The sequence below is a fragment of the Tropicimonas marinistellae genome, assembly GCF_001509585.1.
Taxonomy (GTDB): Bacteria; Pseudomonadota; Alphaproteobacteria; order Rhodobacterales; family Rhodobacteraceae; genus Tropicimonas; species Tropicimonas marinistellae.
This window is the reverse complement of the sequence record NZ_LNCI01000015.1, coordinates 1-55,942: the sequence shown is the minus strand read 5'-3', so window position 1 is coordinate 55,942 and position 55,942 is coordinate 1. Positions and strand designations below refer to the sequence as shown.

55 protein-coding genes and 4 tRNA genes (1 of these 59 cut by a window edge) are annotated in these 55,942 nt (G+C 62.5%); 35 read left to right on the top strand and 24 right to left on the bottom strand.

All coding sequences use genetic code 11. The features are described from left to right. Positions 1 to 1,026, bottom strand: partial view of an alpha/beta fold hydrolase gene (locus ARC39_RS23440; RefSeq protein WP_068118713.1) — the 5' portion only. Its footprint begins 90 nt before the window's first position; the window shows 1,026 of its 1,116 coding nt (coding positions 1-1,026); it begins with the start codon at positions 1,024 to 1,026; its stop codon lies off the left edge, out of view. A gap of 569 nt (positions 1,027 to 1,595) precedes the next feature. Between ARC39_RS23440 and ARC39_RS23430 the strand changes: the two genes are divergently transcribed. Further along, positions 1,596 to 2,306, top strand: a complete 711-nt coding sequence (locus ARC39_RS23430; RefSeq protein ID WP_149866531.1) for a TetR/AcrR family transcriptional regulator — start codon at positions 1,596 to 1,598, stop codon at positions 2,304 to 2,306. A 99-nt stretch (positions 2,307 to 2,405) separates the two neighbouring features. Here the strand turns inward: ARC39_RS23430 and ARC39_RS23425 are convergent, their stop codons facing one another. From ARC39_RS23425 to ARC39_RS23400, 6 genes are all read right to left on the bottom strand, one after another. Continuing rightward, positions 2,406 to 2,936 (bottom strand): DoxX family protein, encoded by a 531-nt coding sequence (locus ARC39_RS23425; RefSeq protein WP_068118703.1) that lies wholly within the window; start codon positions 2,934 to 2,936, stop codon positions 2,406 to 2,408. Between the two features lie 56 nt (positions 2,937 to 2,992). Next, positions 2,993 to 4,108 (bottom strand): ABC transporter permease, encoded by a 1,116-nt coding sequence (locus ARC39_RS23420; RefSeq protein ID WP_068118699.1) that lies wholly within the window; start codon positions 4,106 to 4,108, stop codon positions 2,993 to 2,995. A gap of 12 nt (positions 4,109 to 4,120) precedes the next feature. After that, positions 4,121 to 5,371: an ABC transporter permease gene (locus ARC39_RS23415; protein WP_068118697.1), complete on the bottom strand. Its 1,251-nt coding sequence runs from the start codon at positions 5,369 to 5,371 to the stop codon at positions 4,121 to 4,123. Between the two features lie 3 nt (positions 5,372 to 5,374). Then, positions 5,375 to 6,301 (bottom strand): ABC transporter ATP-binding protein, encoded by a 927-nt coding sequence (locus ARC39_RS23410; RefSeq protein WP_068118692.1) that lies wholly within the window; start codon positions 6,299 to 6,301, stop codon positions 5,375 to 5,377. A gap of 17 nt (positions 6,302 to 6,318) precedes the next feature. Then, positions 6,319 to 6,741, bottom strand: a complete 423-nt coding sequence (locus tag ARC39_RS23405) for a DUF2141 domain-containing protein (RefSeq protein WP_068118691.1) — start codon at positions 6,739 to 6,741, stop codon at positions 6,319 to 6,321. 165 nt (positions 6,742 to 6,906) lie between these two features. Beyond that, positions 6,907 to 7,125: a hypothetical protein gene (locus ARC39_RS23400; protein ID WP_068118689.1), complete on the bottom strand. Its 219-nt coding sequence runs from the start codon at positions 7,123 to 7,125 to the stop codon at positions 6,907 to 6,909. A 178-nt stretch (positions 7,126 to 7,303) separates the two neighbouring features. Here ARC39_RS23400 and ARC39_RS23395 point away from each other — a divergent pair, with 178 nt between their 5' ends. Then, positions 7,304 to 7,714, top strand: coding sequence for a DUF2568 domain-containing protein (locus tag ARC39_RS23395; RefSeq protein ID WP_201455797.1), 411 nt, complete (start codon positions 7,304 to 7,306; stop codon positions 7,712 to 7,714). A gap of 24 nt (positions 7,715 to 7,738) precedes the next feature. Here ARC39_RS23395 and ARC39_RS23390 read toward each other — a convergent pair whose 3' ends face one another. Further along, entirely contained in the window at positions 7,739 to 8,518 is a 780-nt protein-coding gene (locus ARC39_RS23390; RefSeq protein WP_068118686.1) for a LytTR family DNA-binding domain-containing protein, read from the bottom strand. 233 nt (positions 8,519 to 8,751) lie between these two features. Here ARC39_RS23390 and ARC39_RS23385 point away from each other — a divergent pair, with 233 nt between their 5' ends. The 9 genes from ARC39_RS23385 to ARC39_RS23345 all read left to right on the top strand — a co-directional run bounded on the left by ARC39_RS23385 (position 8,752) and on the right by ARC39_RS23345 (position 16,266). Next, positions 8,752 to 9,240, top strand: a complete 489-nt coding sequence (locus ARC39_RS23385; protein WP_068118684.1) for a DUF2141 domain-containing protein — start codon at positions 8,752 to 8,754, stop codon at positions 9,238 to 9,240. Beyond that, the gene (locus ARC39_RS23380) at positions 9,233 to 10,465 is read left to right on the top strand and encodes a TCR/Tet family MFS transporter (protein ID WP_068118683.1); all 1,233 of its coding nucleotides are present in this window, start codon (positions 9,233 to 9,235) and stop codon (positions 10,463 to 10,465) included. The genes ARC39_RS23385 and ARC39_RS23380 overlap by 8 nt, the downstream gene beginning before the upstream one ends. A gap of 26 nt (positions 10,466 to 10,491) precedes the next feature. Next, entirely contained in the window at positions 10,492 to 10,737 is a 246-nt protein-coding gene (locus tag ARC39_RS23375; protein WP_068118681.1) for a hypothetical protein, read from the top strand. Positions 10,738 to 10,973: 236 nt separating this feature from the next. Continuing rightward, positions 10,974 to 11,996 (top strand): AraC family transcriptional regulator, encoded by a 1,023-nt coding sequence (locus ARC39_RS23370; protein ID WP_068118678.1) that lies wholly within the window; start codon positions 10,974 to 10,976, stop codon positions 11,994 to 11,996. Between the two features lie 205 nt (positions 11,997 to 12,201). Further along, positions 12,202 to 12,393, top strand: a complete 192-nt coding sequence (locus ARC39_RS23365; protein ID WP_068118676.1) for a hypothetical protein — start codon at positions 12,202 to 12,204, stop codon at positions 12,391 to 12,393. A 42-nt stretch (positions 12,394 to 12,435) separates the two neighbouring features. Then, the gene (locus ARC39_RS23360; protein WP_078059442.1) at positions 12,436 to 13,407 is read left to right on the top strand and encodes an SDR family oxidoreductase; all 972 of its coding nucleotides are present in this window, start codon (positions 12,436 to 12,438) and stop codon (positions 13,405 to 13,407) included. Beyond that, complete coding sequence (locus ARC39_RS23355; protein ID WP_068118675.1) at positions 13,407 to 14,333, top strand: N-acyl homoserine lactonase family protein; 927 nt, start codon at positions 13,407 to 13,409, stop codon at positions 14,331 to 14,333. Before ARC39_RS23360 ends, ARC39_RS23355 begins: the two co-directional genes overlap by 1 nt. Beyond that, complete coding sequence (locus tag ARC39_RS23350) at positions 14,330 to 15,883, top strand: phytoene desaturase family protein (RefSeq protein WP_078059441.1); 1,554 nt, start codon at positions 14,330 to 14,332, stop codon at positions 15,881 to 15,883. The genes ARC39_RS23355 and ARC39_RS23350 overlap by 4 nt, the downstream gene beginning before the upstream one ends. A gap of 53 nt (positions 15,884 to 15,936) precedes the next feature. Next, positions 15,937 to 16,266: a DMT family transporter gene (locus ARC39_RS23345; RefSeq protein ID WP_068118673.1), complete on the top strand. Its 330-nt coding sequence runs from the start codon at positions 15,937 to 15,939 to the stop codon at positions 16,264 to 16,266. A 229-nt stretch (positions 16,267 to 16,495) separates the two neighbouring features. Here ARC39_RS23345 and ARC39_RS23340 read toward each other — a convergent pair whose 3' ends face one another. Beyond that, positions 16,496 to 16,786 carry a 2TM domain-containing protein gene (locus tag ARC39_RS23340; RefSeq protein WP_068118670.1) on the bottom strand — a complete coding sequence of 97 codons (291 nt, stop codon included), beginning with the start codon at positions 16,784 to 16,786 and terminating at the stop codon, positions 16,496 to 16,498. Positions 16,787 to 17,231: 445 nt separating this feature from the next. Between ARC39_RS23340 and ARC39_RS23330 the strand changes: the two genes are divergently transcribed. Then, positions 17,232 to 17,588, top strand: a complete 357-nt coding sequence (locus tag ARC39_RS23330) for a hypothetical protein (RefSeq protein WP_068118666.1) — start codon at positions 17,232 to 17,234, stop codon at positions 17,586 to 17,588. A gap of 161 nt (positions 17,589 to 17,749) precedes the next feature. After that, positions 17,750 to 18,721, top strand: a complete 972-nt coding sequence (locus ARC39_RS23325; protein WP_236545364.1) for an NAD(P)-dependent alcohol dehydrogenase — start codon at positions 17,750 to 17,752, stop codon at positions 18,719 to 18,721. Positions 18,722 to 18,796: 75 nt separating this feature from the next. On the opposite strand, the gene ARC39_RS23320 is transcribed toward ARC39_RS23325, so the two are convergent. From ARC39_RS23320 to ARC39_RS23310, 3 genes are all read right to left on the bottom strand, one after another. After that, positions 18,797 to 19,750, bottom strand: a complete 954-nt coding sequence (locus tag ARC39_RS23320) for an NAD(P)-dependent alcohol dehydrogenase (RefSeq protein WP_068118663.1) — start codon at positions 19,748 to 19,750, stop codon at positions 18,797 to 18,799. 15 nt (positions 19,751 to 19,765) lie between these two features. After that, positions 19,766 to 20,602, bottom strand: a complete 837-nt coding sequence (locus ARC39_RS23315) for a CPBP family intramembrane glutamic endopeptidase (protein WP_068118804.1) — start codon at positions 20,600 to 20,602, stop codon at positions 19,766 to 19,768. A gap of 506 nt (positions 20,603 to 21,108) precedes the next feature. Further along, a tRNA-Met gene (locus tag ARC39_RS23310) sits at positions 21,109 to 21,185 on the bottom strand. Between the two features lie 228 nt (positions 21,186 to 21,413). Between ARC39_RS23310 and ARC39_RS23305 the strand changes: the two genes are divergently transcribed. Together ARC39_RS23305 and ARC39_RS23300 are read left to right on the top strand one after the other, a co-directional pair. Then, on the top strand, positions 21,414 to 23,090 hold the full coding sequence (locus ARC39_RS23305) for an alpha/beta hydrolase (RefSeq protein ID WP_068118660.1): 1,677 nt from the start codon (positions 21,414 to 21,416) through the stop codon (positions 23,088 to 23,090). A gap of 19 nt (positions 23,091 to 23,109) precedes the next feature. Then, a complete protein-coding gene (locus ARC39_RS23300) occupies positions 23,110 to 23,970 on the top strand; it encodes a dienelactone hydrolase family protein (RefSeq protein ID WP_068118657.1) in 861 nt (286 codons plus the stop codon). Between the two features lie 13 nt (positions 23,971 to 23,983). Here the strand turns inward: ARC39_RS23300 and ARC39_RS23295 are convergent, their stop codons facing one another. Together ARC39_RS23295 and ocd are read right to left on the bottom strand one after the other, a co-directional pair. Continuing rightward, entirely contained in the window at positions 23,984 to 24,856 is an 873-nt protein-coding gene (locus tag ARC39_RS23295; protein ID WP_068118655.1) for a hypothetical protein, read from the bottom strand. A 123-nt stretch (positions 24,857 to 24,979) separates the two neighbouring features. Beyond that, positions 24,980 to 26,041 (bottom strand): ornithine cyclodeaminase, encoded by a 1,062-nt coding sequence (gene ocd, locus ARC39_RS23290; RefSeq protein ID WP_068118652.1) that lies wholly within the window; start codon positions 26,039 to 26,041, stop codon positions 24,980 to 24,982. A gap of 212 nt (positions 26,042 to 26,253) precedes the next feature. On the opposite strand from ocd, the gene ARC39_RS23285 reads away from it, so the two are divergent. Together ARC39_RS23285 and ARC39_RS23280 are read left to right on the top strand one after the other, a co-directional pair. Continuing rightward, a tRNA-Trp gene (locus ARC39_RS23285) sits at positions 26,254 to 26,329 on the top strand. A 193-nt stretch (positions 26,330 to 26,522) separates the two neighbouring features. Beyond that, a complete protein-coding gene (locus ARC39_RS23280) occupies positions 26,523 to 27,296 on the top strand; it encodes a DUF1365 domain-containing protein (protein ID WP_068118651.1) in 774 nt (257 codons plus the stop codon). Between the two features lie 1,066 nt (positions 27,297 to 28,362). Here ARC39_RS23280 and ARC39_RS25460 read toward each other — a convergent pair. After that, positions 28,363 to 29,280, bottom strand: a complete 918-nt coding sequence (locus ARC39_RS25460; RefSeq protein WP_161471006.1) for a fatty acid desaturase family protein — start codon at positions 29,278 to 29,280, stop codon at positions 28,363 to 28,365. Positions 29,281 to 29,526: 246 nt separating this feature from the next. On the opposite strand from ARC39_RS25460, the gene ARC39_RS23260 reads away from it, so the two are divergent. Further along, a complete protein-coding gene (locus ARC39_RS23260) occupies positions 29,527 to 30,444 on the top strand; it encodes a LysR family transcriptional regulator ArgP (protein WP_068118647.1) in 918 nt (305 codons plus the stop codon). A gap of 1,665 nt (positions 30,445 to 32,109) precedes the next feature. Here ARC39_RS23260 and otnK read toward each other — a convergent pair. The 8 genes from otnK to ARC39_RS23215 form a co-directional block, all read right to left on the bottom strand. Then, the gene (gene otnK, locus ARC39_RS23250; protein ID WP_068118645.1) at positions 32,110 to 33,375 is read right to left on the bottom strand and encodes a 3-oxo-tetronate kinase; all 1,266 of its coding nucleotides are present in this window, start codon (positions 33,373 to 33,375) and stop codon (positions 32,110 to 32,112) included. 78 nt (positions 33,376 to 33,453) lie between these two features. Next, positions 33,454 to 34,575 carry an isocitrate/isopropylmalate dehydrogenase family protein gene (locus ARC39_RS23245; protein WP_068118642.1) on the bottom strand — a complete coding sequence of 374 codons (1,122 nt, stop codon included), beginning with the start codon at positions 34,573 to 34,575 and terminating at the stop codon, positions 33,454 to 33,456. A 15-nt stretch (positions 34,576 to 34,590) separates the two neighbouring features. Further along, positions 34,591 to 35,235 carry a 3-oxo-tetronate 4-phosphate decarboxylase gene (otnC, locus tag ARC39_RS23240; protein ID WP_068118641.1) on the bottom strand — a complete coding sequence of 215 codons (645 nt, stop codon included), beginning with the start codon at positions 35,233 to 35,235 and terminating at the stop codon, positions 34,591 to 34,593. Beyond that, positions 35,232 to 36,029 (bottom strand): N-acyl homoserine lactonase family protein, encoded by a 798-nt coding sequence (locus ARC39_RS23235; RefSeq protein WP_068118638.1) that lies wholly within the window; start codon positions 36,027 to 36,029, stop codon positions 35,232 to 35,234. Before ARC39_RS23235 ends, otnC begins: the two co-directional genes overlap by 4 nt. Continuing rightward, a complete protein-coding gene (locus tag ARC39_RS23230) occupies positions 36,026 to 36,316 on the bottom strand; it encodes a putative quinol monooxygenase (protein WP_068118635.1) in 291 nt (96 codons plus the stop codon). Before ARC39_RS23230 ends, ARC39_RS23235 begins: the two co-directional genes overlap by 4 nt. Beyond that, positions 36,316 to 37,827, bottom strand: a complete 1,512-nt coding sequence (locus ARC39_RS23225; protein WP_068118633.1) for a tripartite tricarboxylate transporter permease — start codon at positions 37,825 to 37,827, stop codon at positions 36,316 to 36,318. Before ARC39_RS23225 ends, ARC39_RS23230 begins: the two co-directional genes overlap by 1 nt. 1 nt (position 37,828) lies before the next feature. Beyond that, a complete protein-coding gene (locus tag ARC39_RS23220) occupies positions 37,829 to 38,578 on the bottom strand; it encodes a hypothetical protein (protein WP_236545363.1) in 750 nt (249 codons plus the stop codon). A gap of 69 nt (positions 38,579 to 38,647) precedes the next feature. Beyond that, the gene (locus tag ARC39_RS23215; protein ID WP_068118630.1) at positions 38,648 to 39,655 is read right to left on the bottom strand and encodes a Bug family tripartite tricarboxylate transporter substrate binding protein; all 1,008 of its coding nucleotides are present in this window, start codon (positions 39,653 to 39,655) and stop codon (positions 38,648 to 38,650) included. A gap of 187 nt (positions 39,656 to 39,842) precedes the next feature. Between ARC39_RS23215 and ARC39_RS23210 the strand changes: the two genes are divergently transcribed. The 3 genes from ARC39_RS23210 to ARC39_RS23195 all read left to right on the top strand — a co-directional run bounded on the left by ARC39_RS23210 (position 39,843) and on the right by ARC39_RS23195 (position 43,955). Beyond that, the gene (locus ARC39_RS23210; protein ID WP_068118798.1) at positions 39,843 to 40,874 is read left to right on the top strand and encodes a Gfo/Idh/MocA family protein; all 1,032 of its coding nucleotides are present in this window, start codon (positions 39,843 to 39,845) and stop codon (positions 40,872 to 40,874) included. Positions 40,875 to 40,894: 20 nt separating this feature from the next. Further along, positions 40,895 to 41,548, top strand: coding sequence for a GntR family transcriptional regulator (locus ARC39_RS23205; RefSeq protein WP_236545362.1), 654 nt, complete (start codon positions 40,895 to 40,897; stop codon positions 41,546 to 41,548). A 484-nt stretch (positions 41,549 to 42,032) separates the two neighbouring features. Continuing rightward, a complete protein-coding gene (locus ARC39_RS23195; RefSeq protein WP_068118614.1) occupies positions 42,033 to 43,955 on the top strand; it encodes a DUF3604 domain-containing protein in 1,923 nt (640 codons plus the stop codon). Between the two features lie 376 nt (positions 43,956 to 44,331). On the opposite strand, the gene ARC39_RS23190 is transcribed toward ARC39_RS23195, so the two are convergent. After that, positions 44,332 to 44,406, bottom strand: a tRNA-Thr gene (locus ARC39_RS23190). Positions 44,407 to 44,669: 263 nt separating this feature from the next. Between ARC39_RS23190 and ARC39_RS23185 the strand changes: the two genes are divergently transcribed. From ARC39_RS23185 to ARC39_RS23120, 14 genes are all read left to right on the top strand, one after another. Next, positions 44,670 to 44,885, top strand: coding sequence for a hypothetical protein (locus ARC39_RS23185; protein WP_068118612.1), 216 nt, complete (start codon positions 44,670 to 44,672; stop codon positions 44,883 to 44,885). Further along, complete coding sequence (gene murA, locus ARC39_RS23180) at positions 44,878 to 46,149, top strand: UDP-N-acetylglucosamine 1-carboxyvinyltransferase (RefSeq protein ID WP_068118610.1); 1,272 nt, start codon at positions 44,878 to 44,880, stop codon at positions 46,147 to 46,149. The genes ARC39_RS23185 and murA overlap by 8 nt, the downstream gene beginning before the upstream one ends. Next, entirely contained in the window at positions 46,142 to 46,618 is a 477-nt protein-coding gene (locus ARC39_RS23175) for a DUF2948 family protein (RefSeq protein WP_068118608.1), read from the top strand. Before murA ends, ARC39_RS23175 begins: the two co-directional genes overlap by 8 nt. A 510-nt stretch (positions 46,619 to 47,128) precedes the next feature. Further along, positions 47,129 to 47,965, top strand: a complete 837-nt coding sequence (locus tag ARC39_RS23170; RefSeq protein ID WP_068118606.1) for a M10 family metallopeptidase C-terminal domain-containing protein — start codon at positions 47,129 to 47,131, stop codon at positions 47,963 to 47,965. Between the two features lie 1,141 nt (positions 47,966 to 49,106). Then, the gene (gene hisD / locus ARC39_RS23165) at positions 49,107 to 50,417 is read left to right on the top strand and encodes a histidinol dehydrogenase (protein WP_068118604.1); all 1,311 of its coding nucleotides are present in this window, start codon (positions 49,107 to 49,109) and stop codon (positions 50,415 to 50,417) included. Continuing rightward, entirely contained in the window at positions 50,414 to 50,902 is a 489-nt protein-coding gene (locus ARC39_RS23160; RefSeq protein WP_068118600.1) for a UPF0262 family protein, read from the top strand. The genes hisD and ARC39_RS23160 overlap by 4 nt, the downstream gene beginning before the upstream one ends. 3 nt (positions 50,903 to 50,905) lie before the next feature. Further along, positions 50,906 to 51,370, top strand: a complete 465-nt coding sequence (locus ARC39_RS23155) for an arsenate-mycothiol transferase ArsC (RefSeq protein ID WP_068118599.1) — start codon at positions 50,906 to 50,908, stop codon at positions 51,368 to 51,370. Next, positions 51,367 to 51,954 (top strand): GNAT family N-acetyltransferase, encoded by a 588-nt coding sequence (locus ARC39_RS23150; RefSeq protein WP_068118596.1) that lies wholly within the window; start codon positions 51,367 to 51,369, stop codon positions 51,952 to 51,954. Before ARC39_RS23155 ends, ARC39_RS23150 begins: the two co-directional genes overlap by 4 nt. A gap of 109 nt (positions 51,955 to 52,063) precedes the next feature. Next, positions 52,064 to 52,282: a translation initiation factor IF-1 gene (gene infA / locus ARC39_RS23145; protein ID WP_043918791.1), complete on the top strand. Its 219-nt coding sequence runs from the start codon at positions 52,064 to 52,066 to the stop codon at positions 52,280 to 52,282. A gap of 11 nt (positions 52,283 to 52,293) precedes the next feature. After that, the gene (locus ARC39_RS23140; RefSeq protein ID WP_068118595.1) at positions 52,294 to 52,872 is read left to right on the top strand and encodes a Maf family protein; all 579 of its coding nucleotides are present in this window, start codon (positions 52,294 to 52,296) and stop codon (positions 52,870 to 52,872) included. Next, complete coding sequence (locus ARC39_RS23135; protein ID WP_068118589.1) at positions 52,869 to 53,912, top strand: ribonuclease E/G; 1,044 nt, start codon at positions 52,869 to 52,871, stop codon at positions 53,910 to 53,912. The genes ARC39_RS23140 and ARC39_RS23135 overlap by 4 nt, the downstream gene beginning before the upstream one ends. Continuing rightward, complete coding sequence (locus ARC39_RS23130) at positions 53,909 to 54,085, top strand: DNA gyrase inhibitor YacG (protein ID WP_068118588.1); 177 nt, start codon at positions 53,909 to 53,911, stop codon at positions 54,083 to 54,085. The genes ARC39_RS23135 and ARC39_RS23130 overlap by 4 nt, the downstream gene beginning before the upstream one ends. Positions 54,086 to 54,161: 76 nt before the next feature. Beyond that, a tRNA-Phe gene (locus ARC39_RS23125) sits at positions 54,162 to 54,236 on the top strand. Between the two features lie 393 nt (positions 54,237 to 54,629). Continuing rightward, positions 54,630 to 54,860, top strand: a complete 231-nt coding sequence (locus tag ARC39_RS23120) for a hypothetical protein (RefSeq protein WP_236545361.1) — start codon at positions 54,630 to 54,632, stop codon at positions 54,858 to 54,860. The last annotated feature ends 1,082 nt before the right edge of the window (positions 54,861 to 55,942 follow it).

Genomic DNA, 55,942 nt, shown 5'->3' with positions numbered 1-55,942 from the left:
GTCGATCGCCGTGAAGCTCTTGTCCGGGGCCTCCAGCGCGTCGTGATAGGCTTTTGCCAGGACGGCAGGCGTGTTCCAGTCCTCGGTGCCGGTGATGAAATGCACAGGGATGGTGGCACTGGGAAAGTTCTCGAACAGGTCGTAGCCGGCGAGAAGCTCGGCGCTTTCGATGGCCTTGCTGGAGAGCTCAAGGCCGGGCATGTAGGCTTGGATATCCGCTTCGCTGTAGTACGGGCTTTGCCCGGAAATCGCGTAGTCCAGGTAGCGATCCTCGAGACCCTCGGTGTGATAGTCGCCGCCTCCGTACTGGGCGACCGCCTGCCTTTGCACGATGAGATCCGCCTCATCCAGCGCATCGAAGGGTTCGATCTTCTGCAACGCCGCCAGAATGTCATCGTCGCCATTGCTGCTGGCTTGCATCTTGACCCAATCAAAGCCGATCTCGTGGCTCCGCTCCCATGCGACCCGCTCCGAGATCGCGATGAAGGCATGATACGGCGTGCTGTCCTCGGCGATCGTCATGAACCCAAGGGCGCTGCCCCAGGATTGCCCGGCCAGGAATATCCGATCCTGACCGAACCGGTCGCGCAACAGGTTGGTCAGCTCCAGCGTGTCGCGCACGAACTGATCCGGCGTGATATCGGCCGCTGTGAGCGCATCGCTGTAGGAACTGCCCGCGCCGCGCTGGTCCCAATGGACAACTGTGAACGCCGCTTCGAGCTCTGGTGTCTGGAAGAGCGGTACCCAGGGAATGATGGCGCCACCGGGTCCGCCATGAAGAAACAGCAGGACCGGGTTGTCGGCGCTCTGGCCACGGATCAGGACGGTCTGCTCGACCCCGCCGAGCGTGAGACGCTCAAGCGACACGATACCGGTGTCGACCATTACCCCCTCGGGCGTCTGGACCGGCGGCAGGTCGGCAACTTGCGAATGGGAGATCGCCGGGGTCATGGCGAGTTTCACTGTCAGGGTCAAAAGGGCGAGAGCCACGAAGACTCCAATCGATGCAACGTCAGGTCGTTTCATTCCAGGGCTCCATGAGCAGGTGTTTCCTCCGGTCCGGAGGTTGAATCCCGTTCGGGTTTGGAGGGCGTGCAACGCCCCTGCCGCAATGCGAGTGTAGCATCTCTGCCATCAATCGGGCGGGCTTCGGCGCGACCGGCGTTGTCCGGAGACGCGCTTGCACAACCGATCTCCCGCAGGTTCTTTTCGAGTAGCAAGGCCATCTCTCTACATCAGGTCCAGATAGGTCGGAGACACGGTCTCGGGCAGAATTCCGATATCCCGCCTGAGATGGCGCGTCCCCGGCGCTTGCGAGAGGTCCGCAGCGGGACCGCTACCGCTTTCGCGCGAGAGCAGGGTTTGGAATACGGAACGCCAGCTGTGGACGCGGGGAATAGGTCGCCATTCAATTGAAATCGTTGGAACAAGCATTCTCTTCTCCATGTTCGTAAAATGCGAGCGCCACAGCCCTAACCCCTTGGGATTAAGGTGCTTCGCTCGGCGAATTGGGTTGTTCAGTTAATCGATTCGGCATATACCGACTGTTGGTCTGTATATGCAGACCGGCGGTCGGTTTGTAAAGGAAAACCTCAGTGAGCGAGAAAAGACGCACCAACATGAAGCCCGAGGCGCGGCGGAACCAACTACTCGACTGTGCCCAAGCGCTGTTCTTTTCCAAAGGGTTCGAAGACACGACCATGGCGGATATCCTGCAGATGGCAGGCGTGTCGAAGGGTGGCTTTTACCATCACTTCAAGTCCAAGGATGAGCTTCTCTTTGGCGTTCTCGACCGGATGGCAGCTATCGTTTTCGGCAACATGGAGGCGATTGCCGAGGATACCGAATCGTCCGCCGTGGAGCGGCTTCGCAGCTTCCTTCACCTGAGATCCGACTATCTCAAGCAGCACGACTATCCCGGGCAAGTCGAGTTCTTCCGCGCGATGAACGCGGATCAAAACAACTTCCTTCTTACGAAGTTCAAGGAAACGGTCATGCGGTTTTCCAAACCCGCCCTGACCGGAATAATCGAACAAGGTTGCCGCGAAAACACGATGTCGGTGACCAACGCAGGCATCGCGGCCGAAATGATCATCACTCTCAGTTCATCCTTCGACAATGCCCTGTTGCGCGCCATCGAAGCGCGTGGAACGCCCGCGGCGGACGAGGCGGCAGTTGATCTTCAGGATGCACTCGATCTGGCTTTCCTGACCATCGACCGGGTTCTCGGGCTTCCCGATGGCACGACCGATTTTGGGTGGCCTGAAGCGGTCCCGGCGACAATGGCAACTCGGCCGCCTGTCTAGCGTGACGAAGCGTCGGAATGGGTCAACCGGCGTGCGGCCGCCTTGTTGCCCAAAGCGCCGAGTGAGACACCAGATGAAAGACCACTCAACCAATTCGCATCAGGTTCGCTTCCTTGCCGTCCGGAACGTACCGCTCTCTACAACAGAGAAAAGGCTCCTTGTCATCGCCAGAGAGACATTGGCCTTGGCGGGTCGAACCGTGAAAAACCAAGCCCACCAGAACAGGAGAGCCTGAAGCGGAGTGCGGATCAGCAGGTAGACGCCGCCCCAGGTATGCCCCCCTATGCCGATCTGGTTGATTGCGGCGGAGATAGTGGCCGGGAAAACGGCGACGAGCACAGCCATGGCCGTCAATCCGGCCAGCCGTCTGCTTGCCGGATGCAGAATCCCGAGGGCAATCGCGATAGCAATCAAGCCCATCGCGATGACAAGGTGTCTCGAAAATGGGACGAAGTGCGGCAGCATCTGCATCACCGCCTCGGTCTGCGCGAGTTGCCCCAAGCCAAAGAAGGCGAATGCAAGGGCGATGCCGAGAACGCCACCGAAACCTACCCGTTCGGCGCCTCCGATGACCCATGAAGCGAGAAGCGGAAGCAGGAGCAGGCAGAGAATGATGGTCTGCGTCGTCATTGAATTATCTCCGGGTCCAAGTGCCATCGGTGCTGGGAAGGGGCGGTGGTCCGACTTCAGTCGAACCTGAAGTACTTCGCCGCGAGACCTGCAATCGCGATGGCGGCGATCAGAAGCGCGGCAAGGTGGGGAAGCGCCGTGATCGGCGCATCGCCGAAGCTGACCAACCGGTGCATTGCGTCCATTGTCCAGCCGGTTGGAACGACCATTTGCAGCGTTTGCATCCAGGTCGGCGTGACCTCGATGGGCCACCACGCGCCCCCGAGAGCGGCCATGATCATCGTCAGCAGCATACCAAGGCCTGCGACCTCGCCTTGAGACCGGCCAAGCGACCCGACGAGCAGCCCCAGCGAGGCGCAGAAGGCTGCCCAGCCGAGAAGGATCAGCAGGATGGCCGGCAGCGACGGCCCCCAGTCCATGCCGAACACTAGAGTGCCGACAAGCATTGCAAAGCCAATCTGCGCAAGGGCGAGCAGCATCCGTCCCAGCCATTTGCCGGCCACGATCTCGCGCCGCGAGAGAGGTGCGGAGGCCAGTCGCCGCAGCATCCCCTGTTCGCGTTCCATCAGCAGAAGCACGCCACCGGATGTCAGCAGGACCAACATCGTGAACATCACCAGGATGCCGGGGATGGTCTGCTCGAAACCGGACGGCACACGGCCCAACCGGCCAGCCGCCTCGATCTCGACGGTCAACGGACGGCGCTCTTTGGCGAACGCGGCAACGGTAGATGGTGCCTCTCCACGTGCCGCGATCGTGGCCAGTTCCGCCTGAAGCGTCAGTGCCGCCCGCCGGAGCCGAAGAACCTCGAACTCTGTGGCCGGCGTCGGATCCCCGGCAACAAAGGTGGCGACCACCGGTCCATCAGCACCATTCGGCGACGGGGATAGGCGTAGAGTCGGGGCATTCGTACCCGCTTCGGCAAGAATGAAACCGCCTTCGGTCAGGAGGTCGAGAAACCGGTCCGTTTTCGGATCGTTTTCGGCGGGGGCTTCGACCACGATCTCCGAGCCCGACATCATCGCACCGAACCCGCCAGCCGTCATGTTTCCGATGAAAAAGAAGAACACCGGCGGCATGAGCACAAGCCAAAGAAGCGTGGCGCGGTCCTTCAAGGCGAAAAGCAGGTCGTTCCGGGCGATGAACCAGATATTGGCGAAGATGCTGTGCATGATGTCCTCCGGTCAGCGGGATGCGAACCCTGCCTGCAAGCGCCAGGCGGTTGCGGCGGTCAGGGCGAGTGTGACGGCGAGGGCGACGGCAAGGACCGGGCCAAACCCGGCGAGATCGCCGGTGCCGATCAGGTATGCCTTCAGCGGCTCCAGCATCATTCCGTTCGGCGTGAATCGCCCAAACGCGGCAAGGAGATCCGGCATGCTCTCCAGCGGGAAGAAACTGCCACCCACGAGCAGAAGCGGGAAGAAGACCAGCGAGGAGAAGAGTGCCCCCGCCTTACGGCTCGGCGCCAGCACCTGGATCATTGAGGCGAGCGCGGCGAGCACCAGACCAGCCAGAACCAGCCACGCGAGCGTGAGCGGCAGGCTTGCCCAATCCAGCCCCAGCGTTGCGAAGCCCAAGAGCGCCAAGGGAAGGATCACGAGCATCAGCACGAGGGCAGACGCGAGAACGCGCGCCAGAAGGAAGGTCACGAGCGGAGCAACGGTGCTGCGCAGCCGACGCAGCGTGCCCATCTCGCGTTCCTGCCACAGGTCTTCGGCAAGGCCTTGCGCTGCGAAAATCACCGACATCATCAGGAGACCAGGGAAGAACAGCAACGTGAAACTCGCCTCGCGCGCGCCCTCGGTCGTTTCCACGGCGATTTCGACCGGCGCAGTTGTCAGATGCGGCAATGCCTGGAAAAGCTTGGTCGCTACACCGCTGGCGAGGTCGCCGACCGCGGCCGCGGCCTCAGGCCCCGACTCTCCGGCCGTTTCGATATCGGTCGCCAGCCGGCTCGCAACCTCCAGTTCCGGGCCAAACGCCAGTTGCACGTAGCTTCCGAAATCGGCGATCAACCGTGTCAGCTCTTCGGCCATCTCGGGCAGGATCTGCTGCAAAGGATTGACGACCAGACGCAGCGCCTGTGGCTCCGACCTGAGAAAAGCCCTCTGGAACCCGTCCGGGATCACCAGCATCGCCGTGGCATCGCCCTCGTCGAGCATTGCCAGACCGGAATTGGTCGCCGAGGGTTCGAGGATCAGGAGGTCGCCGAATTCCTCGCGCGCCAACATGTCGACCAGCGCACCCGACAGGAACGAGCCGTCTTCGTCCGAGATCAGCAGGTGGACCTTCGGCGTGTCACCGTCCAAGCCGCCCATGACGGCGGAAAGGAGGCTCCCGACAAGCAGAGGCACGCCGATCCAGATGGCGACGGACCAAGGCTGCGCGGCGACCCGCCGGAGGTTTTTAAGGATGGATGCGGTGAGGAAGGTCATATCTCAGGCCCTCAGCTCGGCGCCGGTGAGCTTCAGGAACAGGCTTTCAAGGTTCGGCCGCCGCACTATCGTCTCGCGCACCTCGGCGCCGGTTTGTGAGAGCGCATCGAGAAGCGTGGCGAGACGCGCCGGACCGTCCTCGGCCTCAAGCGTCAGACGTGAGTCCTCCGATTGCAGAACGGCAACGCCCTCGGGCAAGGCCTCGTCAAGTGTATGGCCGGGAGCGAAGGCCCCGGTCAGGGTGATGATGTCGCGTTCGCCCACCTGCGCGCGCAGTTCGGCCAGCGTTCCCTCGGCAATCTTGCGCCCCTGGTCGACGATGGCGATCCGGTTACAGAGCGTCTCAGCCTCCTCCATGTGATGCGTGGTGTAGAGAACGCACGCCCCGCGGGCGATCTGGGCGCGCACCATATCGAAAAGGCGCTCGCGCGATTGCGGATCGACCCCGACCGTCGGCTCGTCCAGCAGCAACACATCCGGTTCATGCACGATCCCGCAGCCGAAGTTCAGGCGACGCTTCATGCCGCCGGAGAAGTCCTTCGGCTTGTCATGCGCCCGGTCGACCAGCCCGATTACCTCGAGCACGTCGGCAACGCGGTCCGCCAGATTGGCCCCCCGCAGTCCGTAGGCCGACCCCCAGTAGCGCAGGTTCTGTACCACCGGGAGATCCTCGTAGATGGCCATCTCCTGCGGCACGATGCCGAGCCGCGCCTTTGCGGCGCGTGGCGCACGGATGAGGTCGTTCCCGGCGATTGCGATCTGGCCCGAGCTTGGCGGGATCAGACCGGAGATACAGTCGATTGTCGTGGACTTTCCGGCACCATTCGGGCCGAGCAGACCGAAAACTTCGCCGGGCTGCATGGTGAAGCTGATCTCGTCAACGGCGGTAAGACTGCCAAAGTGCTTCGAGAGCGCATGTACTTCGATCACGGGGTCAATCCTCCCGGTCAGTTTGCGGTTGTGAGCGGTATGCGAACGGCGGCGCCCTCAGGTGGTAGAGTGAATGCGGCACGTTCGAACAGTGGCGGGCCGAACCGAGCCTGAGCGCGGTTCGAGAAGGCGAACGCCTCGCGGGGGATGCGCAAGGGACCCGTATCGAGCACGCCATTTCCGTTCGCATCGTGGATGATCGCAATCCCATAGCGGCCGGGCGGAACAGCGAGCCGGACCTTGGCGGTGCCGGCACTGGTGACCTCGATGGTTCGGCTCGCGACCGGGGAGCGCATCCAGTTGTCGGCAGTATCGAAGACAGACAGGAGGATTTCGCCCACGGCCGGAACAGCACCGGTGACGCTGATTTCGAGGTCCGCGGCGCTGCCTTCTGACGTTGTACCTGCGAGAATTGCCGCCAGGATGATGGCGCGAAGCATGGGCATGGTTCTCCTTTCTGGTGTGAGAGGCATCGGTGGCGGTGGAGCGGTCACATCGCCCAGGCGAGGACCGCCCAGATCCAAAGCGGCGCAGGGGCAGCGACCCAGACGAGACCAAATGCGAGAGACTTGTAGAGGCAGAGGTTGTGCATGAGACCGGTCCTTTCAGAGAAGCCCAACGGCGATGGCGAAGGTGGCGGCGAAGAGGACGGGATACCCGATCATGAACGCGACCTGCGCGTTGCGGATCAGGCAGCGCCCGACCGGGTCGTCGGTGTGGATGTCGAAGATGCGGCCACGGATCCCGTCCGAGGCAAGCGCCAGGCAGAAGAGGACGAAGAAGAGGACGGTCGCGGCCTCGGCGGCGAAGACGACAAAATGCATGGTTCAGCTCCTTTGGGCCCATCGCGTTTGGTGATGACGCCAAAAAAGGGCCAGGCCGCCGATTCTCGGGAGCGATCCTTCGCGGGGCCCTTGTTTTCTTCGCAAATTGCTGCGCCGTTGCAGTTCACGTTTCGCGAACGGCAGCCCTCAAAGCGCCAAGAGAAAAGACATCGCAGGCGTGGAGCGGGTTTCGTGCTACGATGCTTGGGGCCGAAAGGGGACGATCATATCAGCCTGGAACCTCGCGCTTCGCTTCCTTCTCGAACTGGCGGCACTGGCCGGGCTGGCCACCTATGCCTGGGGGTTTGCCAGAGGCCTTCTCGGGTCTCTCTGCGCCGTCGCGGCTGTCGCTGGCGCCGCCGCCATCTGGACCGTCTTTGCCGTCCCCGACGATCCCAGCCGGTCCGGTCACGCGCCCGTTCCGGTGCCCGGGGCCGTCCGGTTATGCCTCGAACTGGTCGTCCTCTTCGGTGGCGCGCTGGCATTTCACGCGGCGGGGTGGAGCGCTGTCGGCGCCGCCTTGGCGCTGCTGATTGCAATCCACTATGCCCTCTCCACGGACCGGATCATGTGGTTGCTGGCGCAGTGAGGAACTCCCGGGATTGCGCCCGTCTCAGAGCCAGCCTTCCTCGCGCAATGCCTTCTCGAAGGACCGCCCCACCGGGATTTCGGTGCCATCATGTGCAATCAGCGTCTTCTTGTGGCGCTCGCGCCTCACATCTCGGACGGCGTCGCGCGCGACCCACCAGGACCGATGCACCTGCATCCCGTCGCTGTCGGAGAGGTCTGCGACGGCATCGCTCATACGATAGAGAGCAAGTCCCGCACCCTCATCCGTATGAACCCGCAGGTAATGATCCTCCATCTGCATGTACTGGATCCGCCCGTTCAACCCGTCGGGCCGGCGTTTCAACTGCCCGATGGTCGGGATCGCGTTCGATGCATCGATCTTCTCCTGCTCCGCGCGAACCTCCGCGTCGGGGCGCGCTGCAGCAAGGATGGGCCAACGCTCCACGAGCGTGTACTGGACCAGCGAGAAGACGAAATTGATCACGATGACATTCAGATAACTCATCCAGGGCGGCGGCAGACCGCCCTCCGGATTGACAATTGTGAGCATCAGCCAGCGCACCTCGAAGGTCAGCGGGACGGCCCCGATGAAGGTTTGCGCCAGGAGCAGCGCCCATCCGGGCCAGGCCTCGGCCCCGAAAGATGCGCGCACCCCGCGCGAGATCAAGAGCATCTGCAACCAGCCTGCCGTGATGGCGAGGATCCAGAAGATCCCCACATCCAGAAGCCGGTCCGTGTCGTCCTTGGCCACCCAGATCATGAAGGCGGAGGTGGCGAGAATCGCGATCGCGTACCGGGATGTCAGTGAGGGCTGCTTGCCCACCGCCGCTCCTTATCGCCGCTGCAATTGACGTTTCGTGAACGGTAGCATCGTCGCTTTTGGCGAAACAAGCTTGGCCTTTGCGCAGGTAATGCTGCGTGGCTACGCATGCTTGTCATTTTGGGGGCATGATACATGAACACACACAATCCCCAGTCGCCCGAAAGCGCTTCCTTCATCCCCTTGGCGCTCTCATCCTCGCAGCCGCACTCTCGCAAGGTGCTCGGGCGGACGACTTGACGGTCACTGTCGACGGCTTTGCCGATGATCTGGGACAGGCCGTCGTGGAGCTCTACGGCTCCGCCAAAGCCTATCGCGACGGTGCTCCCGAGACAGTGCTGACCACGACGATCATTGCTCGTGAAGCGAAAGTCACGCTGAACGGGCTCATTGGCACCTACGTGCTTCGCGCCTATCACGACCGCAATTCGAGCGGTTCGCTCGAGACCGTGGCGCCGGGCATCGCACTGGAACCGTCCGGCTACTCGCGGGGCGCGTGGTCGGAAATCGCCCGGCCCGACTGGGCGCTCACCGTGATTTCCTCGGGCATCGAACCGTCGGAGCATCGGATCCGGCTTCGCACGAACGCCTTCGTCGCCTTTGCTCAGATGCTCGCCGTCGGACTGCCTGCCCTGCTGGCCGTCTTCGTGGGGCTTGCCCTGGTGCGCTGGCTTCGCGGCGCCCTTCAGCCGTCCAAGGATATCGGAGACGCTTCCCATGACTGATCGCCGCGATACCCGTCTGTCCGTCCTGTTCATCTTTGCAACGCTGACGCTGAACTCCATGGGCGTAGGATTGATCCTGCCCGTGATGCCCGACCTGATCCGCGATGTGACCGGCGGCGATATCGCTGAAGCCGCGGGCTGGGGCGGCATCCTGGCCACGTCCTATGCGGTCATGCAGTTTCTCTTCGCACCAACGGTCGGCGCGCTGTCGGACCGGTTCGGACGCCGCCCGGTCCTGCTCGTGTCTCTTGCCGTCTTGGCCGCCGATTACGTCGTTCTCGCGCTGGCTGGATCGATCTGGCTTCTGCTCGCGGCGCGCCTCGTTGGAGGCATCACCTCGGCAACCCAATCCACGGCCGCGGCCCTGATCTCCGATCTCTCCACGCCCGAGGACAAAGCGAGGAACTTCGGTCTGCTCGGTGCGGCGTTCGGGATCGGCTTCGTATTTGGCCCGGTCATCGGCGGCCTGCTGGCCGAATTCGGCACCCGTGCGCCCTTCTGGGTTGCGGCCGGTTTGGCAAGCGTGAACCTGATCTTCGGCGCGAGCGTGTTGAAAGAGACCGTCACCGACGAAATCCGTCGCCCCTTTGACCTGAGGCGCTCCAACCCCTTCTCTGTGTTTGCCAAGCTACGCGAGATGCCCAGCCTTCTGCCGCTTCTGACGCTGTTCTTCCTCTACGAGTTTGCCTTCCTCGTCTTTCCATCGACATGGGCCTACTTCACGCAGGCGCGCTTCGGCTGGGACACCGCGACTGTCGGCCTGTCGCTCGCAACCTTCGGGATCGCAATGGCCGCTGTGCAAGGTGGGCTGATCGGGATCGTCCTGCGCCGGTTAGGCGAAACACGTACCATCGTCTGGGGCTTCCTCTTCAATACCCTGACCTTTGCGCTTCTGGCTGTCGTCGGAAACGGCACTGCGATACTGCTTCTGGCCCCGCTCTCCGCGCTTGGTGCCGTGGTCACGCCGGCCCTTCAAAGCCGCATCGCCAATACTGTCGCCGTTGACAGCCAGGGCGAAGTTCAGGGCCTTTTGGCCTCGGTTCGAGCGGTCGCGATGATCTTCTCGCCCCTCGTGATGACGCAGACTTTCCGCGCCTTCAGCGGCGCGGATGCCGTCGCGAACGTTCCCGGGGCGGCCTTCCTCCTCGCCATGGGGCTGATGATCGTGGCCCTTCTGATCAACGCTTCGCTTTGTCGGGCAGCGCCTGCATCCCAATCCGCATGAACTCACTCCAAGCGACGGGAAACGCCATGTTCGATCCCAAGAAACTCTCCTTCGCCCGCGACACTCCCGAGTGTGTTCCGATTGTCGCGACGGTTTCCATCCTCGCGCTGACCGGCTGCTCGATCATCACAACTCCAGTCGTGGCCAAGGTTCTTGCCGGAGCCTTCACCGTGTTCTTGGCCTACCTCTCGGTTTGCGTCACCTGCCACGCGGCCACAACGATCCGTGACCGGCTCTGTGGCACCGGGTCGACCTTTCAAAACTGGCGCTGACGCGCGCGCGGATTGCGGAACCTTGCAAGGTCGGATCCGCAGGCCAACAGGAGGCGAACTTCCGACATTCCCACTTTGATCAGTTGCAGTTCGTCTTATGAATTCCGCGTTTGTCTCCCGGTGCGGCGCGCGTTGGTGAGCAGGAAAACTGGCCGACAGCGCATCCTTCTGAGTATATTCGCGCTGGAGCGCCGACGTCGGTTCGTCTGATCGGCTCGCTTGGGTTGGAGTTATTCATGGCGCGGCCAACATTGATCGCCAGTCTGGCATCGTCATTCATCGATTTTGCCGTCCGCCATGGCGCGAAAGAGGCTGCGCTGCTCCGGGCGAGTGGGATTTGCGAGGCGGAACTGCGCGATCCCGACGGCCGCATCCCGGCAGATGCCTATCTTGCATTGATCGATGCCGGTGTGGCCGCCACCGGGGACACGGGGTTGGCGATGCGCCATGCCGCCGAGACCAGCATCGACAGGGTTTCGATCGTCGGTCTGATTGTCGATGCGGCAGGCCCGCTCGACGCTGCGATCGTGCAGCTGAACAGGTACACGCGCATCATGGCGGACTTTCCAGTTGGTGACGGCGCTGACCGGTTCGAACTGCGTCACGAAGGCGACGCCGTCTGGCTGGTCGACCATTTCCCCGGCGCCGAGGTCGCGCCCGTGGCGATCGAAGAAACCTTCGCCAACTTGATTGTGACCTTCCAGAAAGCCGCGCCCGAGCGGAACTTCGCTCTGGAGGTGCAGGTGAGTTTTCCCGCTCCGCCGCATAAGAGGCTTTTCGACGAGTTCTTCCGGGCTCCCACAACTTTTGAAGCCGGACGCAATGCCATTCGAGTAAACCCGGCCTGGCTTGAAGAGAACACGCTGGTCTCGCAGCCCTACGCGTTCGGTCTTTACGCGCGCCACGCAGACAAGCTGCTGGCGGATCTCGAACGCGAAGAGACGACCCGAGCGCGGGTCGAAGCGCAGATCCTGCCGGAACTGCACAAGGGCTCATTGTCAATGGATGCGGTCGCACGTGATCTCGGGATGAGCCGCCAAACGCTCTATCGGCGCCTGAAGGACGAGAAGGTCACCTTTGCCGAGATCCATGACGACCTGCGTCGTAAAATGGCGTGCGACTACCTGACCGCCGGGAAATCCTCGGTCAATGAGGCGGCCTACCTGCTGGGCTTCTCAGAGGCATCCTCTTTCGTACGCGCCTTCAAGCGTTGGACCGGGCAGAGCCCTGCCGCCTACCGGGAAGCGCAGCAGACATAGTCCCGCGCGCCGATTGGCACGTAGTGTCAATCGAATGAGACCTGCGGTCATGCCGACACGTGCTGCGATAAGCTATCCTTGGGACAAGTCGCAGGGCACCGCGACACCTTGATTGAACCAACGCGTCCCGGTCGCCCGTTGCACAGCCAGAACACCCTTTCCGTCCAGCGACAGCTCCGGTTGTTGCCCCTTTGGAGTCATGACCATGTCTGACCTGCTTCGTTTCCGCCTCCATCGGTTCGACGCGCTGCACGCGCTGCTGGTGGGCGACACCCGCAAGAGAACACCCGACAGCTTCATCGAGAACAACCATCTGCGGCGCGACATCGGCCTGCCGGACGCTGAACGGCCCGCCCCCTTGCGTTTCGCCGCGCCTTTGGTCGGCCTGCGCCGCTAGATCCGGCCGGGTCCCGTAACCTCGCCCGCGAAAGGAGCAACCATGCACACTGTTTTTGTCGCCGGAGCAACGGGCTATCTCGGGCGCCATCTCTGCGCCGAGTTCAGCCGCCGCGGTGCCTATGTCATCGCCCTGGTACGGGATGCAAGCCGCGCGGGCGGCGTTGTGGCTGACAGCCTCGTCGAGGCCGAGGCGACGCAACCCGGAACATTGGTCGGTGTCACGGATGGTGCCGATCTCGTCATTTCCGCGCTCGGCATTACGCGGCAATCCGACGGGCTGAGCTACCACGACGTGGACTACCAGGCCAATGTGAACCTGCTCCGCGAGGCCGAACGCGCGGGCGTCGGGCGTTTCGCCTACGTTCATGTTCTGAATGCCGAAAGCATGCGCGATGTCGCGCTCGTGGCGGCCAAGTCTGCCTTCGTTCGCGAGCTTCGGCACTCGGCGCTGGCGTCCACCGTGATCGCGCCCTCGGGCTTCTTCTCGGACATGGGCGATTTCTTCTCGATGGCGAAATCGGGCCGGGTCTGGCTGTTTGGGAATGGAGAGTACCGGATCAACCCGATCCACGGCGCCGATCTCGCGAGCGCCGCCGCAGAGGCTATTGACGCCGGACAGGACTGGCTCGATGTCGGCGGACCGGAGACCTTCAGCCATGTCGAGATTGCCGAACTGACCTTCGAGACCCTCGGACAACCTGCAAAGATCACCCACCTGCCCGACGCCCTGCGCCGCTTCATGCTCCGCGCCCTGACATGGGTTGCGCCCAGACGCGTCCGCGGGCCTGCGCAGTTCTTTCTCACCGCGATGGCGATGGACATGGTCGGAGCCCCTTGCGGCACCCACCGTCTCGTCGATCATTTCCGCTCGCTCGCAAGCAAAATCCCGGCCGACCGGCGAACGGGGAAGCACTCCGAGTTTGGTATGATGAGACGGCCGGCTTCTGGAAGAGGAACACACCACGATATCGACACCAAACGTCCCCCAGGACGCAGTCGGGAGGATTTCTGATGGCCAATGACCAAACCGAGCGATTTGTCTCTAACATAGTCCCAGAAGGTCCCATCACCTCGCTGAGGGTCCTTGTTTCTGGCCAGGCAGAGCAGCATAGGGAGCACCGCTACGGCAGCCGGTTTCCCCAGCTCTTCTGGGTCTTCTTCGGCCAAAGCTGGGTGCCGCTGCCGCTCCATTTCTTCCTTGTCGAGCATCGTGAGGGGCTTGTCCTGTTCGACACCGGGATCGACCCGGCTATCACCCGCAGCAAGACCTACATTCGTCAGGCCATCGGTCGTTTCCTTCTGCCGCGGATCTTTCGGCTGCACCTTGAGGAAACCGACCGCATCGACCATGTCCTTGCGGGTGCCGGCGTGGCCGCCAGCGATATTCGCATGGCTGTGATTTCCCATCTCCACTTCGATCATGTCGGTGGGATCGCGCAGATTCCGCAGGCCGAGTTGCTGGTGAGCGATCGGGAATGGGCGATCTTGTCGGAGCCACACCCGGAGCGGGATTGGATCCTCCGGGAGCATATAGAGATACCTTCCGCGAAATGGCGGCAGATCTCGTTCGCACCGACCGATGACCCGCTGTTCGATGGCTTCGACGGCATCCACGACGTCGCGGGCGATGGCTCAATGGTCTTGTTGCCGACGCCCGGTCACACACCGGGGTCTATATCGATGCTGATCCGCCAGGCGGGGTGGGCTCCGATCCTGCTGGTCGGCGATCTGACGTATGATGCCGCGTTGCTCGAGCAGGAAACCGTTCCCGGAACGGGCGACCGGGAGACGTTGCTCGCGTCGTTCGCAAAGGTGCGTCGCCTGAAGGAGAAACTGCCGGGGCTTGAAATCGTGGCGTCGCACGATTTCGCCGCCGAAGACGCAGTGGCGCGCGCAACGGGCCACGCAACGAATAAGGGGAAAGGAGTGGCGCCATGACCGACAAGAAACGTGAGCATTGGGATGCGATCGTCATTGGTTCCGGCATGGGCGGCATGGCTGCCGCTGCCGCCTTGTCCCGTGTCGGGCACAAGGTCCTCCTGCTGGAGCAGCATCAGACCCTTGGCGGGTTGACGCACAGCTTTTCCCGCGACGGCTTCACCTGGGATGTGGGCATTCACTACCTGAGCGGCCTCGCACCGGAAGACCACGAGCGCGAACTGCTGGATTGGTTGTCTGATACACCCATGGACTTCGTCTCGTTGGGGGCAATCTACGATATCGTGCATATCGGGTCGGGCGAGCCGCTGACCCTTTCCCGCCCGTATGAAGCACAGGAAAGAGACCTCAAGGATCGCTTCCCGGATCAGGTCGAGGCCATCGAGGCCTGGACACATGCGCTGCGCGAAGGCCGCGAGGCGATGCTCAAGATTTTCCCGACCCGCGCGATGCCGACGATCGCGGGCGACGTGCTGGACTGGTGGAACCGGCGCGCAATAACCAAATGGTGCGCCCGAACGACCAGAGACGTCATTGATGACCTCACCGACCATCCTGAGCTTGCGGCCGTGATGGCAGCGCAATGGGGCGATCATGGCGGCCGCCCGAGCAAGGCGAGTTTCGCGATGCACGCCCTGATATCCGCGTCCTACCTCTGGAGCGGTTCCTGGTATCCGGTTGGGGGCAGCGCCGCCTTTGCCGAGCACATCCTCCCGACCATTGCCAAGCATGGGGGAGAGAGCCGAGCCGGGGTTCGGGTGGCGGAGTTGCTCCTCGACAGCGATATGGTGGTCGGCGTTCGCATCGAGGATGGAACGGAGATCCGTGCGAAATCCGTGATTTCCGACATCGGGGCGCGCGAGACCGTCGATGCCCTGCTGCCTGAGAATTGCGTGCACCAGGACTGGATCGCAGAAATCCGCGCGCTGCCTTCCAGCATTGCGCATTTCACCCTGTTCCTGGGCTTCGAGGGCGACATCGAGGCCGCCGGCGCCACCAAGGCGAACCACTGGATCTATCCAACCGGCGAAACCGATGTGGTCTGGACGTCGGCACCCGATGAACCGCCGCCATCCATGGTCGCGTCCTTCGGTTCACTCAAGAACCCGGCGCATGACCCCGGCTCCCGGAAGAAACACACGGGCCAGGTCCTGGTCTGGGCCGACTGGTCCACCGTCGCGCAATGGGCGGATCTCCCGGCGGCAGAACGCGGCGACGCCTACGCCGATTTCAAGCGGCGGGCCGAAGAAACGCTGATGGCGCAGTTTGCCCACTACTTCCCGGATCTCGCCAGGCTGGTCACGTATCGGGAACTGGCCACGCCACTTTCCACCGTGTCCTTTACTGGGCATCGCAAGGGGGCGTTCTATGGGCTCGACGTGACCCCGGATCGTGTGCTGTCCGACGCGCTGCGCGCCAGAACGCCCGTACCGGGCCTCTACCTTGCTGGGCAGGACGTCGCGAGCCCCGGCATTCCCGGGGCGCTTTGGGGCGGTCTACTGGCGGCGGCCAGCGTCGACCCGAAGGTGCTTCACAAGTTCAGAACGTGAGGCCGTTGCCCCCCGCGCGGCCGCACATCGGCTCCCCAACAAGGAGGTTTCTCATGCACTGGGTCTTGCTGGCAATCGGGATCGCTATCGAAATCCTCGCCACCGCATCGCTAAAGCTGTCGGACGGTTTCACCAAACTCAGTTTCGCCGGCTTGACCCTGATCTGCTTCGGGCTGGCCTTCTATGTGATGTCGCTCGTAGTGCGCACCATGCCGCTCGGGATTGCCTATTCGGTCTGGGCCGGGGGCGGTATCGCGGGCGTGACACTCCTCGGTTCCGTGGCATTCGGTCAAACGCTCGACGGATTTGCCTTTCTCGGAATTGGCCTGATCATTGCGGGGGTTATCGTGCTAAACGCGCTGTCTTCGGCAGCGACGGGCTAGGGAAGACGTACTCTCTGCGTGGAATGCTCAGCCCCATCGCGGCTCCCGTGGCCAGATTCCGCCGCCGACCACTAAAACGCGCGCGCCTTCCACGAGACACGAAGCCGCTGGTCAACGCCAGCTTTGTCGAAATCGCCCTTGCGAACACCGACTGAGGATCTGCTGTCAAATTGCTATAACGCGCCCGGTTTTCCACACACGTCTCGGCCGTCGCGCCGGGGATCTCTTTCTACAAGGTGGCGTCTTCTTTATCGGCGCCAGAATGCCTCAACTCGCGCTCCGTCAGCATGTCGAGGATCGGGTTCCTGTCAGCCAACAGGAAAACGCGCGCACCATGCAGAGCGACTGCAAGCCCCCAGCCGATCAGCGGCCATATGAACCAAACACTGCCGGGCGACGTGAGCAAGTCGATGACCACCAGGAGCACCATGACCGAGACAAAGACCCCGACATGAACGAAAAAACCATACTTTGACTCGGCGCGCCTTCGGGCCTGTTCGTATTCCCCAGTCCGTGTCATCGCTGAACCCTCCAATTCATCGATCTGGTCGCCGGTGAATCTACCAGAAACCGCAGTCTTCGGTCTTGAGCCAGATCATTGGAAACCAGCAATGACCCGGCACTTCAGCGGGTGCGGCCAGTACTCGCTTCCCATGAAGAGTTGGACCTCGGGACACCAGCAAGCAGCTTTCGAACGGAGGCGCTCTGCCGTGAACGTCGACGGGGGCCACGCCTATGTGGCGAACTGCAGCTGTCCAACCAAGTACCCTTGGCTGGTCTTCATCGACCGTCCAGAAACCCATCGCGCTGACCTGGATCATAGCCTCCCATTCGATCTGGCGGCGTACGCCGTGGTTCGTCGGGACGCGATGCTTGAAGCCGTTCTTGCAATGCAGCAGGGCCTGTAATGATCTGTCATTCGTGGTCGGACAGGCCCGACGCGTTTCATGATGAGCGAGACATTTATGGCATATATCTACTGCGCAGTGATCGTCGGCGTAATCGGCTTTCAGGTTGCGCTGATCCTGGGCGCCCCCTGGGGCAGGGTGACGCAAGGCGGGCAGGTTGATGGCCCTCTGCCGGTATCGGGGCGCGTGTTTGCAGCCGTTTCGATCTTCATCCTGCTCGGCTTGGCCTTGGCGGTGCTGTCCGCAGATGGGAAATGGCCAAACTGGCCGTCTTGGACGGGATGGGTCGCACTTGCGATAAACATTGTGGTCATGGTGCTGAATTGGATCACACGCTCAGCGGCAGAGCGAAAACTCTGGGCGCCCATAACGACGGTCATGGTTTTGTTGGTGGTCGCGGTTGTGTGGCTCTGATCATTGGCGGTCTGATCGTGCGCAAGTGACGCTCGCGGTATGTCCGCCGGTCCGCAACCTACGCACCAGCCACTGGTCCGCGCTCCGGCACCCTGAACGCGATATCTGGAATTCGGAGATTGGGAATCCGCGTCTGCTTCCCGCTCTGATAGACTCGCTTCATGTCACATGAACCGACGATGAAAGCCATCGTGTTTCACCGCTACGGCCCACCTGACGTTCTCGCACTCCAGGACGTGCCGGTTCCGCGGCCGGTCGCCGGTGAAATCAGGATCCGGGTTCACGCATCGACGGTCAACCGGACGGACACGGCGACCTTGCGGGCGCATCCGTTCTTTGCCCGTGCAATGACGGGCCTTCTTCGGCCGAAAATGCAAACGTTGGGTATGGACTTCGCAGGTGTGGTGGATGAACTGGGCGACGGTGTGCTCGAGTTTCAACCCGGCGACAGGGTGTTCGGGCTTTCGCCAGACCGGTTCGGCGCACATGCCGAATACCTTTGTCTGCCGGCCAACGGGGCAATTGCCCGCATTCCGGAAGGCACCGACTTTGACGCAGCGGTGGTCTGCGAAGGGGCATGGTACGCCAACTCGACCACAGGTTTGCTCGAGGCGGGCGACACATGCCTGATCTACGGCGCATCCGGTGCGATCGGAACCGCCGCGGTCCAGCTCGCAAGGCAGCGGGGCGCGGTCGTGACAGCGGTCGTTGGGTCTAGGCATTTGGAGCTTGCCGCGACGCTTGGCGCAGACCGGATCGTGAATTACGAGGCGGAGGACTTCACTTCCATCGGCGAAACCTTCGATCTGGTCTTCGACGCCGTGGGAAAGACATCGTGGCGAGCCTGTCGTCCGCTGCTGAAAACGAGCGGGATCTACGCTGCGACCGATCTCGGCCCCTATTGGTCGAACATCCTTCTCAGCACCTGGTCCGGACTCTCCGGAAGCGGGCGTGTTCGAATACCGTTTCCCGACGACGCACCCGGTTTCGTGCGGCACCTCGCAGGACTCATGGCGGACCGGAAGTTCAGCGGAGTATTCGACCGCAGCTATCCGCTGGACGATATCGTCGCGGCATTCCGCTACGTCGAGACAGGCCAGAAGACCGGCATCGTCGTGATCAATATTCCGTAGCAAGGGAGCGCCGTCCCTGGGCACGCCGGAGCCTGCCGGCGATCAAGCCCGCGCGTCGCGAGCGCCTTCCCAGACTTACATCGTGATCACCACTTTGCCGCGCACATCGCCACTCCCCGTTCTCCGGAGAGCCTCTGGAACCGACGACAGCGGAAGCACAGAATCCAGATGGGGGCTGATCCGGCCTTCCAACGCCATGCGCGCAACGCGCTCGGTCAGATCCCGACCCGACGGAACCATCAGCATCCCAATGGAGTGCCGTCGAGACCGGACACGCCCGCCCACGACCAACGAGAGCAGGACGCCCACGTGTCCGCCCACGGCCCTGTAGGTTCCACCTTCGGCAAGGGCACGGGCAATCTCGCCCGGTCCACGCGTAGCGACCATGTCCAGAATGCGGTCCCATTTCTCTCCGCAGTCAGTGAAGTTCTGTTCGCGATAATCCATGACCTGATCGGCGCCCAGCGACTCAAGCCAGCCAATTTTCCGTTCATTGTCCACCGCAGTCACATGGCACCCGGCAGCCTTGGCCAGTTGCAGCGCCATCGTGCCGGAGCCACCGCCGGCCCCATTGATCAGGAATCTGTTTCCCGCTTCCAGATCTTCCGTTCCCGCCACCGCAATACCACCGGCCTGCGGCAGGCAGGCGGCGATTTCGTCACTGAGGCCCGGCGGCACAGCCACCGCTTCACTTGCCGGCACGCAGGCGTATTCGGCAAAACCACCGCGGGTCATGACGAAATCCCCCATGATCCGCTGGCCGACGTCGATATCGGAAACACCCGGGCCGATGCTGTCGACAACGCCGACGATATCCGAGCCAAGTACCGGGATCTTTGGCCGCATCATTCCCCCGACCATTCTGGCATAGAAGGGCGATCCGACCAGGTACTCCCAGTCCGACAGGTTCACCGCGCAGGCAGAGACCTTGACCCGTACCTGACCTTTCGCCGGGTCTGGGATGTCGATGTCAGATAGACGAAGCTCTTCCGGGCCTCCGTAGCGATCATAGACGACAGCCCGCATCATCTGCCTCCCTTTACCTCACTGACCCGGCACGTGCCCGGGGATGACCACGGTTACGGAATCGCTCCGCGAGAACATCGTTTCGCGCTTGTACCAGACAACGATCAAAGTCACGGCAAGCAGGATCCAGGTGTCCCAGGGCTGGGCGTCGGGCCAGAACGGGTTGATCAGTTGCCAGTGAAACAGCATTGGCAACAGCAAGCTGCCGCGCGCGCTGTTGAAGATCGGTGTGACCAGTATCGCCAGGGTCACGTTGCCGACGAAGAAGGGCAGGAAGTTCCAGTCGGTGTAGACGACTCCTGCAAGGTAAAAGGCCGGCAGGTGCCAGATCCCCCACATTGCGCCGATGATGGCCCCTGCCCAAAACGGCGCAAAACGGCGCTGCAGGATCGGTTGTGCGACCCCGCGCCAGCCGAATTCCTCGATGGGACCGAGAAAGAGCATCATCAACATGAGCGCGAGAACAGGGCGCGCGCCTTCCGGTGGAAGAGGCGCCAGGACCGGCCCGCCCTTGGCGAGCGATCCGGCAATGTAAACCAGCGGAATGCCGATCAGGATGAGCAGCCACCAAATGGCATCGCAACGCCACAGGAACAGCCGCGACAGGAACCTCCGAAGCCCCCGGATCCCGCCATGGGACAGCACCAGAACGAATGCGGCGATGGCCGGACCCCACGTGGCGACGAAATAGAGCGGATGCCCGCCGCTGATTGCGCCCAGCCTGGAAGCGGTCCAGACCGGGAACAGGATGTAGCTTCCGACCACGCCCCACGTGATTGCAAAGGTGAGCAGGGCGAAGAAAAACAGCGCGCGGGACGGCACAGTATAGGATGATATCTGCTTGTCGTGTGACATCGTCCGCTCCCCAGAGTAGTTGCGATCCCGGTTCCTCCGGTGGTATGTTGACCGCCGCAACCAATCCATGACCGGGATCAAACCGTCGGTGCGATCCGTCACATTATCCATGTCTCGGAATGCAGCGTTGGAATTCCTGCCCTCCAACGATCGGCTGCGTCGAGTAATCCCGGGTGCTTCCTTGAATTCGGAGACGAACGCCCGCGCCGGTCGGTGCACGCAGCGCCCGGCACAGCCATTCATGCAGGCGATCCAGGCTCCTCAAGGCCCACGTCGATTCGTGATGACAATACCTGGGAGAACGAAACGTCCAGCGTCGTACTTCCGCTGGATGAGGCCATAGAAGCCTAAGGCGACAGAGGCACGAGGCTCCGCCTGAACCCAAGATCCCATCGCCCCCAACCAGCGAACTCGTCAAACGTTGATGTGGCGTTGATGCAAAACGCGATATCAAAAACTTGATCGGCCGAAGCCGATTTCAAGTTTTTGATATCGTGTAGGAATTTTGGTTGCGGGGGTAGGATTTGAACCTACGACCTTCAGGTTATGAGCCTGACGAGCTACCGGGCTGCTCCACCCCGCGACAGGAGGTGCCTATCTAGGACTCGTTCCGATTGGCTGCAAGCGGAAAATCGCACCGAGGGTCAAAAAAGCGTCACATGCACCCACCGCATGAGCGTCGTGCAGCCGCGACGCGCTCCGCAACAGGCGCGACATTGCGCCATGCTGCCGCGATCCCGACGGGCCGTGCAAAACCTTGGGACGAAAGCAAGAGCGTGGTATCAGCCGGCAAGCCCAGGGAGTTGCGCGCATGAGTGATCGAGACGGCCTTCTGGCAGGTATCCGGGAATCCGAAGGCAGCTGGGGGCTGCGGGCCGTGGGTGTTCTTCTGGGCGCGGTGTTTTTCGGCGTATCCCTCACGCCATCGCTTATGCCACGCGATCCGACCATGCAGGGCGCGCTTGGCGGCGTGGTGGCCATTCTGGGATACTGGATCGCGATGTACGGGGTTTGGTTGTGGCGGTTCCTCGGGTTTCCGGTGCCGGCACAATCGCGACGGCGGACTCTGCGGTTGCTGGCCACCGCAATTGCACTGCTGATCTGCGTCGCGTTCCTTTGGCGCGCGACGGGATGGCAAAACGCGACCCGCGACGTCATGGGCCTCGATCCGGTGGACACCACCCACCCTTGGACTGTCGGAGGGATCGCGCTTGCCGTCTTCGTCGCGTTGCTGCTGCTGGGGCGGGCCTTCGGGTTCGTCCTGTGGCGACTTGATGCGCTTCTGGGGCGACTGGTTCCGCCGCGGGTCGGGGTCGTGCTGGGCTTCGGCCTGGTGCTTTGGCTTTTCTGGGCCGCGATCGACGGCGTTCTTGTCCGCCGGATCTTCGAGGCAGCCGATGCGTCCTTCGAAGCCGCGGACGTCCTGATCGAACCCGACATCCCGCAACCGAGCGATCCGCAGAAGACGGGAAGCCCCGATTCGCTGGTCAGGTGGCAGGAGATGGGCCGTTGGGGCCGATCATTCGTGGCCAACGCACCAACGGCGAGCGAGATTTTGGAGTTCGCCGGCGAGGAGGCACGGGACCCGGTACGGGTCTATGTCGGCCGACGGGCGGCCGACACACCGGACGAGCGGGCGAAGATTGCGCTCGACGAGTTGATCAGGGTCCGCGGATTCGAACGGTCCGCCATTGTCGTGGTTGTCCCGGTGGGCACCGGGTGGATGGATCCGGGCGGGCACGATACGCTCGATTTCATGCTTGGCGGCGATGTGGCGACCGTCGCGGTGCAGTATTCCTACCTCACAAGTGCCCTCTCACTTCTGGCGCACCCAGAGAATGGCATCGAGCAGGCACGCGCTTTGTTCGACACGATCTACACCTACTGGAGCGCCTTGCCGAAAGAAAACCGCCCGAAGCTCTACGTTCACGGCCTCAGCCAGGGGGCATTCAACTCCCAGTCGACGCTGCCGCTTCTGGACATTCTGGCGGACCCCATAGACGGCGCACTCTGGGCAGGTTCGCCGTTCCTGAGCCCGACCTGGCAACATATTCGCGACGATCGAAACCCGGAGAGCCCCGCCTGGCGCCCAAGGTTCGGCAACGGGTCGCTCGCCCGCGTCACAAATCAGGAGGACACGCTGGACGACGGGTTTTCCCCGTGGGGGCCGATCAGGCTCGTCTTTCTCCATTACGGGTCGGACGCGATCGTCTCGTTCACATTCGACTCCGCCTGGCGGCGCCCGGACTGGATGAAGGGGGAACGGCCATTCGATGTGTCCGAGGATTTCCGCTGGTTCCCCGTCGTCACCATGTTCCACCTCGCGCTCGACATGGCGATCTCACTCAAGGTGCCGCGCTACGGGCACTTCTACGTCGCGCCCGACTACATCGACGCCTGGGCCGAAGTGGTGCAGCCAGAGGGCTGGAACGACGATCGGGCGGCGGCGCTGAAGGCGATCTTCGAGCGCCGCCCGGCGCCTTGGTAGTGCGATGCGGAAGCGCGCCATGCTGAGCCTTGCCGTTGCTGCGGTTGCACTGATCGCGTTGTTTATCGGGTGCAATACCTATTTGCGCTATCAGGGATGGGCGGCGCGGAAAATGGAGCCGGACGCGCTCGCCCAGGTGTTGCTGCCAGACATGCGCGTGCGGATGCCCGACGGACCCGGCCCATTTCCGACGATCTTGCTGTTTTCAGGCTGCGACGGCCCGAAGGACAATATGAACCGTTGGGCCGACGCGTTCAACGCGGCCGGATGGGGCGCGATAATCGTCGACAGCCATACGCCGCGCGGCTACGGCGATGCACAGCTATGGCGGCTGATTTGTGCCGGGCAGATGCTGACCGGCGGCGAACGTGCCGGAGACGTTGCCGTTGCCATCGATATCGCGCGGGCACGACCGGAGGTGGATTCAGAGCATATCGTTCTGCTCGGCGCATCTCACGGTGGTTGGTCCATTCTCGACATGCTTTCGTTGCATGCCTCTGGGCGGCGGCCGTACAACCTGATCCGCTGGCCAGAGAGTATCGAACGCAGCGAATTCGCGGGTGTCGCGGGCATGATATTGCTCTACCCCTATTGCGGCACCGGCAGTCAGGTTGCCCGACACGGTTGGCGCGCCGATATCCCGGCGCTGTTCCTGCTGGTCGAGGGCGACACGATTGCAGACGAGGAACCCTGTGCCGACGTGGCCCGTGGGATGGCGCGCGAGGGCCGAGACGTCTCGGTGCTCACCCTGCAGGGTACGACACATGGTTTCGATCAGGCCGAAAAAGATCCCCTCAGCCTGCTGGAATTCTCTCCCGAGGCGACGCAACAGGCCGAAACGGCAGTCAGGGAATTCCTCGGGAGGATCGGCGCGTCCTGAGCGTTTCGCCCTGTCAGCGGCGCTGAAACTGGTGCGCGCGTCGAAGGCCCGGATTGTTCCGCAACCCGTCAATCGTCTCTTGCAGGCGGTCCGCGAGGCCCCACGGTGTATAGCGAAGCTTCGCAGCGGCCAGGAGACCCAGAAGGTCGGAATCGGAGAGGTCGTCTGACCGTGCCAACGCCAGCGAATCCGCTGGGGGCGATCCGTGACAGAGAAACACCATGGTGTCGCGCGGCACATGAACGAGCGGCGTGAAGTATTCCGACAAAAGCTCCATCTGGGCCGGCACCCAGGGCTGGCTCCAGTGAAGGAAGTCCTGCTGGACGACGAGCGAGCGGCCGGGAACCAGATGTGGCAGAAACGTCTCGCTCATGCGGTCCATCGTGCAAGCGGCCTTGGAGGCGTCCATCACAAGGATCTCGATTGGCCCCCCTGCCCAGCCGAGTTGATCGATCTCGCCGCGATGGAGGTCAATCCACTCGCTCCAAGGGGCCAACAGGTCCTTCGCAAGGGGGAGGATATCGGCGCCGTCGAATGGCGCGACACCCTGCCGATAGAGGACCGAGTGCTTGACGTCCTCGCCGGCCGTGAACCGGTCGAAGGCCGCGACCCGGCTGTCGAGCCCGGCGACTGCCAACCCCTGTGCCAGGCGGGCCGTGGAGCCGCCTGCAAAGCACCCGAGATCGACGATCGCCCCGGCGCCTTCCGCCCAGAACGCCGTGAGCCAGTAGTAGAGCTGCTGCTCCTGCCCGCTGAGCATCGTGGGCACCGTGCGTGCCTTGTCGAGCGCCCTGTCCAAAAGGTGCGTCCAAGGCCGCGAAAGCAGCGCTTCAGTGGCGCGGTCGGGCAGGTCCTGTGGCGGCATATTCGTGGCCGGGCTCAGCATGTGGGCTCGCATATCAAAGCGTCAGGCCAAGAACCACGGCCATTGTCGCGGCACCGAAAACGGGACCGGCCGCGTGGCGCGGGCGCGACGCTTCTGAGATGTCGCTGCAATACGCCGACGCGCTCAGGTCTTGGCACGCAGGAGCATCCCGAAGAGGTCGCGCGGATCGTCAGGGTCGGCGAGCAAGTCCAGGTTCTCGAAATAATCTGAGCCTTGGATCCTGTCATGTACGAAACGGAGCGCGCTGAAATCCTCGATCGCGAAGCCGACCGAGTCGAAAAGCGTAACCTGCCTGGCATCGCGGCGACCGGTGGCCTCACCGCGCATGACCTGCCACAACTCGGTTACGGGATGATCCTCGGGCAATTGCTGCAGCTCACCTTCGATTCTGGTCTGCGGCGTGTATTCCACGAAGATGTCGGAGCGCAGGAGAATGTCGCGGTGTAGTTCCGTTTTTCCCGGGCAGTCGCCGCCAATGGCGTTCAGGTGAACGCCCGTACCAACCATGTTGTCGGTCAAGATGGTCGCGTATTGCTTGTCGGCCGTACAGGTCGTGACAACCTGTGCGCCCTCAACGGCGACCTCCGCACTCTCGCAGGCGACGACCTCGAACCCTTGAGCGGTGAGGTTCCGCGCGGCCTTCCGCGTTGCCGCCGGGTCGATGTCAAAGAGCCGAAGCCTGTTGATGCCGCAAATTGCGCGGAAGGCCAGCGCCTGAAACTCGCATTGCGCGCCATTTCCGATCATCGCCATGACCTCCGACCCCTCGGGGCAGAGATAGCGGCCGACCAGCGCGGAAGTCGCGGCGGTGCGCAGGGCCGTTAGTACGGTCATCTCGGTCAACAATATCGGATAGCCATTCGCAACGGACGAGAGAACACCGAAGGCGGTTACTGTCTGGTACCCCTCGCGCATATTCTTCGGGTGCCCGTTCACGTACTTGAACCCGTAATTCTCCGCGTCCGCAGTTGGCATCAGCTCGATAACGCCTTCCGGCGAGTGAGACGCCACACGCGGGGTCTTGTCGAACTCCTGCCAGCGCTTGAAGTCGGCTTCGATATAGCCAGCAAGATCGGCCATGAAGACCTCCGGCCCGCTGGCATTGACGAGCCGCATCATGTCATGGACGGACACGAAGGGAACGAAGGCGAGTTCCGAAGGAAATGAGCTGACCGATTGCGACATCTGTTTTTGCCCTGCTGCTTTCGTCCTGCCGCTGGCACGTGCGGATCAGGTGGGCTCCGCCGCGGTATGCGCCGCGTTGTCCGGCGTGGTCAGTTGAACCACGCAGCGCGGATATCGGCAAGTCCTGCGCGCGGTCGTGTTCTGACCGGGTCCATCGGAACATGATAACGGCTTGACGCTCTCGGCGGGAGTACCTAAGAAACGCCAGCCTTAGGGGTATAGCTCAGCTGGTAGAGCGACGGTCTCCAAAACCGTAGGTCGCGGGTTCGAACCCTGCTGCCCCTGCCAATCCCCTTCCGTGGCGCTCCCGCAGACAAGGGACATTCCCCGCAGAGCTCAGCATATCGGAACTGGGTATTGGGCATGCCTGCGCCATTTCCTATGTCCATCGTTACCAATGTGAGGCGGGACACATCGTTAAATGGACCGCTCACATCTCAGGAAGACCGATCCGGTCAGGCACCACGAGCGTAGAAGGAACATGATCGACCATATCGCCGGACACACGTTTCACGCCCGACGTGGACAACTGAAAAACGCGTTTCGATACGGCGTGGATTTCGTGCTTGTGGAGTTTCCGTTCGATGGGGCGCCTCAACTCCTCTCGGCGAACCGCTTCAACCTGTGGCATTTGAACGATCGCGATCACGGCGGCGCTCGCGGCGCCGGGCGCGGCGTGGCATGGTTTCGCGATATTCTCGCGGCGCGCGGCTTCCCGATGAAAGGCACCACGCTCGCATTGCTCACCCAGCCGCGTTTCCTTTGGTTCAAGTTCAACCCGGTGAGTTTTTGGATCGCGCTGCGCGACGGAAAACCCTGTGCCTTCGTGGCCGAGGTCAACAGCACGTTCGGCCAGCGGCACTGCTACTTCTGTGCCCATGACGACTTTCGCCCCATCCGGCGAACGGATCGCCTGACGGCGCGGAAAGTGATGCATGTCTCCCCGTTCCAGCAGATTGCGGGAGACTATCAGTTCAACTTCGGCCTGACCGACACGGCGGTCGATATCCGCATTGCATATGTGCACGGCGGCGAAGGCGTGATTGCCACCCTGACCGGACCTCGGCGACCGGCCACGAACGCCTCTCTGGCCCGCGCCGCACTTCGTCGGCCTCTCGGCGCCGCCCGCGTTTTGGCGCTGATCCACTGGCAGGCGCTGATCCTCTACATCAAGCGCGCGCCTTTCCTGAAACGCCAGCCGCCGCCCGAGGCGCTTGTCTCGAACGGGCATCCTGCGACGGACTCACAGGCGTAGACCAGCCAATCGCAATGGCGCCCCGGCCAGTCGGACAAGCACGGACCTGGGGCACTGGCTGGCGCCCGCCCACGTATCATCGCCCAACGTTGCCTCCCGGCCCGCGAGAGCGTGCTGCCATGCGTTCAAGCGCAGGTCTGCGCCCGGGCGCGCTTGGCAGCGAAGCCGGAGCGTGTTTTCGGAACCTGTGCGGACGCCGCCAAGCGGATGATCGAACTGGCCAGCAGAACCGCGGCGGTGGACACCGTGGCAGAGAAGAAGAGAAGGCGGTTCCGCCATTGGCGAGATCGTCTGATGATCACCTTGGTAGCGCCATCAACAAACTGTTTCAGAAGCATGGGTAGATTCTCATAATTAAAAAATCTAATGTTGGATTAGTTGTTCTGAAGTTCTTTAGAATCAGCGGTGCGATGGAGAGTAAAACTGTTCTACGGATTGCATAGTTGAAAGGCGTTTGGCGGACGAAGGTTGGACGCGATGGGTGTGTTTGGAAAGTAGAATGGGGGTCGCATTAAGCGACCCCCATTCGGAACCTTGGTAGTGTGATCCCTCAGCGCGATTGCTTTGGCGTCCAGGGTCCCCGTTTAGGCGTTGGTGTTGAGTGTGTGTGTCTAGTGTGTGGGTGTTATATTAATTCCACTGAACTAGGGCGATGAAGTGTCATTCTTGGCACCGAAATGTGGCGATTGGTTTACGCTACGGAATTAATTGTTTCCCGCCAATACGGATGAACGCCGCGGTCCTTCAACAACGAAGATGTCCAAAATTGGCGATGCCCGTGCGTTCCACGGCCCAAATAACACGTTTGGTACAGCCGGATACGCGCTTGGAACACGCCACATCCGGAAGGTTCCTGTCGCTCACCGCGTCATCGCGTTCCCCGCAATCACCGCGATTCTCCAGCACCGCTTCGGCAAGGCCAGGAAGCATGAATGCTTGATCGGAACCGGCCAGCGCTGACAACTGGCATCCGGCTCATAAGCCAACTCATCCGATTATAAGACGCACGCGCGGCGACCGTCGGTACGTTCCGAAATGGTCGCCGCGCACATGGAAATCCGCGATCTCAATTCTCGGCTTGCATGCCCACCCGGTTCCGATTCCCGCCCGAGAAAAGCTCCGGAAGGGCGAAATGCGCAGGGCGCGCGGCCGTCGGCTGGTTGCGATACGCCGGTTCCTCGCAGAGTTCATCGTGCACTGATTTCAAGTGGCTGGCTGGAACCTGCGGAAAGAGGTGATGCACCAGATGGTAGCAATCGTAGCGGGGGAAGAACAGAAGCCGGATAGGCGTGGGCGCGAGAATGTTCCGCGATGCCGTCAGTTCATCATCCGATCCCACCAACCCGGCGTGGTCCAGGCAATCGGTCCAGAAGTTGAGCGTCGGGAAGACGTAGAACAGCGGTATCACGACGAAAAATAGCGAAGTCAGAGGAGCAACGATCGAGAAGGCCATTATCGCCAGGAGCAACCCGATCTTCAGCGCGAAGAAGAACTTCCCATCATCGCCGGACATGTTGATTCCGGAGTACATCCTGAGGTGCTGCCCGAGCAGCGGCGCCAATGCGAGTTTCAACGTCTTCATGGGCGTCAGCGGTTCATGCAGGCGGAATTTCTCAATCGCGGCGAACTCGTGATCGTGTTCGTAATCCCCCAGATGGGCGTGATGCGAGAGATGGTCATCTTTATATTGACGGAAGCAGCCGGTTAAGATTGCCGAGCACAGTTTTCCAAGAACTACGTTATCCGCTTTATGCGCCGAAAACGTGGAATGGCTGCACTCGTGCACGATATTGTTCAATCCACGTAGCCGCGTTCCAATAAAGAACGCGAGCGAAACCATGGCTAATACCGTTAACCAACTCGTCGGCAGCGACAGCAGATGGTGGCCGAGCGCAATTCCGGCAACAATCAACGCGACGTACCATCCAACCACGCCCCAGGCCTTTAACCGACTGTACCGCGACAGGCCGACAAATCGACGCATGAACTTCTCACGAACGCTCTGACCTGACATGACCCACCCCCAGCTAATTGATCGCCTATCGTTTGTAGCGCATTGCGAAACAATGAAAAGTTATTTTATGTACCGTGGCTTAAGTGAGACACCTCACATATTAGGTTTTCTAATCCAGCCAGGTGCTGTCCCGGCTGGCACGAAAGTTTCCGCTTGAACTCGCTGAAATTGGGCTTAAAATCCATTAGGAAAACTAATATAAAAAGCATCAATCACATGGACTATGACTACGACGCACTCGTCGCACTGGCAGCAGTTGTGCGCGAAGGGCGATTCGATGCTGCAGCAAAATCCCTCAACGTGACCCAGTCAGCGGTCAGTCAGAGAATCAAGCATCTCGAGGAAAGCGTGGGCTCCGTGCTCGTCGTTCGGGGGCGGCCTTGCGTACCCACGGAGGCTGGCCTTCAGTTCTGCAGACATGTGGAACAGGTGTCGCTCCTCCAGCACGAACTGAGTGAACGTATCAATGCAATGTCGGGCGGCAGCGACTCCTCGGAGGCCACGATCCGCATATCGGTGAACAACGACAGTCTGGCGACCTGGTTTCCAAGCGTCATCAAGCGCGCCGCCGGCGAGTTGAAAGTCAGGTTCGATATTCTCCCTGCCGATCAGGAAGATACGGAGCAGAACCTCGTGTCTGGCGAAGCCCTGGCCGTCGTCACCGCGAACGACCAGCCGGTACAGGGGTGCCGGCGGATCTCGCTCGGCTCCATGGACTACTTCGCGGTTTCCTCGCCGGAGTTCTACAACGCACACTTCGTGGAGGGCGTCACGCTCGCCGCTCTCGCGAAGGCGCCCTGCTTGGCGTTCGACCGGAGCGACACCATTCAGGACCAGTGGATGAACCTCTGCTTCGGAGAGGCCGCCAAGTCGCCGACACACTTGGTCCCGTCCTACGAAGGATACGTGGCTTGCTGCCTGAACGGCACGGCCTGGGGGCTCGTTCCCGGCATGGCCGGCCTGCCCCTCATCGAGAACGGCCAGTTAATCGAACTTATACCGGATCGTCCCGTGAAGGTCGCGCTTCACTGGAAAACCAGTACGCAGTCGAGCGAGGTCCTTCGGCGGTTGGGGGATATCGTGTCCGAGGAGGCCATGCGGCAGCTCCAGCCAGACGACTTCCGGCTCTTCTAGTTCCCCGAAGGCACGTCCGGCCCGGTCTTTCCTGCCCGCAGCCATCCTCGAATTGGTGCGCTCAAGGGCTGCGCACCAGCCGTTTCGCAACGCGGTCCCGTCGCAAATGAATGGGCTCGTTCGCGTTAATCCGTTGAGCCTCGGCACGTAAAAGCCTCAGAACAGATTGTTTCGAAATCCACGGTGGACGCCGCGCATTACAGAATCTAATGTCGCATTAGTGAGTGTTATGTGTGTAATCGAGTTGCCCTCGGGTGAGGCGTGGGTTTTTCGGTTGAGGCGTGAGTTTTTTACGAGTGGTACGTGTTGTGAGTAAGTGGAACAAAGTTCTCGGCAAGATGCCGGCAATCGTCAGTGAACGTGGGCTTCCGAATGCGCTGTGTGGTCGCGTTCGGGACAGTGTGGGTTCGATCTTGTATAATCGGTTTTCGGCGCGCGAGTGCGAATACGAGCTGATTCCAGTCCCATCGTTCGAGCCGGTCGCGTCGAGATGTCGTGCCAGAAAGCTGGAAATCCAGGCGCGTTCCCAGGACATCTGGCTTTAGCCGCCGCGTCTGACCGGCGTTTGACCTTTGTCCCAAACTGCGCTGCGTGTCCGGAATGGCCATTGTGTTGCGGTGGCCAGCGATGTTGAGGTGATCGGGGCGTCCCGGCCGCTACATGCATCCATGCTTTTGGGCTCCCGGCAAGCGGCGGACCAAAACCCGGTGGGAACAGAAATCGGGGGGCTGCGCTTGGTGGCGCAGCCCCCCTTTCCTTTGATCATCGACAAGCAGATTGAAATTCAGCCACCCGGATCTCACCAGATCCGTTCCAAAAAAGTCATACCCTGCAATATCGATTGCCCATTCCGTCAGGGCATGGAAAGCATCGCTCCGTTTTAGCCCCTACGCCCCGAACCCGCCGGATGCCGTCGGTCGGTTGTCGGCATCGCGGCCACTGGGGCGAGGAGGACGGCTCGGCCAACATGCATGCCGGATAGTACCAGTAACACGGAACACAGGATTGCAAACGCCAGACATGTCATCATTTGGGCTCACCGATCTCTTGAAACTCAACCAAATCGAAGTCCGGACCCGCCATTAAGCGGACCCGGACTCACTCGCAAAATCGTCACTCGGTACACACACACAACAAAACACACACACTCGTTAATCTCACGTTCACATTAGTTATACTGATACTGCGTTAATTAATCTAATTCTAGGTTAATATGTGGAATCTTTTGGTCGGATTGGCCCGCGTTGCCGCAACATAATCGACAACTTCGCGCCATCGTTTCGTATCTGTGGCGATACCGACGGCTCGCGGCACCGCAATACCCCTTCCGGTTCGATTGAATCGGGGACTCACCCATTCAGTCGAACCGCGGTCAGCCGTGCATTGGGCGTCGAACCGGATGTGTCAGACGAGGCATTCATCCACATGCACAAATCGCAAATGCGGCCATTTGCGAGGTCGCCGCAGCAACCGGCACGCTGCCGCCCGTCGCCATCACGGACGCGGTATCCACCGTGACGCTCTCCAAGAAGGTCGGCGCACCGGTTCCAACCGGCGCCTGGCCCTACGAGGGCTTCGACCAACAGACAAACGCAATCGACCACGCTTCCGGTGCTCGCGCGTTCCTAGTAGGTCAAAATAACCGATGGCGGGATATCGTCGTTCTCACGACACCATGGCGAAGGCCCGTTCGAAGAAATCCCGCGTTCCGAAATTCCCGGACTTCAGAGCAAGCGCCAACCTGCGACCACCGAGCGCTTCCGTCCAGGGGACGCCCGGCGCGATTTCCGGCCCGATCCGCAGGGCGGACACGCCAAGCGCGGACACGACGGCACCGGAGGTCTCGCCTCCCGCGACAACAAGCCGGGTATAGCCCGCGGCGTGCAGCTTCACGGCAATGGCACCGAGGGTGCTCTCGACCATCTCGCTGGCGCGCTCCGTTCCATAGCGTTCCTGTGTTCGCCGCACGTCGTCCGGATCCGCCGACCCATAGATCACGACCGGAGAATCCTCCGGTTGCGCCAGGGCCCACGAGACCGCCTCACCCGCCACATCCAGGCCCTCCGCGATACGATCCACATCCAGTTTGCGGGTTGGCCAGATCTCCCGTGCACGCGCGATCTGGCCGCGCGTCGCCTCGGAACAACTGCCGGCGAGCACCAAGGACCGGCCCTCCACGGGCGCAACCTGCGGCGGCTGCGACGTCTCCAGCTTGCCTGCCGCCCGCAGATTGTCCGGCAGCCCCATTGCGATCCCCGACCCACCGGTGATCAGCACATGACCGTCGGCCGCGTGTCCCACGTGGCGCAGGTGCGCATCGGTGAGCGCATCGGCAACGGCATAGGTGACGCCCTCCTTGCGCAGCACGTCGATCCGGGCCGAGACAGCGGTTGGCCCAGCCATCACGTCGTTCAATGGAATCAACCCGACACGCCCCGCGGCCTGCTGCGCCATCAAACGGATCAGGCTGGAGTCCCGCATTGGCGTGAGCGGATGGTCCCTCATCGAGCTTTCGGACAACAGCGTGTCCCCGACGAACAGATGACCTTGGTAGATCGTGCGCCCATTCGCCGGAAAAGCGGGGCAGACAAGCGCGAAGTCGGCACCGAGCCGGCGCCGCAGCGCATCCGCCACCGGGCCAATGTTCCCGTCCGGCGTGGAATCGAAGGTCGAGCAATACTTGAACAGGAACTGCGCCGCCCCCAGCTCGCGCAACCAATCGAGTGCCGCGAGCGATTGCTTCACCGCCTGTTGAACCGGCGCCGTGCGGGATTTGAGTGCAACCACGACTGCCTGGGCATCGCCGATCTCCGTCGCAGTGTCAGGAACGCCGATCACCTGAACGGCCCGCATCCCCTCCTTCACCAGCGTGTTGGCAAGATCGGTCGCGCCGGTGAAATCGTCGGCAATCGCCCCCAGAACCAAAGTCATGAGCCACTTCCCAGTTGAGTGAAGACCGCCGGGGCAAACGTCACACGCCCACGACGATCCATGCGCCTCGCAAAACCATCAACCGACGGACTTGGAGATCCCCTGTGCCACGATATGGGCGAGCACCTCTTCTGTGACCGCGTGCGTACCCATGTCGCCGCCGAATTCCATTGGTCGCAACCGATTGGCCTCAAAGCCCGCTTCGACCGCCAGGTCGATGGCGCTGGCCGCCGTCCCATAGGCCGCGACACCGGTCTTTTCCACGAGGTAGTCGAGCATCAAGACCGCGCTCAGGATCGCCGCCAGCGGGTTGGCCTTGTCCTGGCCCATGATGTCGGGCGCGCTGCCATGCGCCGGTTGAAACAGGCCCGTCTCGTCCCCGATCTCGGCGCAGGCCGCCATGCCCATGCCACCCACGAGGCCCCCCGCGAGGTCGGAGATGATGTCGCCGAACATGTTCTCCATCACCAGGATATCGAACTCCCACGGACGACGGACGAGGTCGAGCGCCTGCGCATCCACATAGTTGTACCCGATCTCGGTGCCGGGGTGCTCTGCGGCCACTTCATCGAAGATCTTCCGGAAGAACGCCATCGAGGCGAAGACGTTGGCCTTGTCCACGCAGGTCAGCCGCGCACGCTTGCCGCGCGCGCGTCGTTTCTCCGCCAGCCTGAAGGCGAACCGGTGGAGTTTCTCGGTTGTTGCCCGCGTGATCCGCAGCGTTTCCCGAACCTCCTCGTCGCCGACAACAACGGCGCGCTTGTGAGCCGCCGCGGAGTAGAAAAGTCCCTCGGTGCTTTCGCGCAGAACAACCAGATCCAACGCCGCCGCGCGCGGGTCGGCGAGGCGCTGCGGCGCGTTGGGATAGGCCCGGACGGGGCGAATGCCGGCGTACAACCCATAGCGGTCGCGAAGCCGGAGATGCGGCGAAATCTCGGTGCCATCGTCGTGCCGGATGGACGGAAGCCCGATGGCCCCGAGGAAGATCGCATCGGCCTCGCCCGCCCGCGCCTCGCCGCCGGGCTCGATGTCCTGGCCCGTCTCACAGAAGTAGCCAGCGCCGGCCCGGATTTCGTCAAACTGCAAAGCTGGGGCACCAACCCGTTCGCAGGCCGTGTTCGCGACCCGCATCGCAGCGTCGGCGACGTCGATTCCAATTCCATCGCCTTTGATCAGTGCTATGCGTGCGCCTGACGTCATGCGGCTATCCCTTTCTCACCAATCAATGTCGAATTTCCGAACGACCGCTGCGATCTGCGCGTTCGTCAACCCGACGGCGCCCGTGCCACGTGTCAGCAGCGCGAGCTTTGCGGTTTCTTCCAGTTCCTCGATGGCAAAGGTGGCGGCCCAGAGGTCCTTGCCCGCCACCACCGGTCCGTGGTTCGCAAGAACCACGGCCGCGTGTTTGCCTGCCAATCCCCTGACCGCGTCGCCCATGGCGGGATCGCCCGGCAGGATGAATGGCAGACGCTGCACCTTTCCCAGACGCATGATCGCGTAAGGCGTGAGTGGTGGCAGCATATTCTGGGGGTCCACATCCGGCAGCATCGACACGGCGACCGAATGGGTCGAGTGCAGATGCACCACCGCCCCGGTCTGCGCGCGCGTTTCATAAAAGGCGCCGTGCAGCGGGATCTCCTTTGTCGGCGGATCGCCCGAAAGGAGCTTCATCGCCGCGTCGAGCCGGCTGATCCGCGCCGGATCGAGAAACCCCAAGGAGCTGCCGGTCGGAGTCATCAGCAGCGTCCCGTCCGACAGGCGCGCCGAGATGTTGCCGGACGCGCCGCAGGTCAGTCCACGGTCGAACATCGACTTCGCGATGCGACAGATTTCTTCGCGCAGGCGGGCCTCCTCCGTCATCGGGCGAAGGCTCCGAGCGGGCCCGGATCGAGGCGGATGATGTGGTCGGCCACGCCGCGCGGGAAGCGGTCGCGGACAAGCGGGTCATGACCGGGCACGATCAGTTCGGGCCGGCTGGCAAGGCGCAGCAACGTGTCGAAACCGTCCAGCATGTCCTGCAGATCGACCACGATCGGGAAGGGTTTGCGGGCAAAGATGTTCTCGTAGAAATGCGCCGCGTCGGACGCGAGGACGATCCAGCCGCAACCGGTCCTGACACGCACCCCCTGGAGACCACGGCTATGCCCGCCGATGCGGTGCACCGTGACGCCCTCCGCCACCTCGGCGTCGCCATCATGGAAAACCACCTGCCCCGCGTAGAGCCGCCGCACCGCCTCGCAGACATGGCCAGCTGTAAACGGCATGCGCAGCGTGTCGTGACACATGCACGGCCCGGTGGCATAGGCCATTTCCGCCGCCTGCATGTGCAAGGTCGCGTTGGGGAACAGATGCAAGCCGCCCGCGTGGTCGTAGTGCAAATGCGTCACGATCACCTGGGTGATCTCCTGCGGCACAACGCCCAAGGGTTCGAGCGCGGCGCGCGGGTCGAGCCGGATCGGGCGACCGCGCGATGCCGCTTCCGTATCGTCGTAGCCCGTATCGACGAGAATGACCTCGTCACCGCGGCGCAGCAGCCACATGAAGTAATCCATCGCATGGGGTGCGTCATGGTTGTCGTCGAAAAGGAAGCTGTCGCGCCGGGTCCGCGCGTTGCGGTCCGCGTATTTGATGGCGTAGATTTCCCAGTCGCTCATGATCTCACCTCCGAAAAGCAGTCTACACTCTTTTCAGCGATCATCGGCGCCACCGCAGCATCGAATTCCCTGAAGTGCTCGGCTTGGAGATGCGACTCGAAGGCCGCGCGGTCGTCGTAAAGCTCGTAGAGAAACACCCTGTCCGGCTGATCGGGGTCGGTGCAGACGTCGAACTGCCGACAGCCAGGTTCCAACGCAAGCGAGGTGCGCGCATTGTGCACCATCAGCAGCAAGAACTCGGCAAAGTGGCTTGGCTTGATGCTGAATCTCACCGTCACGGCATACATCAGGCGGTCCTCCCGCGAAGGCGCCCGAACGTCCGCTTGACGACGGGGATCTGGCTCAGGATCAGCGCGACATTCAGCGCGAGCAGGATCGCCGCGCCGGGGCGGGAAGCGAAGACCGACAAGTCGCCGTCGGCAAGGAACAGCGACCGGCGGAAGGTCTCGTCGAACAGCCCGCCGAGGATGACGCCGATCACCAGCGGCGCGATGGGGAATGCCAGCATGTTCATGAAATAGGCCACGAAGCCGACACCGAGCATCAGGTACAGGTCATTGATCCCTCCGCCCACGCTGAATGAGCCGATGGTCGTCAATACCATCACCACCGGCAGGAACAGGGTCTGCGGAATCCGCAGGATGCGGATGAATACGCGCGCGGTGAACAACCCCATCAGGAACATGGTGAAAGACGCAAGAACCAGGATCGCCACGACGCGCAGGATGATCGCCGGGTCGATGGTCGGCCCCGGGATCACGTTGTTGATCTTCAGGGCCCCCATGAGCGCGGCGGCCGGCGGCGATCCGGGGATGCCCAACACCAGCAGCGGGATGAGCGCACCACCGATGCAGGCGTTGTTCGCGGTCTCGGCAGACAGAAGCCCCTCCAACGATCCCTTGCCAAATTTCTTCCCTTCGCGGGAAACCGACTTGCCGACACCATAGCTCACCCAGCCGGCGACGTCCTCGCCCACCCCCGGAAGTGCGCCCACGCCGGTTCCGATCACGCCGGAGCGCGTTATCGTCGGCAGGTAACGGCGGACGGCCGCGAGGTTCGGGACGATCCGATCGTTGAGTTGCGCCATCTTTCCAATCTCCGCACGGCGCAATCCCTCGATCACCTGCGGCACGGCGAAGGCTCCCATGAGGACCGGAACAACCTGGAAGCCGGACAGCATGTAGGACCACCCAAAGGTATACCGGGGCTCCGACAACAGCGGATCGAGACCGACCATTGCCATCGCGAGGCCAATCAGGCCGGCGATCCACCCCTTCACCACCAGGTCCGAGCTCATCAGCGTACCGGAGAGCAAGATACCGAAGAGCGCGAGCAGCGCCTTTTCCGGGCTGGCGATGTTCTTTGAAATCAGCAGCAGCACCCAGACGAAGATCAGCAGCGCGACTGTTCCGATCAGCGTACCGATGAAACTCGCCGTTGTGGTCAGCCCCAGCGCCTCGCCACCGCGCCCGGCCTTGGCGAGCGGATGACCGTCCATCGCCGTCGCCGCGCTTGCCGCCGTGCCCGGTATGTTCAACACGATCGACGGATAGGAACCGCCGTAGATTGCGCCGACATAGGCGCCAAGCAACGCGATCAGGGAATAGTCGAGCGGGATCTTGTTGCCGAAGAACCCGGTCAGGATTGTGACCGCGAGCGTTGCGGTCAATCCCGGCAAGGCGCCGAACGTGATGCCGAGAAAGACGGATGTCACAAGGTAGAGATACGTCAGAGGGTCGAGCACGAGGTCCGCGAAAGCATCCCCGAAGCCGGCAAGTTGGGAGAACACGAAATCCACGTCAGTCTCTCCAGAGCGGGCGCAGCGTGACGTAGTAGTGGTACTCGATCTGCGAGAAGATCAGCCCACCCCTGTTCGGCACATTCTGCCGAAAGCCAAACGCCATCGCGCAAACGAGGATCAGCGGCGTGCAAACGGCGATCCAGGGTATGATCCGCAGGACGCGGTCATCGCGGTTGTTCCACAGCATCCAAACTGTCAGGCCAGCCCACAGCGCAAGCGTCACCCAGTCATCACCATGGGAATCCCATTCGGACTGGGGGTAGTGCATCGTCATTGCCGCGATGCCTGCGGCCGCCACCACCAGCGCGGCCAGCTTCATGCGGGCGGGCTTTCCGGCGTGGTATCCATAGATCAGCGCGGTGATCAGCAGGCCCGACGCGATGATGAAATCGACGCGCGGCACCAGCGCGGCTATGTAGGACAGGAAGATGACGGCCAGCGTTCCGAAGCGGAGAGCCTCTGCCGCGTTCCATCCCAGCCCGACGGAACTCAGCGCGTTCTTTGCCCCGCCCGCGCGGATGGAAATCGCCATCAGAATGCCGGAGAGAACCAGCATGCAGAGGAAGATGCCCAGCGGCACGATCGCCGCGGAATCGTACCAGTGCACGCCGCTCACACCGCCCTGCCGGGCATCGAGGAACGGAATCTCCGACGTCCGCCACAAGAAGAAGACCGAGAGCGCCATGAGGACGAGGGACGCCCAGAAGTCGCGGGCGCGCATGACCGCCTTGTCGTCTGTGGTTTCCAACTCCTGACCCTCCCCCGCTCGAACGGAGGCGCAACGGGGCGCCTCCGCATCGCTTCCATTTCCTTGGCGTCAGGGCTTCTCGATGCCGAGCGATGCCGGATCGACCGTCGCGACACCAAGCTCCTGAAGCGTGTAGGCGAAGTTGCTCTCAAGGGTGGAGAACAAGGCCTGCGCCTCCTCGCCGGACTGGCCGCCGATGTCGTAGTTGTTGACCTTGGCCCACTCCGCCACCGCGTCGCCGGCCATCGCCGCGTCGAACGCTTCGGTCAGCTTGGCCTTCACCTCGTCGGACGCGGAATTGTGCACCGCGAAGCCGATGGCCTGCTTGAGCGGCAGGTAGGCATCCAGCCCGTCATAGATGTCGAATGCTGACGGCACGGTCATCCCGGCAATCTCGGCGCTTTCCGGCGTAAGCATCGCGAGGGGTTTCAACTGCCCGCCCTCGATAAGCGGCGCCTGCTCCGCCAACGAGGTCACGACCAGTGCCACCTCGCCCGCGATCGCCGCCTCCTGACCGGGCGCGGAGCCCTGGTAGGGCACGAACTTGAACTGCGCGCCGGCACCCTTCTCGATGGCCAGCAGGTTCAGGTGATGAATCGACCCCGCACCCGACGCCGCTGCCGGGATGCTTCCCGGGTCCGCCTTGGCGGCATCGACCAGGTCTTCCAGAGTGCCGTACGGGCTGTTGGCGGGCACGGAAATGAGGTCTGGCGAACCGCCGACGATGAACGGGTACCAGGTGTCGAACTTCTTGTCCCAACCACCCTGCACGGCCGCCGTCACGTTAGATTCGGACAGCCCGACGAGCGTATAGCCATCGTCAGCCTGGTTCATCGCGTAGACCATGCCGTTCGACCCGGCGACACCGCCCGTCTGGTTGATGACGTTGATCGACACCGGGAGATGCTTCTCCATCTCCGCCATGATCATCCGGTTGATGGTGTCGGTGCCCCCTCCGGCACCCCAGACCACCGCCGTGGTTATGTCTCGATAGGGATATTCCTGCGCCAGGGCCATCGAACCGGCCCCGGCAATAAGCATCGCGGCCCCCGTGACCGTTCCAAGCAAAATCTTCATCAACGCCTCCTCCCGGCAGTTGTGCGTTCACTATTGCATTTTTTTGCGTATGCATTAATTTTCACCTTGTCAACGCCAGATTGAAACCGGCAGGAAATGCCGCAGCGAATATGGAGGCATGGCATTCAATGCCGCAGACGATCAAAAGAACCGAAAAGGCAGGCGCGTCGGCGTCCCGGGCCGCGCCATGACGGGTACCATTCCCCTGCGGGTCGCCTGCGTCGGCGCGGGCTACTTCAGCCAGTTCCAGTATGAAAGCTGGGCGCGGATTGACCGGGCCGAGCTGGTTGGATCGTGCAACCGGGACATCACCAAGGCGCGAAAGACCGGGCTTCCGGCCTACAGCGACCTTGCCCTCATGCTCGCGGAAACCAGGCCCGACATCCTTGACATCATTCTTCCGCCGGTGGTCCATGCCGCATCGATCCGCACCGCGCTTGAGGCGGGCATCAAGACGATCATCTGCCAGAAGCCCTTCTGCAACGGCATCGACGAGGCGCGGGAGATCATCGCGAGCGCGGAGCGCGCGGGCGCCCGGATCGTGATCCACGAGAACTTCCGCTTCCAACCCTGGTACCGCCGGATCAAGGCGGCGATCGACGACGGCGCGATAGGCCAGGTGTTGCAGGTCACCTTCCGGCTCCGTCCCGGCGATGGACAGGGGCCGCACGCCTATCTGGACCGTCAGCCGTATTTCCAGCAGATGGAACAGTTCCTCATCCGCGAAACGGGCGTTCACTGGGTCGATACGTTCCGCTACCTGCTGGGCGATCCGGTGTCCGTCTATGCAGACCTGCGTCAGGTCAATCCCGCCATCGCGGGCGAGGATGCGGGCTACGTGCTGTTCGAGCATCCGGGCGGCGTGCGCGCGCTGTTCGACGGAAACCGTTGCCTGGACCACGACGCCGAAAACCTGCGCCGCACCATGGGCGAGGCCTTGGTGGAAGGAACCGAGGGCACGATCAGGCTGACCGGGGACGGCGCCGTCGAACTGCGCCGTTTCGGCACCTCGGAGACGGTTCCGTTGCTGCCGCCCGACACCACCACCGGGTTTGGCGGGGATTGCGTGTTTGCCTTGCAGAGCCACGTGGTATCGGGTCTTCTGGATGGCAATCCGCTGGAAAACCTCGCGCAGGACTACATGACCGTGATGCTGATCGAAAAAGCGATCTATGGCTCGGCGAGCGAAGGTCGGAAAGTCGCGCTGAACACGGCTTGAGGCAATTGGGAGAGAAGCAGGTGTCGAATACCCAGCGCGCGATCAGCGAATTGCGGCGGCTTGTCTTCTCCGGCGAGTTGCCTGCCGGCTCCGATCACCTGGAGAGCGAACTCGCGGAACGGCTGGGAATGTCCCGCACCCCGATCCGCGAGGCGGCGCGCACGCTGGAAAGCCAGGGGCTTCTGGAACTGCGTGCCCGCAAGGGCGTGCGCATCCTGCCGGTGTCTCTGGAAGACATGCGCGAGATCTACGACGTACTCACGGAGTTGGAGAGCCTCGCCGCGGAACGGGCCGCCGAGCAGCACTACACCGGCGCGGAACTGGGGGAACTGGCGAGCGCGATCACCGACATGAAAGCGGCGCTTGAGGTCAAGGATCTGGAGGCCTGGGCCGACGCCGATGACCGGTTCCACGTCGAACTCGTCCGTCTCGGCGGCAACTCCCGCGTCGCGTCCATCACGGCAATGATGAGCGATCAGGTGCGCCGCGCGCGAGCTGTCACGCTGTTCATGCGCCCCCTGCCCGTTCAGTCGAACGAGGACCACCAAGGCGTCTACGAGGCCATCGCGAAAGCGGACCCGAAGCGCGCGCACGACCTGCACCACGCGCATCGCCAGCGGGCTCGTGACATGATCCTCGACCTGCTCGAACGCCACCGCCTGCGCCAGCTCTAGGAATAGCCCTGCATCGGCGGGCGTAACACGCGGTACCGCCCCTTGGGGATGCGCCGAGGCTTGAACAACGCAGAGAAGACGCGCGGCACGGTTCCCGGAATGACGACTGAACTGAAAACGTCGGACGGCACGCCGGTTTCCTCTTTCTGCTTCGGCGCGATGCAAGTCGGTGCCGGCGCCAAGCGCCCCACACCACCGATCCGCAATCGCTGTTTTCATCCCAAGTGACAGGCAGCAGTGCCGACATGGCGGTCATCTGATGAAAACATCGTGATCTTGGGTTTGCCCAATAGCGGACCTTGGATGACCGCACGTGATCACGCGCAAATTGAAATGCTCACTGGAGCCCACTGGCAGGGACCGTTTTGCACGCTGACTGCCTGACATACCGCCGCATGGTGACGCAGGGACAACTCGCCCATCGCCAAAACTTTCCCCCGCAAGATACTGTCGCTTTTGAAACATAAGTTCGCAGGAGTTCGCTATGAAGCAGTATCTTTACATAACGACCGTCCTTTTCCTCAGTGCCGGGGCGGCTTTGGCCTTTGAGCCTTCACCGGATGGGTCTACCCTGACCGACGCATTCCCGGGCAAGTCGTATTCGCCCTACGCACAGCGTGGTATCCCGGACCGCCCGCTGTGGGGCGACACGCACCTGCACACCTCGACATCCTTTGATGCAGGCGCCTTTGGCAACCGGCTGGATGCACGCACTGCCTACCGATTTGCAAAGGGTGAGGAGGTGCAAGCCACGACCGGATTCATGGCGCGGCTGTCACGGCCGCTTGATTGGTTGGTTGTCGCGGATCATTCCGACAACATGGGGCTGTTCGATATGATCTTCGCGCAGGACCCGAGCATAATGTCCGATCCCGAAGGCAACCGCATTGCCACCATGGTTGCCAATGGTGGCGATGAAGGCGTGGCAGCAGCCCTGGAACTGATCGATGCTTTTTCCCGCGGCGAGGTGATTTCGCCGGCATTGGCCGTAGAAGCCGGGTCGAAACCCTTCCGCTCAGTCTGGCAGCGACAAATCGCGGCGGCCGAGGAGGCATACCAGCCCGGCCTGTTCACCAGTTTCATCGGGTACGAATGGACCTCGCTCATTCAGGGCGGCAACATGCACCGCGTGGTGATGTATCGCGACGGGGGCGATAAGGCCGGCATGGTGGACCCGTTCACGACCGAGGCGCCTTTTGGCTCGATAAATCCGCGCGACCTTTGGGAATGGATGGCGAACTACGAACAGATGACACGCGGCGACGTGCTGGCAATCGCGCACAATGGCAACCTGTCCAACGGCATCATGTTTCCCGAAACCGCGCAGTTTGATGGTCGGGAACTGGACGCAGACTATGCGGAGACCCGTGCCCTGTGGGAACCTGTCTACGAGGTCACGCAGATCAAGGGCGATGGCGAGACGCACCCGTTCCTCAGCCCGAACGACGAGTTCGCCGACTACGAGACATGGGACAAGGGCAACCTGAATTTGTCTGAGCTCAAGACCGACGACATGCTGGCGGGCGAGTACGCGCGCGAGGCGCTCAAGACAGGACTGTTGCTCGAAGCGTCGCTCGGCACCAACCCGTACAAGTTCGGCATGGTGGGATCGACGGACAGCCACACGTCGCTCGCCACGGCGCAAGAGGACAATTTCTTCGGCAAGCATTCCGGCGCAGAGCCGAATCCGCAACGGCCAGAGCATGTTGTTGGTCAGTTCGGCGACGTTAAACTCCTTGGTTGGGAGATGGTTGCCTCGGGTCTCGCGGCGGTCTGGGCGGCCGAGAACACCAGAGAGGCCATATTCGACGCCATGGAGCGGAAGGAGGTCTATGCGACGACCGGGTCGCGCATGAGCGTTCGTTTCTTCGGCGGCTGGGACTACACGATAGATGATCTGACGTCTCGAACCCCGGCTGTCACGGCATATGCAAAAGGCACGCCCATGGGGGGTGATCTGCCCGCGGCGCCAGAGGGAGCCGAGGCGCCCACCTTCATGGTCTATGCCCTGAAAGATCCGATTGGCGGAAACCTGGACCGCATACAGATCGTAAAGGGCTGGATGGATGCCGATGGAGAGACCCAGGAGCAGGTCTATGACGTTGTCTGGTCCGGCGACAGGCAGCCCGATGCCGATGGAAAGCTACCGGCCATCGGGTCGACGGTGGACGTGGAGCGCGCCACCTGGACGAACACGATCGGACAGGCAGAAATGGGCACGGTCTGGAGCGACCCCGACTTCGATCCCGCCCAGTCGGCCTTCTACTACGCCCGGGTGATCGAAATCCCGACCCCGCGCTGGACGGTCTACGATGCCTTCCGTATGGGTGCGTCACTGCCTGAAGAGACGCCGACAGAGACGCAGGAGCGCGCCTACACGTCACCCATCTGGTATGCGCCAGACTGAGAAGCTCTCCGATTTTGCATGCATAAGGGCGGCCCGACGGGTCGCCCGATTGCCTCAAAGAACAGACGTCAGCGCGAGTGACCTGGTGGCACGTCAAAAGACGGATCAAACTCAAAACGACAATCACCGGATCAACAGCAACGCAGTCGTTGCTGGAAATCACCCACCGGCAGCAACGCGCAGGAAGCGTCACGCAGACCTCGGTTATTTGACCAACAAGGCACCTGACCGAGAGCCACATTGGCGCAGGGACACCGCACAAGACTTGTGCTGGCAGAGCCCGCGCCGCCGCCCCGACGACGCCCAACGCGCATAAGACGTTCGCCGCCGCGTGCGGCCTTCGGCGAGTAATCGTTTGTTATCTGCATGTTGGTCATGGTGCTGCCGGAGAGATTTGAACTCTCGACCTCTCCCTTACCAAGGGAGTGCTCTACCCCTGAGCTACGGCAGCAGCCGGTACCTGCGTCGCGCGCCCGGTTGGCGGGCCGGCCCCGGTGGGTGCAGGAACCCCCACTGCGAGACTGTCTTGGCGCCACGTCGTCTGCCATTTCGCTGGTGCATACCACCGTGGCCCGACGCCGCGCCGAAGCGTGGGCCGGGATATACAACCCGTGATGTGAAGCGCAAGCAGATTCTCGCAACGGATCGACAAATTGGTACGGCACCCGCGCATGGAGGCTGGACGTGTCAACGGCCGTCGCGTAAGTGCGCCCCATGGGACGCGGCACAAAGGCGACAGGGCCCGGCGGAGATCGGGACCAGCGTTTGAAACAGGCATTGAAGGCCAATCTCCAGCGCCGGAAGGCGCAGGCGCGCAGTCGGGCCGCAGACGGCACGGACGGCGAACGCGCCGGCGCGGCGGACGACGCAACGCCGCGGCGCGTGGCGACGGATCCGGAGACCGGCCGGGAAACGGGGCAGGATGGATAGGATTGTTGTACGGGGCAACGGCCCCCTGAACGGGCAGATTGCGATTTCAGGCGCGAAGAACGCCTGCCTGACGCTGATGCCCGCCACGCTTCTCAGCGAGGAGCCGCTGACGCTGACCAACGCGCCGCGGCTGTCCGACATCCGCACCATGGCGACGCTGCTCCAGTCGCTCGGCGCCGAGGTGCAGACGATGCAGGACGGCAAGGTGCTTGCCATGTCGAGCCATGCCGCGGACACCCACGTCGCCGATTACGACATCGTGCGGAAGATGCGGGCCTCCAACCTCGTGCTCGGGCCGCTCCTGGCGCGGCACGGTCACGCGGTGGTCTCGCTGCCCGGCGGCTGTGCCATCGGGGCGCGGCCGATGGACATCCACATCGCGGCCCTCGAGGAAATGGGTGCCGAGATCGAGCTGAAGGACGGCTACCTGCACGCCAGGGCCGCGCGCGGGCTAAAGGGCGCGGACATCACGCTGCGCTTCGCGTCTGTCGGCGCCACCGAGAACGTCGTGATGGCGGCGACGCTGGCGAAGGGCACCACGGTGCTGCGCAACGCGGCGCGCGAGCCGGAGATCGTCGACCTTGTGACCTGCCTGCGCAAGATGGGCGCGGAGATCGCGGGCGAAGGCACCGACACGATCACCATCGGCGGGATGGACCGGCTCCACGGGGCAACCCACCCGGTGGTCGCCGACCGGATCGAGACAGGCACCTACATGCTCGCCCCGGCGATCGCCGGCGGCGAGGTGGAGCTTCTGGGCGGCCGGATCGACCTCCTGGGCGCCTTCTGCGAGAAACTCGACGCCTGTGGCATCGACGTTGCCGAAACCCCCGGCGGCCTGATCGTGAAACGCCGCAACGGCCGGGTCGACGCGGTGAACGTGGTCACCGAGATCTTCCCGGGCTTTCCCACCGACCTGCAGGCGCAGATGATGGCCGTTATGTGTACCGCCGACGGCGTCAGCGTTCTGGAGGAGCGGATCTTCGAGAACCGCTTCATGCACGCCCCCGAGCTGGTCCGGATGGGCGCGCAGATCGACGTGCAGGGCGGCACGGCAACGGTGACCGGCGTGGACCGGCTCAAGGGCGCGCCGGTAATGGCAACGGACCTGCGCGCCAGCGTCTCGCTCATACTCGCAGCCCTCGGCGCGGAGGGCGAAACCGTGGTAAACCGCGTCTACCACCTCGACCGCGGCTACGAACGTGTCGAGGAGAAACTGGGTGCCGTGGGTGCGGATATCGAACGGGTGAGCGAAGATGGCTGACGCAACATTCGAAGAGGGTGCCGAGCGCCCGGTGTCGCTGGCTGCGGCGGATGCGGACGACCTGCAGGTCCTGTCCGCCATCGTGCAGGACGCTGTTTTTCCGATCACCGAGATGACATGGGACAGGCCCCGCCGCCGCTTCGCCCTGCTCCTCAACCGCTTCCGCTGGGAAGACAGGGCCGAGGCCGAGAAGCGCGCGCGCCCCTACGAGCGGGTGCAAAGCCTGCTCGTGATCGAAGACGTGCTCGCCGTGGCCAGCCAGGGGATCGACCGGGCCGATACTGACACCGTCCTGTCGCTGCTCGCCCTGACCTTCGCGCCGGGCGAGGACGGCACCGGCCGGGTGGAACTGGTGCTGGCCGGCGACGGCGCGGTGCGCCTCGACGTGGAATGCCTGAACGTGAGCCTGCGCGACGTGTCCCGGCCCTATATCGCCCCCTCCGGCCACGCACCGACGCACGGCGATTGACCGCCGTTCCGGATCCGCCACACGCCGCCCGCCAGCCTTCTTCTGTCGCCAAATATCCTGGGGGTTTGGGGGTGAAACCCCCAATCTCCACCACCGCGCCGTGCCCCGCATCCGACAGGCAGTCCAAGGCGTCCCAACACGCGACACTCCGACCGCCGCCACCAGCACCGCAACGCCACAGAATCGGACCCTGCTCACTACGAACGTCGGGCATCTTCCGGCAGAAGCCCTTTTTGCGGGTCGAAACGGCCATTGTAGCTTGGCATCGCAAGAGCCGTTTCCCGCGCGGCCTCAACGTTGGGTGTGTTGTAGGGGCGATCCGGTTCGGGGACCTTGGGATCACCAAGCGCTCCGTCCTTGTTGCCCGCAACCTGCGGAGCAGGTCTCCATGCTTAAATGCTTCAGATTGACCGCTGTCATGGCGACAGACTCCATTTTTGACTATTAAGGAAATGCTTGGAGACGCGCCATGACCTGCCTGGCAAGGGCAGAATTGAGAGGGAGGATGATATGGCCTTTTTCAAAGCTTATACCCCGATCGACATGATCAACCAGGACGTCTGGGAGGGGAAGATCACGGTAGCGAACGTGAACAGAATCACACAGGAGGAAATTGGGGGAGAAAGGAAGATTTCCTACTTTGGTGAGTTCCAATACGACAACCCTGACCCGCCCTATTTGTCAGGAGGAACGTTGAACGGCATCAAACACTGGAGTGGCTCAAAACTTGACTTTGAGATGTCTGGGGCAGAGGCCGATATGATATCGGTCTATCTCGCCATACTCAGCGACGATCTCAAGGGAGCGCAGAGCGCACTTCTCGCAAAGGCCGACAAAATCATCGGGAGCGGCGGAGACGACAAACTCTATGGTTTCGATGGAAATGATAAGCTGAAAGGTCAAGGGGGCGCTGACGTTCTTTTTGGCCAGACCGGTCGTGACGCGATGTACGGTGGACGTGGCAACGACGCGTTGAAAGGAGGCGCGGGTAACGACAAACTGATCGGCGGCGCTGGAATAGATGAACTAACGGGTGGCAAAGGAGCGGATTCCTTTATCTACAAGACCGCTGCCGACACACCGAAGAAGGGCGACCAGATCCTCGACTTCGGGGTTGGTAACGACGTCATCGATCTGTCGGCGATTGATGCGAAATCCGGACGCGGGAACCAGAGTTTCTCCTTCGAAGGTGAGACCGGTTTCAGTGGGGCCAAGGGTGAGTTGGTGTATAAGTTGAAGGGTGACGCCGCCATCGTGAAGGGTGACATCGATGGGGATGGCCTGGCCGACTTCAAAATCAATGTGTTCGGCGACACGTCACTCACCGCAGACGATTTCATTTTGTAACGCCGATCTTCTGGCACTGCCAGGTCACACGAGGTTCCCCAGGTGAGCTTGTCTGTCAGAAGTAGAAACTGATGTGACGGCTGAAGAACAGAACTCACTCGGTAGCTTTCGGCGCTGTGGCTGGCTGATACACGAAAGAACGCGTTTATCCCGGCAAAATCTATAGGGTGAGCGGGGTGGCATTTGTCCTGTTCGAATCATCGTCAATGCGACCGCGGTCCGCCGTGAGAGGCTGGAATCAAGGGTTCCCGCTGATTTCGCAAAGCGCCCCTTACCTCGCAATCAGGTAGGCAATCGGCATGTATTTATAAAATATCTCATCCATTGCGCCATCGGCCAACAGAGCGCCCAATGCTGACCAGGCGCGCTGAATTTAAATTGCCGATTCAGAAGACACGAAATCTATCACAACAGCCACCACTTAAGAAATGAAACACATACATTTTTGCAGCCAGGATATTCAGCATCAAAGCACCATTAACAGCACCAACATCAAGACAGGAACGAGAAATCGGGGCAATTCAGGGCGAAACACGCCTAAGGACAGGTTCAGAATTAAAGATTCAAAGGCAAAATGACACTAGCTTGGATCTCCCGAACTTCCATTTTTTCGTTTTCGCCATGCCTGGATGGTGCGCCTTTTTCGGCGGTGATTGCGCCCGAGTTTCGATATTGGAGCCGTGCTCGCTTTGATTTAACGCAAACGGCGCACCTAAGAGGCCGGCACTACCTTATCATCGTGTGGCTGCATTGCGCTCCGAAACCGTCGTCCGATCCGAACAGTCAGGTGTCCGAAAGGTCGGCAACACCGTCAGGCAGGCCGGCCGCCGCAAATCTAGGCCTGGCTCCGAGCGGGGCAGGTCCGACTGTGTCCCCGTATGTCCCCGCACATCTGCCCGGGCGCAAACACTTCGCCCCCCAGGCCATTCCCTAATGTTTCGTAAACTCGCCTCCGCAACCCATTGAATTTGTTGCATCGGCGTTCTGTCTCACGCGTGAGACATGCGATACGCCCCGGATCCCCCTCCCTGCCGCAGATCCGGGCAGCATACTGCCCGGAGCCGCCCGGGCGGCCCACCGCGCAGGGCACGCTTGAGGCCCGCGCGAGCGGGCGTTATCAGGGCCGGGACAAGGAGACCCCATGGCCCAGTTCCTGAACACCGCCGAGCCCGATTTCGAGACCCGCTTCGCCGCCTTCCTGACCACCAAGCGGGAGGATGCCCCGGACGTGGACGCGGCCGTGTCGGCGATCATCGGGGACGTGCGCGCGCGCGGGGACGCGGCGGTGATCGCCCTGACCGAGCGCTTCGACCGGCTGTCGCTGACACCGCGAACCCTGGCCTTCTCGGCGGATGAGATCGACGCCGAATGCGCCCGCGTGCCAGCCGCCGAACGCGCCGCGCTGGAGCTGGCCGCGGACCGTATCCGCGCCTATCATTCGCGCCAGATGCCCGAAGACGCCGCCTGGACCGACGCCGCCGGAGCGCAGCTCGGCTGGCGCTGGACACCGGTCGAGGCGGCCGGGCTCTATGTGCCGGGCGGCCTCGCGTCCTATCCGTCCTCGGTGCTGATGAACGCGATCCCGGCGCGCGTGGCCGGCGTGGAACGGCTCGTCATCGCGGTTCCCACGCCCGATGGCGTCGTGAACCCGCTCGTGCTGCTGGCTGCCCGGATCGCCGGGGTGGACACGATCTACCGCATGGGCGGCGCACAGGCCATCGCCGCGCTTGCCTATGGGACCGAGACCATCGCCCCGGTGGACAAGATCACCGGACCCGGCAACGCCTATGTCGCCGCCGCCAAGCGGCGGGTCTTCGGCAAGGTGGGGATAGACATGATCGCCGGACCCTCGGAGATCCTGGTGATTGCCGATGCGGAAAACGACCCGGACTGGATCGCGGTCGACCTGCTGAGCCAGGCGGAGCACGACGAAAGCGCGCAATCTATCCTGATCACGCCGGATGCGGAGTTCGGGCAGGCCGTGGCGGCGGCGGTCGAAGCGCGGCTGGAGACGCTGGAGCGCCGCACCATCGCCGGCGCCTCCTGGCGCGACTTCGGCGCCATCATCACGGTGCGCGATCTGGACGAGGCCGCCGCGCTCTCCGACCGCGTGGCGCCGGAGCACCTGGAGCTCTGCGTCGCCGACCCGGAGGCGCTGTCGCAGAAGATCCGCCATGCCGGCGCCATCTTCCTCGACAGTTGGACCCCGGAGGCGATCGGCGACTATGTCGGCGGGCCGAACCACGTGCTGCCCACCGCGCGGTCGGCCCGGTTCTCCAGCGGATTGTCGGTGCTCGACTTCATGAAACGAACGACGCTGGCCCGCATGACACCCGGCGCGCTGGCGGCCATCGGCGTGGCGGCCGAAACGCTGGCTACGTCCGAGAGCTTGGAGGCGCATGGGCTTTCGGTGCGCGCCCGTCTCGACCGGTTGAACGAGGACGCGCCATGAGCAACGCCCGCATCTGTCACGTCGAAATCGACGACAGCCATCTCGCGCCGCCAACGCCGGAGATCGCGCAGGAGCGGCAGGTCGCCGTGTTCGACCTGCTTGAGGACAATTCCTTTGCCCTGCCGATGCGGCACGACGACGAGCCGATCCCCGACGGTCCCTACCGACTCGCGCTCGCGATCAGGGACAGGCGCCTCGTCTTCGACATCGCGACCGAGGATAGGCAGAAGGTCGGCGAATTCCACCTGTCGCTGGGTCCGTTCCGGCAGGTCGTGAAGGATTACTTCCAGATTTGCGAAAGCTACTTCTCGGCCGTGAAAACCATGCCTCCGAGCCAGATCGAAGCCATCGACATGGCACGCCGCGGCATCCACAACGAGGGGGCGCGGGTCTTGCGGGAGCGCCTCGAAGGAAAAGCGGAGATCGATGTCGACACCGCGCGGCGCCTGTTTACCCTCATCTGCGTGTTGCACTTCGGGGGCTGACGAATGGGCGAGTTTCCGGCCTCGGTTCTCTTCACTTGCGATCACAACGCGGTGCGGTCGCCGATGGCCGAGGGCATCGCCAAGCTCTTTTACGGGCACGCGTTCTATATCCAGTCCGCCGGGGTGAAGAACGACCTGGAGATCGACGGATTCTGCATTGCGGTCTGTCAGGAGCTGGATGTGGAACTGTCGCGGCACCGCGCACGCAGTTTCGACGAGATGCAGGATTGGGGAGACGACCTGGGTGGTTTCGACTTGATCGTGGCGCTGACGCCAGCCAGCCAGCGCAAGGCGCTGGAACTGACGCGCTTCTACCATCTCGATGTGGAGTATTGGCCGATCATGGACCCGACGGGCCTCGGCGAGACGCGCGAGGCGAAGCTCGGGAGATACCGGCAGGCGCGGGACCAGATCATCGACCGTATGGTCGCGCGGTTCGGCCCGCCGAACTCGCAGGATCGCGTGTGAGCCTGGAGTTGCGCGCTCTCTCCGGCCCTGCCTTGGAGGCAGCGCTGGACGACCTCGCGGCGCTCCGGATAGAGGTGTTCCGCGATTTTCCCTACCTCTATGACGGCGACCTCGATTACGAGCGCCGATACCTCGAGACATACGTTCAAAGCGGGAATGCGCTCCTCGTGGGCGTCTTTGACGGACTGCGGCTGGTCGGTGCAGCCACCGGCACGCCGATGGAAGACCACGAGGATGACTTTGCCGCACCGATGGCGCGCGCCGGGCTCGCGCTCAACGATGTGTATTATTGTGCCGAGAGCGTCCTGCTCCCCGACTATCGTGGCAGGGGGCTGGGTCATGCATTTTTCGATCTGCGCGAAGCGCATGCACGGCAGCTCGGGCGCCGGTACGCCACCTTCTGCGCCGTGATCCGCCCGGAGGATCATCCGCTCCGCCCCACCGACTACCGCCCGCTCGATTCGTTCTGGCGCTCTCGTGGCTATGCGCCCGCCCCCGGTGTCGTCGCACATTTTGCCTGGAAGGACGTGGCGCAGGCCGGCGAGAGCCTCAAGGCGCTACAGGTCTGGACCCGGCGGCTGTAGGCACGCACCGGTGCCCGTTCCGAATCGCCCTTGATTTACCGGCACGATAAGCGCATTTAACGCGCACCTTCCCGGTGGGGAGGAATCTGTAACCTCAAATGGAGTGACCATGGCCAAGGAAGAAATGCTCGAATTTCCCGGCGTCGTGAAGGAACTCCTGCCGAACGCGACATTCCGGGTCGAGCTGGACAACGGCCATGAGATCATCGCGCACACGGCAGGCAAGATGCGCAAGAACCGCATCCGCGTTCTGGCCGGCGACCGGGTACAGGTCGAGATGACCCCCTACGATCTGACCAAGGGTCGGATCAACTACCGCTTCAAGTAAGGCGCGCGCGCATGCGCCTGATCCTCGGCTCGGGCAGCCCGCGCCGCCGTGAGCTGTTGGCGCAGATCGGTGTGTTGGTGGACGAGGTCCGCCCGCCGGAAATCGACGAGACACCAGCCAAGGGCGAACTGCCGCGCCCCTACTGCCGACGCATGGCGATTGAGAAGGCGCGCGCAGTCGAGGCGTCGACGGAGGAAATCGTCCTGTCCGCCGATACCACAGTTGCGCTCGGCCGCCGGATCTATGGCAAGCCGGTCGACATCGGCGAGGCGGCGACCTTTCTGCATGCCCTCTCCGGTCGGCGCCACCGCGTAGTGACGGCTGTGGCCGTCCGGCTCGGCGACCGGCTCTGGGAGCGGGACGTGGAGAGCGTGGTCCGGATGAAGCGGCTGAGCGACACCGAGGTGAATGCCTACCTGGCGAGCGGCGACTGGAAGGGAAAGGCCGGCGGCTATTCCATCCAGGGGCCGGCCGGGGCGTTCATCCCGTGGATCCGCGGCTCTTACACTGGCATTGTCGGATTGCCGTTGGCCGAGACCGCCGGTCTGTTGCAGGCCGCTGGATATCCGCTCTACGGAGGAGACGCATGAAGGGAACGAGTGTCTTTCTCGACCAGATTGCCAGCCGCCGGGCGGCCGCATTGGTGATGGACGGCGTGTTGGAGGACGTTCTCATCGACCCGCCGGACGATGGTCCGCTCTGCCCCGGCGCGATCTGCCGTGGGACCGTCGAGCGGCCAATGAAGGGGCTGGGCGGGGTCTTCGTCCGCCTGCACTCCGGCAAGGGGTTCCTGCGCGCGCCGAAAGGGCTGCGCGAGGGGCAATCGGTGCTGGTGCAGGTTACTGGATACGCCGAGCACGGAAAGGCCGTTCCACTCACCCAGAAGCTTCTGTTCAAATCGAAATACGCCATTGTTACGCCGGGCTCGCCGGGCCTCAACCTGTCACGCCAGATTCGTGACGAGGAGGCACGCATCGGACTGCGCGCACTCGCCGAGGAGATCATGGCGGGGAGCGACTTCGGGCTGATCCTGCGCTCTCAGGCAGAAGGCGTTGCCGAAAGCGAAACCACGGAGGACATCGCCGAGATGCGCGCCCTTGCAGAACAGATCGCAGCCAGCGAAAGCGGCGATCCGGAGCTGCTGCTCGACGGGCCCGATGCCCATGCGCTGGCCTGGCGGGAATGGGGCGAACCCGACGAGATTGTCACCGAGCCGGGATGCTTCGAGGCGCACGGCGTTCTGGACGACCTTGCGCGGAGCAACGCGCGCGACGTCGTCCTTCCGGGCGGCGGCTCCGTCGCGATCGAACCCACCCGCGCCCTGGTCGCCGTCGATGTGAATACCGGAGCCGCGACATCGCCTGCGACCGGCCTGAAGGCAAATCTGGAAACCGCGCGCCTGCTGCCGCGCCTGTTGCGATTGCGCGGCCTCGGCGGCCAGATCACCGTGGACTTTGCACCGCTGCCGAAAAAGGACCGCCGGCAGGTCGAACAGGCACTGCGCGGGGCATTCCGCCACGATCCGGTGGAAACGGCCCTGGTCGGGTGGACGCCGCTCGGCCACTTCGAGGCGCAACGAAAGCGCGAACGCCTGCCGCACGACCCGGCTGTTCTGGAGGCGCTCCAATGAGCTGTCCGATCTGCAGCAAACGGCCCGCGCAGAAATACGCCCCCTTCTGCTCGAAGCGATGCGCCGACGTCGACCTCGCCCGCTGGCTGAACGGCAGCTACGCCATCGCCACTGAGGAAGTCCCTGACGAGGACACCGGCAACGATGGTCCGGACACTCGAGAAATCCACTGAATTTGCGCTTCCCCCTCTGGACTATGCGAAAACCGCCGTATAGAAGGCCCAAGCCCCGCGCGAGAAGCGCACCCGTGCCCGGGTAGCTCAGGGGTAGAGCAGTGGATTGAAAATCCTCGTGTCGGTGGTTCGATTCCGCCCCCGGGCACCATTAAAAACAGTAAGATTCCCTTGATATTAAGCAGTTAGGATGTGGAATGTTGGATTTGTCCGCCCAACTGTCCACCTTGGTGCGCGTGGTACCTATCGTTTCGATGGTCCTTGTTCCGAGGCAAGGTAGTGAAAGGTAGTGAATGGTATCGCTTGCCGCAACGCCTTTGCTCCTACCCCAGCGCCGTGCAAATCGAACGTACCGCTAAATACAGCGTTTGATCGGGCGATGCCTAGCGGCGCGTCTCCGTCGGCGTTCGCGGCCCGCCGGGCGCGTTGAACCGTCGGCTCCCTTCTGGCCGCGTCAACATTCGCCCGGATTGGCGTAGTATTCCCTGCGAAGAGCCAAGGGAGGCGACCGGCCGTGGATCTCGAACCGACCAGACAAACCCGTATGACCAAGGACGCCATCGTGGTGGCGATCCTCGACCACTGGAATCGGCAATGTCCGAACGAGGTGGCAGAGGCCGGTCCGAAGGAGGTTCAGGAAACCGCCGCGGCGACAGCGGAACTCGCGGAACTGGAGATGGAAGTTCTAATGGCCGAACATCTCATGAACCGGGAAATGGCGTGGAGCGAGGCGTCGAGGATCTTCCTGGCGCAGAAGCCGGTGTTCGAGGACTGACCGGGCCGGCCATGGGCTACAATTGCCCAAGGATGGTTCACCCGGTCGCCGGCCATGAAAGAGGTATCCACCAAAGATCGCAGGTGAACGCTACGGCATCGCGCCGGGCCGCGGCCGCCGCGCGCCCCCGTCCGGCGCCGGTGTCAGGGCGCCTTTCTCAATCGGACCCCGGGCCCACCGCCATTCTCAGCGATAAACTCGACACCGGCGGTCTCCAGGGCCGTACGGATTGCCAAAGCGGTGTCTACCCGACCTCCAATGTCGCCAGGAGAGGCCTCCAATCTCTTGATTGTCGGCAGAGAGACCCCGGACGCTTCAGCTGTTCCGAGAGAACCAAAACCTGATAAGGGCCGCAGAACTCGAAGCCGGCGACACCGAAGATCTCTTTTCTCGTGCCTGCGCCATTGGAGACGCAATGATGGAGCTCCCGAGTACCTGCGCCGCCGATTTTGCGGCAACAGCGATCGTCGCAACCTGCCGCGGCGGCTTGGGAGTAGATTGGGACGCCGGCGCACTCTGGATCGAAGCCCGAGACCTCACAAATCCGCCGGTCTGAACACCCGCCCGGCCAGTCGGGATAAACCGGACCATCGCCCGGCGCTGTCTCTGCGCGTTCATCGGCATCCCAATCCGCACGCTTGCGGTCCTTGAAAATATGTCGGTGAGAAAGTGCCGTCTCCCTTGCGGGTCGGGCGACGAGAGGTCGTTTCGACGACTCTTTAAGGAAGGGAATTGGCTCCGGTAAGTTCGCACTCGGGGACGACCCGCTCGTTACTTTCATTGAGCACACTGAGCTGCCCCAGCGCGACGGATCGTCCAACACGTCGGACGGCGCAGCAGTTGCATTGAGACAATGTGCGCTCTGGCCTGCTCCTCAACCGGGCGGGCCAGAAATATTTCGTCCACGTGGGCCAGTCCTGAACCGGTTTCGACACTGATGTGGACAATGAATGAAGGAGGGGCGCAATCTCGCAAGACTGACGATGGTCATGCCGCTGGGCAAGGCCCGGTGAAACTCTCCCAATCCTGCCAGATGTCGGACCTGGTCTCCGAAGGGGCGCCGTCGGAACCCTCGGGGAACC

Coding starts and splice junctions, on each gene's coding strand:
- ARC39_RS23360 (WP_078059442.1), top strand. CDS start 12,436: ATGCACACTGTTTTTGTCGCCGGAGCAACGGGCTATCTCGGGCGCCAT.
- ARC39_RS23400 (WP_068118689.1), bottom strand. CDS start 7,125: ATGCATTTTGTCGTCTTCGCCGCCGAGGCCGCGACCGTCCTCTTCTTC.
- otnK (WP_068118645.1), bottom strand. CDS start 33,375: ATGACTTTGGTTCTGGGGGCGATTGCCGACGATTTCACCGGCGCGACC.
- ARC39_RS23370 (WP_068118678.1), top strand. CDS start 10,974: ATGGCGCGGCCAACATTGATCGCCAGTCTGGCATCGTCATTCATCGAT.
- ARC39_RS23140 (WP_068118595.1), top strand. CDS start 52,294: ATGCGCCTGATCCTCGGCTCGGGCAGCCCGCGCCGCCGTGAGCTGTTG.
- ARC39_RS23320 (WP_068118663.1), bottom strand. CDS start 19,750: ATGATGCGGGCTGTCGTCTATGATCGCTACGGAGGCCCGGAAGAGCTT.
- ARC39_RS23350 (WP_078059441.1), top strand. CDS start 14,330: ATGACCGACAAGAAACGTGAGCATTGGGATGCGATCGTCATTGGTTCC.
- ARC39_RS23195 (WP_068118614.1), top strand. CDS start 42,033: ATGAAGCAGTATCTTTACATAACGACCGTCCTTTTCCTCAGTGCCGGG.
- ARC39_RS23380 (WP_068118683.1), top strand. CDS start 9,233: ATGACTGATCGCCGCGATACCCGTCTGTCCGTCCTGTTCATCTTTGCA.
- murA (WP_068118610.1), top strand. CDS start 44,878: ATGGATAGGATTGTTGTACGGGGCAACGGCCCCCTGAACGGGCAGATT.
- ARC39_RS23260 (WP_068118647.1), top strand. CDS start 29,527: ATGGACTATGACTACGACGCACTCGTCGCACTGGCAGCAGTTGTGCGC.
- ARC39_RS23420 (WP_068118699.1), bottom strand. CDS start 4,108: ATGCACAGCATCTTCGCCAATATCTGGTTCATCGCCCGGAACGACCTG.
- ARC39_RS23160 (WP_068118600.1), top strand. CDS start 50,414: ATGAGCAACGCCCGCATCTGTCACGTCGAAATCGACGACAGCCATCTC.
- ARC39_RS23130 (WP_068118588.1), top strand. CDS start 53,909: ATGAGCTGTCCGATCTGCAGCAAACGGCCCGCGCAGAAATACGCCCCC.
- ARC39_RS23175 (WP_068118608.1), top strand. CDS start 46,142: ATGGCTGACGCAACATTCGAAGAGGGTGCCGAGCGCCCGGTGTCGCTG.
- ARC39_RS25460 (WP_161471006.1), bottom strand. CDS start 29,280: ATGCGTCGATTTGTCGGCCTGTCGCGGTACAGTCGGTTAAAGGCCTGG.
- ARC39_RS23340 (WP_068118670.1), bottom strand. CDS start 16,786: ATGACACGGACTGGGGAATACGAACAGGCCCGAAGGCGCGCCGAGTCA.
- ARC39_RS23365 (WP_068118676.1), top strand. CDS start 12,202: ATGTCTGACCTGCTTCGTTTCCGCCTCCATCGGTTCGACGCGCTGCAC.
- ARC39_RS23155 (WP_068118599.1), top strand. CDS start 50,906: ATGGGCGAGTTTCCGGCCTCGGTTCTCTTCACTTGCGATCACAACGCG.
- ARC39_RS23305 (WP_068118660.1), top strand. CDS start 21,414: ATGAGTGATCGAGACGGCCTTCTGGCAGGTATCCGGGAATCCGAAGGC.
- ARC39_RS23425 (WP_068118703.1), bottom strand. CDS start 2,936: ATGACGACGCAGACCATCATTCTCTGCCTGCTCCTGCTTCCGCTTCTC.
- ARC39_RS23325 (WP_236545364.1), top strand. CDS start 17,750: ATGTCACATGAACCGACGATGAAAGCCATCGTGTTTCACCGCTACGGC.
- ARC39_RS23345 (WP_068118673.1), top strand. CDS start 15,937: ATGCACTGGGTCTTGCTGGCAATCGGGATCGCTATCGAAATCCTCGCC.
- ARC39_RS23215 (WP_068118630.1), bottom strand. CDS start 39,655: ATGAAGATTTTGCTTGGAACGGTCACGGGGGCCGCGATGCTTATTGCC.
- infA (WP_043918791.1), top strand. CDS start 52,064: ATGGCCAAGGAAGAAATGCTCGAATTTCCCGGCGTCGTGAAGGAACTC.
- ARC39_RS23230 (WP_068118635.1), bottom strand. CDS start 36,316: ATGTATGCCGTGACGGTGAGATTCAGCATCAAGCCAAGCCACTTTGCC.
- ARC39_RS23235 (WP_068118638.1), bottom strand. CDS start 36,029: ATGAGCGACTGGGAAATCTACGCCATCAAATACGCGGACCGCAACGCG.
- ARC39_RS23170 (WP_068118606.1), top strand. CDS start 47,129: ATGGCCTTTTTCAAAGCTTATACCCCGATCGACATGATCAACCAGGAC.
- ocd (WP_068118652.1), bottom strand. CDS start 26,041: ATGTCGCAATCGGTCAGCTCATTTCCTTCGGAACTCGCCTTCGTTCCC.
- ARC39_RS23210 (WP_068118798.1), top strand. CDS start 39,843: ATGACGGGTACCATTCCCCTGCGGGTCGCCTGCGTCGGCGCGGGCTAC.
- ARC39_RS23375 (WP_068118681.1), top strand. CDS start 10,492: ATGTTCGATCCCAAGAAACTCTCCTTCGCCCGCGACACTCCCGAGTGT.
- ARC39_RS23415 (WP_068118697.1), bottom strand. CDS start 5,371: ATGACCTTCCTCACCGCATCCATCCTTAAAAACCTCCGGCGGGTCGCC.
- ARC39_RS23295 (WP_068118655.1), bottom strand. CDS start 24,856: ATGCTGAGCCCGGCCACGAATATGCCGCCACAGGACCTGCCCGACCGC.
- ARC39_RS23405 (WP_068118691.1), bottom strand. CDS start 6,741: ATGCTTCGCGCCATCATCCTGGCGGCAATTCTCGCAGGTACAACGTCA.
- ARC39_RS23280 (WP_068118651.1), top strand. CDS start 26,523: ATGATCGACCATATCGCCGGACACACGTTTCACGCCCGACGTGGACAA.
- ARC39_RS23300 (WP_068118657.1), top strand. CDS start 23,110: ATGCTGAGCCTTGCCGTTGCTGCGGTTGCACTGATCGCGTTGTTTATC.
- ARC39_RS23330 (WP_068118666.1), top strand. CDS start 17,232: ATGGCATATATCTACTGCGCAGTGATCGTCGGCGTAATCGGCTTTCAG.
- ARC39_RS23245 (WP_068118642.1), bottom strand. CDS start 34,575: ATGACGTCAGGCGCACGCATAGCACTGATCAAAGGCGATGGAATTGGA.
- ARC39_RS23355 (WP_068118675.1), top strand. CDS start 13,407: ATGGCCAATGACCAAACCGAGCGATTTGTCTCTAACATAGTCCCAGAA.
- otnC (WP_068118641.1), bottom strand. CDS start 35,235: ATGACGGAGGAGGCCCGCCTGCGCGAAGAAATCTGTCGCATCGCGAAG.
- ARC39_RS23135 (WP_068118589.1), top strand. CDS start 52,869: ATGAAGGGAACGAGTGTCTTTCTCGACCAGATTGCCAGCCGCCGGGCG.
- ARC39_RS23120 (WP_236545361.1), top strand. CDS start 54,630: ATGACCAAGGACGCCATCGTGGTGGCGATCCTCGACCACTGGAATCGG.
- hisD (WP_068118604.1), top strand. CDS start 49,107: ATGGCCCAGTTCCTGAACACCGCCGAGCCCGATTTCGAGACCCGCTTC.
- ARC39_RS23185 (WP_068118612.1), top strand. CDS start 44,670: ATGGGACGCGGCACAAAGGCGACAGGGCCCGGCGGAGATCGGGACCAG.
- ARC39_RS23315 (WP_068118804.1), bottom strand. CDS start 20,602: ATGTCACACGACAAGCAGATATCATCCTATACTGTGCCGTCCCGCGCG.